The organism is Mesorhizobium qingshengii, assembly GCF_900103325.1.
Lineage (GTDB): Bacteria > Pseudomonadota > Alphaproteobacteria > Rhizobiales > Rhizobiaceae > Mesorhizobium > Mesorhizobium qingshengii.
This window is the reverse complement of the sequence record NZ_FMXM01000005.1, coordinates 57,017-113,903: the sequence shown is the minus strand read 5'-3', so window position 1 is coordinate 113,903 and position 56,887 is coordinate 57,017. Positions and strand designations below refer to the sequence as shown.

Sequence of the window (56,887 nt, the reverse complement as noted above, 5' to 3'; positions counted from 1 at the left end):
ATGCATGCCGCTGAAAGTGCCGCTAATGCGGCGGATGCCGAATTCCACGCCGGCTGGTACGCGTTGCGTGGCCTGAACGACCCCAAACTTGCTGCAACGCATTTCGTGCGCATCGCCGACCTTGCCCAGGGGCCGATGACCCTGTCGCGCGCCTACTACTGGCTCGGCCGTGCCGCCGAAGTCGGCGGCCCCGGCAACGCCAAGGACTATTTTGGGCGCGCCGCGACCTATGGCACGACATTTTACGGCCAGCTTGCCGCCGAACGCGTCGGCCGACAGGCGCTCAACATTGTCTACCCGCAGCCTGATACCGCCGACCGGCGGAATTTTGCCGGCCGCGAAGCCGTCAGCGCCATCAAGCGGCTGCAGGAAGCCGGCTACGACCGCTATGCCGAAACGCTCTATCGCGATCTTGCCGGGCAGTTGACCAGCCCGGGCGAACTGGCGCTGCTCGCTGTTCTCGCCGAGAAGCAAGGCAACCATTTCATGGCGCTGAAGGTCGGCAAGATCGCAGGCGCGCGCGGCATCGATGTCGGCGCGCTGTCGCATCCGCTTGGCGTCATTCCCGATTCGGCCAATATCTCCGGCTCCGGCAAGGCGCTGGCCTATGCCATCGCCCGCCAGGAGAGCGAGTTCAACATCGGCGCTGTCTCAAGTGCCGGCGCGCGCGGCCTGCTGCAGCTGATGCCGGCAACCGCCAAACAATTGGCGAAAAAGGCAGGATTGCAGTTTTCGCAGACAAAGCTGACCACCGACGCCGGCTATAACGCAACGCTTGGTTCGGCCTTTCTTGGCGAGCAGCTTGACCGCTTCAACGGTTCCTATGTGCTGACCTTCGCCGGCTACAATGCGGGCCCCAACCGGGCAAGCCAATGGGTGGCGAAATACGGCGACCCACGCGGCAAGGACATCGATGCCGTCGTCGACTGGATCGAGCGAATTCCCTACACGGAAACAAGAAGTTATGTGCAACGCGTGATGGAGAATTACGAGGTCTACAAGATGCGTATTTCCGGCAAATACGACATTGTTGGGGATCTTGTGAACGGGCGTGGCTGAGCCAAGCCGACGGCTCGAGAGCCGATTTCTCCGAAGCGGCCGACCTGCTCCCTAGCGGAGGCGTTTGGCCGTATTTCCCTACCCAGCGCCTATTTGACCCTCCCCGCTCTCACCTGTAGCAGTCAGGGAAGATTCGGTGGCGGGAAGGAATCGCGTCCAGATGTCGAGCACTGAAGGCTTTTCCGATTTTTTCTACAGCGCTCCGGATGGGCTAAAACTTCATGCGCGCGTCTATGGTGAAGCAAATTCCGACCATTGGCCGGTGGTCTGCCTACCTGGCCTGACCCGCAATGCCCGGGATTTTCACGAATTGGCGCTCTATCTTTCGGCGCGGCCCACGGTTCCGCGCAAGGTGGTTGCCTTCGACTATCGCGGGCGCGGACAATCCGCCTACGATCCCGATGTCAGCCACTATAATGTCGGCGTCGAAGCCGGCGACATTCTTGCCGGGTTGACGGCATTGGGAATTGAGGCAGCCGCCTTCATCGGCACCTCGCGCGGCGGACTGATCATCCATGTTCTCGGCGCGCTGCGGCCGACCGTGCTGAAAGCCATTGTTTTCAACGACATCGGGCCTGTAATCGAACCAGCCGGCCTTGCCCACATCCAGTCCTATCTCGAACGTGAACCAAAGCCGAAAACCTCAACCGAGGCGGTAGATGCCCAGCGCAATGTTCACGGCGGAGACTTTCCCGCGCTCACAGACGCCGACTGGCGGCGGATGGTAGGGGCGCTCTACCGCGAGACTGATGAAGGGCTGCTGCCCGATTTCGACCCGAAGCTGGTCGACACCGTTGCCAATCTCGACCTGAAACAGCCGCTCCCGGCCCTGTGGCCGCAATTCGAGGCGTTGCAGGCTATTCCCCTGCTCACCATCCGCGGCGCCAACTCGAGATTATTGTCCGTGGAAACGCTGAGGCAGATGCGAGAGCGCCATTCGCAGATGGAGACGATCACCCTCGAGGGCCAGGGGCACGTCCCGTTCCTTGACACCGGCGACTTGCCAGACATGATCGCCACGTTCTTCGACAATGCCGAGCAGCGCAGCACGACCGCGGGCTGAGAACAGGCACGGCCCACCGCCGAAAACGAATGCGCCCCTCAACCAAGCTCAGGTCGAGGGGCGCACCGAACATCTTATGCTATTGGGATTTCGCGCTTTTCCGCACCTTGGCCTTTGCCGCGACCGGCTTGCTCTTTCTTTCCTGCATCACGGCGCAGGGAGACGAATCGGGTTTTCCCGTCGCGCTGTCGGACCCGCTGCATCGAGGTGTTTCCAGCACAATGACGCAGCCGTCGAGGTCGTTCGTGGCCAGATGCGCGTAGCGCATGGTCATCGACAGGGTCTGGTGGCCGAGCCACATCTGTACACGCCGGATGTCGATGCCGCCCTGTACAAGGCGCGAGGCACAGGTGTGGCGCAAGATATGCGGCACCACCTGGTCGTCGGCGCCAAGGCCGACCTCGGCCTTCGCGTCGTTCCAGATGGCACGAAACTGAGCCTGGCTGAGCTTGGTGAATGGGCCCTTGGGCCGGCGGCCTTCGGCGGCGGGCAGCTTGATGACCTCCTTCACCCGTTCGGTCATCGGAATGGTGCGGCTGCGGCCGGACTTGGTGATCCAGAAACTGACGCGATGCTCCTGGATGTCGTTCCAGATCAGCCCCAGAGCCTCACCGAGGCGGCATCCGCTATCGACCAGGAAGACCGAGAGCCTGTAGGCATCCTCGCTGCGGCTCTTGATGGCGGCAAACAGCCTGGCCTCTTCGTCCCTCTCGAGGAAACGAATCCGCCCCGCCCGCTCCTTCTGGCGGCGGAACTCGGGCAGGCTGTGGATATCCCCCATCTTGTGAGCCTTGCGCAGCAGTTTGCTGAGGGCAGCCATCTTTCGATTGATGGTTGCGTTGCTGTTGCCGCGCTGGCGCAAGGTGCCGATAAGATTGTCCAGGGTACTCTGGTCAAAGGCGCTGAAACGTTCCCCGAGGAGAAGCTCGTCTATCTCGCCGATGAAAGAACTGACATTGTATTTATGCCGCCCATCATCCCACAATATGTCCCGGTATGCTAAAAAAAGCTCTCCGACCCTGTACGACTTTACTTCTCTGATATTGTTGTAGCTGTATCGTATCTTCGAATTTTGAGAAGAAAACATCGAAAAATGATCAGAGGGCTCACCCTCTTGAATCGCTTCGTTCGTCATTATGAACCACACCCCCGAGTGGATAGGTCACACCTAGCCCACATGGAAGCGTCCTTTCAAGAGCTTTGAATCACGCGATTGTGATTTCATCCGCCAGATGGGGATCCCACGAAATCATATCGCAGATTCAATTCAGCTACCGATTCCCCCTTTTCCTTCTGTCTGCCCAGACCCAGTCACGAAACAAAAACAGCCCGGGCGTTTGTGCGCCCGGGCTGGATTTCACCTGTAAGGAACCAGCCCTTAGAACGAGCGCTGGAAGCGGAGGATGCCGCCGATCGCATTGCTCTTGCCTGCGGGAATACCAGTCCAGCTCGGGCCGAACTTGGTTGCATGCGCCCAGTCAACTTCGGCCGTGATCGTGAGACCCGGGACGATGTCGTAAGCGACGTTCGCCGCGAGACCGAATTCCTTCCACTCGTCATACGACACTTGGAGGTTGAGCGAGGTCTTCTCGTTGAGCTTGTAGGTGCCACCGCCCCACACTGCCCAGTTGCCGCCCCACTGCTTGTAGAAGCCACGACCGAAAGCGTCGACAACATTGTTGGCGTCGTCGTTGAGGTTATTGTCCGTGCCGTAGCCGCCCATGACCCACAGCGACAGAGCGTCGGAGGCATTCACGTCCAAGCGAACCTTGCCGGCCACTTCTTCGTAGTTGCTGTCATAGGAAACGACGCCGGTGATGGCGCCCCAGCCCTGCGTGTACTTCACGCCGCCGACGACATGCGGAACGTAGCTGTCGATCGTGCCGACTGCGCCCGAACCTTCTTCGAGTGAGACCACGGCCGAGAAGCCGTTGCCGGCATCGAAGTAGTACTGCACCACGTTGGTGTCGAAATCACCGTAAGGAACCAGCGTATCCTGGATGACGTTGCCGGCGTAGCCGATGAACGTATTGAAGGCCGATTCGTCCTTACCGACACGCAGCCCACCGAGCTGGATCCAGGCGAAGTTCAGCGAAACGGCGGTATTGTCGCCGCCATTGAGGTTGCTGGCGACGCCGCCACTACCATTGCCGAAGTTGAAGCGGGTCTCAGTGTAGGTCTTCAACGTGCCGAGTTCGGTTTCCTGTCCGGTCCAGGTCTTCAGCGCGAAGCGGGCCTGCTTGTGCCAGGTGTCCTGGTCGGTGCCATCCATATTGTCAAAGGTACGGGCGCCATCGAAGCTGCCTTCTTCGCCGGCACTGATGTCATAACGGACATAGCCGCCGATGCGCAGGCAGGTTTCGGTGCCGGGGATGTAGAAGTAGCCAGCGCCGTAGACGTCGCAGATCTTGACGTATTCAGCGGGTTCCGGCTCGGCGACGACGACGGCGTCGGCGGCGCGCGCACCGGAAACTGCGATCAGGGCCGCAGCGGAGCCGAGAAGAAGGCTCTTGATGTTCATTTTCTGACCTCCAGTCAGAATCGAACAAAACAGCGTTGTCTGTAGCGCATTTTGGCGCGAAGTCGCGCGGCCAAAGTCGCGCCAATCCTATCTATCTATCTGTTTTAGTAAGGTAATTTTTGGCTTGTCACCACCGGGGCAGGCAAAAGTGGCGGAGAGGATGGGATTCGAACCCACGAGAAGCTTTTGACCTCTACTCCCTTAGCAGGGGAGCGCCTTCGACCACTCGGCCACCTCTCCGTTGCGCCGCTGGATAAAGAAAAGCGCCGGCACAATCAACAAGCCCGCGTCATTATATGGAAAAATAACAAGGCACCGGACCCCAGCTTTTCCGCGATGCGGCGGTTCTGCGGCAATTCCTGGCTAGCGACTCGGGGCTTTGCCATGATTCCGTCGGCCGATCGTCGGATTCGCCCGCAAACAAGGGGTTGCGGAGGGGCGGATGGTTAACGAGAGCTTTCTGAGTGAGGCCAAATCGTGTCATTTGTGCAACAACGCCAGGGGATAGCAGCCGAACAGCCCTTTCGCCGGTACGATCGTTGTTGAACGCCGCCGCCTCATGGGTAATGTCGATTTCGAAGGAGCGGCGCGGTGCGCATCTTTTTCGGTAGTGGGGATGGGGCAGGGAACGCTGTCCTTCACAAAGAATACCCAGACCCGTTTTTTAACTTTTGACTGGAGGTCAGAAAATGAACATCAAGAGCCTTCTTCTCGGCTCCGCTGCGGCCCTGATCGCAGTTTCCGGTGCGCGCGCCGCCGACGCCGTCGTCGTCGCCGAGCCGGAACCCGCTGAATACGTCAAGATCTGCGACGTCTATGGCGCTGGCTACTTCTACATCCCCGGCACCGAAACCTGCCTGCGCATCGGCGGCTATGTCCGTTACGACATCGGTGCAGGCGACGTCGGCTCGTTCGACGGTGCGAAGACTCAGGACTCGCAGACTGGTAAGGAACAGGGCACCTGGGCAAAGAACGCCCGCTTCACGCTGAAGACCTGGACCGGCCAGGAAACCGAACTCGGCACCTTGAAGACCTACACCGAGACCCGCTTCAACTTCGGCAATAGCAACGGCTACGGCACCACCACCAGCGATGGCGTTGTCAATGCCGTCGGCAATCCGGCCCACAACAAGAACGTCTCGCTGAACTTTGCCTGGATCCAGCTCGGCGGTCTGCGCGTCGGTAAGGACGAATCGGCCTTCAACACGTTCATCGGCTACGCCGGCAACGTCATTCAGGATACGATCGTTCCCTACGGCGATTTCGACACCAACGTCGTGCAGTACTACTTCGATGCCGGCAATGGCTTCTCGGCCGTGGTCTCGCTCGAAGAAGGCTCGGGCCTCAAAGGCACGATCGACAGCTACGTTCCGCATGTCGTCGGCGGCGTGAAGTACACGCAGGGCTGGGGCGCCATCACCGGCGTTGTTGCTTACGACAGCAACTACGAAGAAGTCGCTGGCAAGGTTCGCTTGGACGTGAACGTCGGCAGCGCCCTGTCGCTGTTCGTCATGGGTGGCTACGGTTCGGACGGCAAGCTCAACGATGACGGCACCAACTTTGTCGACGCTCACGGTCGCGGCTTCTACAAGCAGTGGGGCGGCAACTGGGCAGTGTGGGGCGGTGGCACCTACAAGTTCAACGAGAAGACCTCGTTCAACCTCCAGGTGTCGGCTGACGACGACAAGAACTATGGCGTAGCGGCAAACGTGGCATACGACGTCGTTCCCGGCTTCACCGTCACGGCCGAAGTCGACTATGACCACTACGGTCACTTCAACGACGGCAGCCTCTACGGCAACTGGACCAACGCCGACAAGAAGAACAGCATTGGCGGTATCCTCCGCTTCCAGCGCTCGTTCTAATAGATTTCGTTACGTCGAAATCGAAACCCGGCGGGCGACCGCCGGGTTTTTTCGTATTAAGGGTTTTTCATATTAGATGACACGATTATCAAGGTCGCGCGAGGAACAGTCCGCAGCCTCGTCATCCTCGGGCAGAGCGCGAGCGAAGTGACCGTGCAGACCCGAGGACCACGCCGTGATCTGTGAGTGCCGCTGCGGAATCGGATATTTTTGCGCTGCCGGAGGGACAGTCCCCTCTTGTCCGGCCGGACATCTCCCTCGCGAAGCGGGGAGACTGGCAGCTTCTGACTCGAGGCCTATTCTTTCACGCTCAAGATTGGCGAAAACATTCGCGACATCCAATCTCCCCAGCGGGAGGGGATGTCCGGCAGGACCAAACGGGGTGTGAAGCGGCTCGACGGAGGGCGCCCAGATTAGAACTGCGGCGCCTTTAGGCCAGTCACAGGATTCCGGGACCTGAGCTAGTGCATTGAGTTCACCCCGCCCTTATCGACCAGACTAGTGGCTTTGCTCCAACCACAAATGTTTCCTAAACTTCAGCAAGGTCACCCAATGACTCGATCAGCGATTGGATCTCACTTTCGTAATTCTTCCATCGCTTGACAGACGACTTATAGATCGGTTGGCGAACCTGCCACCTGCTGTAGGTATTTACCGAGCCATCCCTGTCGAAAAAGCGCAAGCAGGCGTCGTCCCAAGGCAGCCCGAGATAGTCTATCAGGCGGCGCGACTGCTCCTCCTGATTCTCAATCAATGTCTCATACCGGTTTTCGAAGATGCGGCCCGGGAAAATGCTGTTCCAATGCCGCATCAAGCGATCATACTCTCGGTAGTAGAGCCCCAGCGTCTGAAGATCAGCGCTGTACGTGTGTGCTCCGGTAAAATTCAGAACGAAGCACGAGACGCAGTTGTCGATAGCATCGCGGCGACAATGAATGATCCGCGCTCTGGGGAAGAGAAGGCAGATGAGGCCGATCAGCTGGAAGTTGTGAGGCATCTTGTCGACGATTCGAAGCGCATCAGGAGCCCGCTCGCGGAGATAAGCAAGGTGCTCCTCCGCCAAAGTCCTGGCCAGATCGGGAGTGATCGTCGCGATCGATTCGCCGAAGTTCGCGTTGGAGCGGTCTACGAGGCCGATCCCATTGGCTATTCGTCTAAGCTTGCTGAGTTCGCCGGCGCCATGAACATCGGGATGGCTGGCACAGATCTGCTCAGTCAGCGTCGTGCCCGAGCGAGGCATGCCGACAACGAATACAGGCAGCTCCGAGGGGTTGCCATAGGAGGCCATTGAAGCCACCAGTTCCGGTGTGAAGATTTCGATCATGGCATCGACCCAGCGACGGTAGGTTTCCAGATCGAATTTATCGCCCCCGGCTGCATTTCCTTTTTTGAAATGATCCATCGCCTCCTTGTAGCGACGGAGGTCGTTGAGCACCTTTCCGGCGGCGTGATGGAGCGCTGGCGCTCCCTTCGACCCATCGCGGCCCAGGTCTCGAAGCTCTGCCAGGATTGCCGCAAGCTCCGGCGGCTCTTCCGTGAATTTCCGAGTCTGTACAAGTGCATTGTAGGCAGCCGGCACCTCGATGCGCCGTTCTATTGCCTCCCTCAGATAGACTGCGGCTTCGTCCATACGACCGAGGCTTGCGAGTGCCCGGGGCAGCCCCAACCGGGCCAAAGGATGATCTCGATTGATCTTGAGCGCCTTCTCAAAGAGCGGCAGCGCCAGTTCTCCCTTGTCAAACGCATTGTAGGCGTTGCCGAGGGCGCAAAGCGCCTCCACCAGATCCGGCTTGATGTCCAAGGCATACTGAATGTGCCGTATCGCTGGCGAAAACTCGCTGACCTTGAGATAGGCTTCCCCCAAGCCGACGTGGTAATAGGGGTTGCGAGGCTCCGCTCCCACCGCGCGAGCGAAATACCGCAAGGCCTTTTCTTCATCGAACCCGAGCCCCAGCGTCCCCAGTATGTACAGCGCCAGCGGATGTTCGGGCGTTCGCGCCAGAACCCGGAGGCAGAGTTCCTCGGCCTCAGGCAGCCGTTCGGCCTGCTGAAGTTCGAGCGCCTGCCTCAACAGCATGTCGTCAGCCTGACTGCGGGGCGGGCCGGCCTTCGGCTGGGCTTTCGGAGGGGCGGTCTTCAGCGATACCGCCTTCGTCGAGGGTTGGGTCTTGAGGTGCTTTGCCCAGGCGGGCGGCAATCGGTTGCTCATCCTATCTCGCTAGCAAAAGCGGCAAGGAGAATCCAGTCTTGGGGCCGCAACAGGATGCTAAACCCGAGCTGATCTCAACCGACCGGCCATCGGCCGATCTCGCCAAACGCGCGAACGGCCGCCCCGTTTCTGTTCTGGCCGAACAGCGTCACGGATCTACCTCGCCGCAACTTGCGCCCGCCATCCGGTCACGCTAGCAAGAAGGCCCTTTGCAAGCGAGCTTCCGCCATGCGCCAACGCCCTCCCCTGACGCCGCTCATCGCGGCACTTCCCTCGACGGTGCCCTTTGTCGGCCCCGAAGCGCAGGAGCGCGAGCGCGGCCGCGCCTTCCGCGCCCGCATCGGTGCCAATGAGAGCAGTTTTGGGCCTTCGCCCCGCGTCATCGCCCGCATGGCCGAGATCGCCCGCGACATGTGGATGTATTGCGATCCCGACAATCATGATCTGAAGGTTGCCGTCGCCGGGCATCTGGGCGTGGGCGCCGAAAACGTGGTTGTCGGCGAAGGCATAGATGGCCTGCTCAGCCTCGTCGCACGCATGTATGTGGCATCAGGCGATGCGGTGGTGACCTCGCTCGGCGCCTATCCGACCTTCAACTTCCATATTGCCGGTGTCGGCGGGCGGCTGGTCACGGTCCCTTACGAGAATGATCGGGAAAGCCTGGACGGCTTGCTCGCGGCGGCGCGCAAGGACAAGGCGCCACTGGTCTACCTGTCCAATCCGGACAATCCGATGGGGAGTTGGTGGGAGGCGAATGAAATCATCCGCTTCATCGAAGCACTGCCGGAAACCACGATGCTGGTGCTCGACGAGGCCTATGGCGAACTCGGACCGGCCTCGGCGCTGCCGCCGATCGATATCTCACGGCCGAACGTCATCCGGATGCGCACCTTTTCGAAGGCCTACGGGCTGGCCGGCATACGCTGCGGTTATGCGATTGCGGAGGCCGAAGTCATCCGCGACTTCGAGAAGATCCGCAACCATTACGGCGTCAGCCGCATGGCGCAGATCGCCGGCGTCGAGGCGCTTGCCGACCAGGACTATCTCGAAACCGTGGTAACGCGGGTCGCGGCCGGCCGCCGACGCATCGCGGCAACCGCCGAGCAGAACGGGCTGAAGCCGCTGGCTTCGGCGACCAACTTCGTCACCATCGACTGCGGCCGCGATGGCGCTTTCGCGCTGAAAGTGCTGCAGGGCCTGCTGTCGCGCGACGTGTTCATCCGCAAGCCGATGGTGCCGGTGCTCGACCGCTGCATCCGTGTCAGTGTCGGTCTCGACCATGAGCTCGACATCTTTGCCGAGGAACTGCCTGGCGCGCTGGCGGCGGCGCGGGGCAATTAGGATCCGTTTGTAAGCAAACCGGGAGCGTACGAAGCTCACAAATCCAGTTCCCAGGTCTGACCGATCAACTCCTTGCCGAAACTGTGATGGCGCTCCTGCGAGACCAGCTTGAAGCCGGCGCGCTCGTAGATCGCGCGCGCCGCGACGAGGATGTCGTTGGTCCATAACATAAGCCTGATGTAGCCACAGGCGCGGGCCTGACTCACGCACTCCGCGACCAGGCGCTTGCCGATGCCCAGGCCGCGAGCCGCCGCCTCGACATGCAGCATCCTCAGCTTCGCAACCTCGTCGTCCAGATGGACCAGGAACACCGCGCCGACTGGCTCGCCGCCGCGTTCGGCGATCCAGCAGAAATCGCGGCCAGGCACGAAATTGCGGATGAAATCGACGCCAATCTCGGCGAGCATGGCTTCGAACTCGATGTTCCAGCCATATTCCTCGGCATAGAGCTGGGCCTGCCGCTGCACGACCCAGCCGATGTCGCCGACACGGTGCGGCCGCAGCGCCACCGCGTCATTCCCACAGGCAGGATCACCCAGCAATTTCCCAACCTTGCGCAACGCGTCGCCCAGCTCATGCAGCCTGTCGTCGGGCACACTTTCGATCAGCCGCGCCGTGTCCCGGTCGGCGGCCGCCTGAAGCCTCGCAAGTGCTGCCTCGCCCCTGGGCGTCAGCGAGAGAACCCTTCGGCGCCGATCGGTCGGATCCGTTCGGGCCTCGGTCAGCCCCTCGCCCGCAAACTTCCGCAGAATGCGCGTGAGGTAAGCGGGATCGACACGCAATTGCCTGGCGATTTCGGACGCCGCCGGGCCGTTCTCCAACCGAAAAGCCCCGGCCAGGAACCCTCGCTCGCCGGCGATTTCGGGAGCAGCGGGGCTGCTGTGGCCCAACTCGAACAGGACGCGCGCCTCGGTCAGGGTAAACGCGCTCTGTGTCAGGGTCTCGCCAAGAAGGCCGACAGTCCGGGTGTAGAACCGGTTGAAGTGGCGTATCTGCGCCACCAATGCGTTGCGTTCGTCCAACATCTGCATCCAACTCCCGACCAAGGCAGTTGCATTTTCCAAAATTGATGGACTGAGTCAATTAAATTTCAAACCCGGAGAACCCAGCTATTGCGTCATGCGCGCAATTCTCAGGTTGCATTCCCTGTGCCGCGCACCAGATTCCAAGCTGGTCATCGCAGGCAAGTGCGGGCGCGCGTCTACGGCAATGTGCAAGGCATCGGCTTCAGACTCTGGGCTCGAGGCGAAGCGAGAAGCCTTGGTCTTGCGGGCTGGGTTTGCAATGAAGCGGACGGATCTGTAACGGCCCAGATTGCAGGCCGCGATGAAGCGGTCTCGACAATGATCGAGCGACTCTGGAAAGGGCCGACCGGGGCTTCGGTTTCCAGGGTCGATGTGGAGGAACTGGCAGCCGGAAACGCCCTTGTTGGGTTCAGGATCATTGCATGACGGCGGGGTGGCTTCGGTACCCTTGAATTAATTGAACGTTCGTTTTAATATCGTTCCGCGAAGGGACGACAATGGCGCGCACCACCGGATCCGATGGCGAAAAGACCGAAGCGGCGATCCGCGAGGCGGCGGTCAACCTGATCGCGCGTCTTGGCTACGAGGCGATGTCGATGCGCCAGCTTGCCGCCGAGGTCGGTGTGCAGGCAGCCGCGCTCTACCGCTATTTCCCGACCAAGGAAGACCTTCTGTTCACGCTGATGCGCGAACACATGGAAGGCTTGAGCAAAGCGTGGGAAGCAGCCAAGCCAGTCAATGCGGGCCCGGCACAACGGCTTTCGGCCTATGTCGAAAACCATATCGCTTTCCATATCGAGCGTCGGCACGCCACGCATGTGTCGAACATGGAATTGCGCAGCCTGTCGCCCGAAAGGCTGACACAGATCCTGCGCATGCGCACTGCCTACGAAAAGGAACTGCGCGCCATCCTGCGCGATGGCGCCGAGGCTGATGTCTTCAGCATCGACGACACCGGGCTGACAGCCATGGCGCTGATCCAGATGATGACCGGCGTCATCGTCTGGTTTCGGCCGGGCGAGCGGCTGTCGATCGCTGAAGTGACGGCGACATATCTTTCAATGACAATGCGCCTGGTCGGCGCGGCATCCGCTACAGCACCGCGCGTCTTTTTAGACGCGCAAAGGACGCTGTAGAATTTTTTGTTTCGCGCATGATCCCTTTCCGAAAATCAAAGTCGATTTTCGGGGTCATGCGGCAGGAGGAACGACATGTACACGAACACGCTCAGCTTCGGGCATGACGAGGATATCGAGGCATTGCGCGACATGGTGCGGCGCTTCGCCCAGGACAGGATCGCGCCGATCGCCGCCGACATCGATCGCTCGAACGAATTCCCGGCGCATCTGTGGCGCGAACTCGGCGCGCTCGGGCTGCTCGGCATCACGGCCGATCCCGATTTCGGCGGCAGCGGCATGGGCTACCTCGCCCATGTGATCGCGGTGGAAGAGATTTCCCGCGCTTCGGCTTCGGTCGGCCTCTCCTACGGCGCCCACTCCAACCTGTGCGTCAACCAGATCAACCGCTGGGCGACGCCAGCGCAGAAGGAGAAATTCCTGCCGCCGCTGTGCTCGGGCGAACGCGTCGGCGCACTGGCCATGTCGGAATCCGGCGCTGGCTCCGACGTTGTCTCGCTCAAGCTGCGCGCCGAAAAGCGCAATGACCGCTATGTGCTCAACGGCACCAAGATGTGGATCACCAACGGGCCGGACGCCGAAACGCTGGTCGTCTATGCCAAGACCGATCCGGAGCGGGAATCGCGCGGCATCACCGCCTTCATCATCGAAAAGGCTTTTGCCGGTTTCTCCGTGGCGCAAAAACTCGACAAGCTCGGCATGCGCGGCTCCAACACCGGCGAGCTGGTGTTCGAGAATGTCGAGGTGCCTTTCGATAATGTGCTGCATGAGGAAGGGCGAGGCGTCGAGGTGCTGATGTCGGGCCTCGACTACGAGCGCACCGTGCTCGCCGGCGGCCCGATCGGCCTGATGGCGGCGTGCCTCGACGTGGCTATACCTTACGTTCACGAGCGCAAGCAATTCGGCCAGCCGATCGGCGAATTCCAGCTGGTGCAAGGCAAGCTGGCCGACATGTACACGACCATGAACGCCGCGCGCGCCTACGTCTATGCCGTGGCCGCCGCCTGCGATCGTGGCCAGACGACGCGCAAGGATGCCGCCGGCTGCGTGCTGTTTGCCGCGGAGAAGGCGACGCAGATGGCACTCGACGCGCTGCAGCTGCTCGGCGGCAATGGCTATATCAACGACTATCCTACCGGCCGTTTGCTGCGCGACGCCAAGCTCTATGAGATCGGTGCCGGCACCAGCGAAATCCGCCGCTGGCTGATCGGCCGCGAGATCATGGCGGAGGGGGTGTAGAATGGCCGTTCTCCAGACCCAGATATCCCCCTCCTCCGACACCTTCCGCGCCAATGCCGAACGCATGCGGGCACTGGTCGCCGACATCGCCGAGAAGGCCACGGCCGTCGAGCGCGGTGGCTCCGAGGAGGCGCGTGAACGCCACGTTTCGCGTGGCAAGCTGTTGCCGCGCGAGCGCCTTGCCCTGTTGCTCGACACCGGCTCGCCTTTCCTCGAGATCGGCCAGTTCGCCGCATGGTCGATGTATGGCGAGGAGATTTCCGCGGCCGGCATGATCGCCGGTATCGGCCGCGTCGAAGGCACCGAGGTGATGGTCGTCGTCAACGACGCCACGGTGAAGGGCGGCACCTACTATCCGCTGACCGTGAAGAAGCACCTGCGGGCGCAGGAGATCGCGCTGCAAAACAATCTGCCTTGCATCTACCTCGTCGACAGCGGCGGCGCCAATCTGCCCAACCAGGACGAGGTGTTTCCCGACCGCGAGCATTTCGGCCGCATCTTCTACAACCAGGCCAACATGTCTGCCGCCGGCATCCCGCAGATCGCCTGCGTCATGGGTTCCTGCACGGCGGGCGGCGCCTATGTGCCGGCGATGTCGGACGAGACGATCATGGTGCGCAACCAGGCGACCATCTTCCTCGGCGGGCCGCCGCTAGTGAAAGCGGCCACCGGCGAGGACGTCAGCGCCGAGGATCTCGGTGGTGCCGACGTGCATACGCGGCTTTCCGGTGTCGCCGACCACTATGCGCTGGACGACGAACATGCACTCGCCATCTGCCGGCGCATCGTCAGGAACCTGAATCGGAACAAGACGGTAAGCCTGAACTTGAGGAAAGCGATTCCACCGCTTCATCCGGCGGATGAGCTCTATGGCATCGTACCGACGGATCTGCGCCAGCCCTATGACGTGCGGGAGGTGATCGCGCGCATCGCCGACGGCTCCGAATTCGACGAGTTCAAGCAGAACTATGGCACGACGCTGATCACCGGTTTCGCCCACCTGCATGGGATGCCGGTCGGCATCATCGCCAACAATGGCGTGCTGTTTTCCGAAAGCGCGCTGAAGGGCGCGCACTTCATCGAATTGTGCTGCCAGCGCAAGATCCCGCTGGTCTTCCTGCAGAACATCACCGGCTTCATGGTCGGCAGGAAATACGAAGCCGGCGGCATCGCCAAGGACGGCGCCAAGCTGGTGATGGCGGTGGCCACCGCCAGGGTGCCGAAGGTGACCATCATTATCGGGGGCTCGTTCGGCGCCGGCAATTACGGCATGTGCGGCCGGGCCTACTCGCCGCGCTTCCTGTGGATGTGGCCGAACGCCCGCATCTCGGTGATGGGCGGCGAGCAGGCGGCGACGGTACTTGCCATGGTCAAGCGCGAAGGCATCGAGCGCAAGGGTGGCACATGGAGCGCCGAGGAGGAGGCAAAATTCAAGAAGCCGATCCTGATGAAATACGAGCATGAAGGCCATCCGCTCTATTCCTCGGCAAGGCTTTGGGATGACGGCATCATCGACCCGGCCAAGACGCGCGAGGTGCTGGCACTCAGCCTTTCCGCCGCGCTCAACGCCGAGATCGAGGACACGCGCTTCGGCGTGTTCAGGATGTGACATGGACGGCATCGGCGACAGGGTCCGCATCCACACCGGCGACATCACCAGGCTGGCCATCGACGCCATCGTCAATGCCGCCAATTCCTCACTGCTGGGCGGTGGCGGGGTAGACGGCGCCATCCACCGGGCGGCCGGGCCGGAACTGGAGTTCGAATGCCGCATGCTCAATGGCTGCAGGACCGGCGATGCGAAGCTGACGAAGGGCTATCGGCTGCCGGCGCGCTACATCATCCACACGGTCGGGCCGGTCTGGCAAGGCGGTCGCAAAGGCGAGGCCGAACTGCTCGCGTCCTGCTATCGCCGTTCGCTCGAACTCGCTGCCGCCAATGACTGCCGCACGGTAGCGTTTCCGGCGATCTCGACCGGCATCTATCACTATCCGAAAGATGAGGCGGCAGGGATCGCCGCCAGGACGGTCAGTACATTCATCGAACAGAAGACAATGCCGGAGACCGTCATTTTCTGCTGCTTCGACGATCAAATGGCGGAACTATACCGGCAGGCCGTTGCTGCCCTGCGAAAAGGCTGAACTTTATGAACCAACCGATTCACCAGCATAGGCCGTCAAAAATCTCCGCTGACGAACTGGCGGCGAAGCAAAATATTCGCTACTGCTCGTCGTGCTCAGTGCAATGGGGACAGGGTGGAAATGAAACTGAAATATTGCCGCAAGTCGGCCGTGTCGATACTTGCAGGATTTCTAATATTAACGATAACCGGCATCAGTTCGGCGGAATCACTCGCGGGCAGCAAGGGAGACGTGCGTTTTCCGGCAACTCGAGGCTCGGATCCGAAGAGCGAATGCAACGTTGCTTACAAGGCCTATGTGGCGGCGAGCGGTCATTCGGCCTACGCCACGACCTTTTATTCGCGCGTTGTCGACCTCTACATTGTCTGCGGCTCGAAGCTCAACGCGCCCTCCCAGAAGGCAGCGGAAGAGATGGCGCTGCGCAACTGCCAGGCCGGCTTGACGAGGTGGAAGCTCAAGACCGCAAGCGGCGGCTGCGCAATCTCGGCGTCGAAGTAGGCAGGCGTGCCTCTTCCGTAGAGCACTCCCTTGGCAAGGGAGTGCTCTACGCCAAGTGCGGAACTGCAAAGCAGCCCCTGTCAAAGGAACGCCGGCGTTGCTTTATGCAAACCCAGGCTGCGGAGGCTCCATGTTCGACAAGATCCTGATCGCCAATCGCGGCGAGATCGCATGTCGCGTCATCCGCACGGCACGCAAGCTTGGCGTGCGCACCGTCGCCGTCTATTCGGATGCCGACGCGAAATCCCTGCATGTCGAAATGGCCAACGAGGCGGTGCATGTCGGCGCCTCGCCCGTCGGCGAAAGCTATCTGCGCGGCGACAGAATTATCGCGGCGGCGCTGGCGACAGGCGCACAAGCCATTCATCCGGGTTACGGCTTCCTGTCGGAAAACCCTGATTTCGTCGACCAGGTGGTGGCGGCGGGGCTCACCTTCATCGGCCCGTCGGCGGCCGCGATCCGTGCCATGGGGCTGAAGGATGCGGCCAAGCGGCTGATGGAAAAGGCCGGTGTGCCGGTGGTGCCGGGCTATCATGGCGAGGCGCAGGAGATCGTGCTGCTCGCCTCCAAGGCACGCGAGATCGGTTATCCCGTGCTGATCAAGGCGCGCGCCGGCGGCGGCGGCAAGGGCATGCGGCGGGTGGAGCATCCCGATGACTTTTCCGAGGCGCTGTCCGGCGCACGACGCGAGGCAAAGGCCGCCTTCGGCGACGACCACGTGCTGGTCGAAAAATATGTCGACAAGCCGCGGCACATCGAAGTGCAGGTGTTCGGCGATAATTTCGGCAATGCGGTTCACCTCTATGAGCGCGACTGCTCGGCGCAGCGCCGCCACCAGAAGGTGATCGAGGAGGCTCCTGCCCCCGGCATGACGGAGGCGCTGCGCAAGGCGATGACGGAGGCGGCGGTAAAGGCCGCCAAGGCGATCGGCTATTCCGGCGCCGGCACCGTCGAGTTCATCGTCGATGCCTCGCAAGGCCTGAAAGCCGACCGCTTCTGGTTCATGGAAATGAACACCCGCCTGCAGGTCGAGCACCCCGTTACCGAAATGGTCACAGGCACCGATCTGGTGGAGTGGCAGCTCAAGGTCGCGTCAGGCGAGAAACTACCGAAGACGCAAGGCGAGATCGTGCTCGCCGGTCATGCCTTCGAGGCGCGCATCTATGCCGAGGATGCGGCAAAGGGCTTCCTGCCCGCGACTGGCACGCTGCACCATCTGAAATTTCCTGACACAGCACTTGAAGGTGCTCGCATGCGCATCGAGACCGGCGTGCGGGCCGGCGATGCCATTTCGCCCTATTATGACCCGATGATCGCCAAGCTGGTCGTCCACGCAAAAGACAGGCAGGCGGCACTGAAAGCGCTCGGCGCGGCGCTGTCACAAACCGAGATCGCCGGCTCGACCGTCAATACCGCCTTTCTCGCCACTCTTGCCGCGGATCCAGACTTTGCGGCGGGCGATGTCGACACTGGCCTGATCGCCAGGCACCAGCCGGCACTGACCGAGGTCGCGCCGCCGAGCAGCGAAACCATCGCGGCGGCCGCCCTTGCGGCCTCTGGCGCGGGGGCACTGCCGCTGTCCAGCGAGCCATGGTCTTCGCTTGCCGGCTATGCGCATTTCCACGGCGTGGCGCGGCGCACACGGCTGAAGTTCGGCGAAGAGGATATCGTGGCGCGGGTTTCGGTGCGGCCGGATGGGCGGTTCCAGGTGGCGCTCGATGCACCCTATGACAGCACCAATTCGCATGACCTTCGCGCCGTCCCTCGCCACGCCCTCTGGCCAGGCCACGTCACCGTATTCGACGGCGCCGTCGGCTATACTTTCACAGTCGCGGACCCGTTGGAGAGAACCGATGAGGCGGCTGGCGCCATCGGCAGCCTGCGTGCGCCGATGCCCGGGCTGGTCAAGCTGGTGCGTGCGGCACGAGGCGATGCCGTGACCAAGGGCCAGCCGCTGCTGATCCTCGAGGCGATGAAGATGGAGCACACCATCGCCGCGCCGCATGACGGAGTGATCGCCGAGATCGCGGCCGAGGGTGCACAGGTTACCGACGGGACAGTGCTGGTGCGATTCGTCGAGGAACAGAGCGCTTCGATCGCTGCTATGAACTGACAGTTCGGAAACGGATCGCAAGCAAAAATGGCCGGGGCAAACCCGGCCAGACGGACGTTCAGGCGCAGTTCCCGAACCGATGCGTCATAGGCGTCAACACGGGCAATAATCCCGAATACGAAACCCACTTGCCGATGTTCCTGGCGAGGCGTTGGCGACAGCACTCAATCACAATGCCGCATGAGCGGAGGAGGTCGCCAGCCAACAAAGTTCGTCGGGTTGCCTTAAACTATCGCAAGTTCCCGACCTGTCATTGCTGGACAAATTTGGCCGGCATTCGAATGTCGGTCTGTATTCCCAGAGCCTCCGCCGCCCAATCTCTCATTTCGGGGGAGGCATCACCTGATCTTAGTATCGACACGGCCAGCGCCGCGACGTCCGCAGGGGGTTTTTGGTTGGCGCCTCTATACGTGAAATAGCCAGCCAGGATGGCACATCCTATCGAGATGGCCGGTGGTGCAAACTGTATTGCCGTCAGAGCCATTGCGCGCCAGCGGGCGCTTGGGCGGATTTTGGGAAGCACATCCTCGTCGTCAATAAGCTCAGTCATTCCAATCCTCCCGCAGTCGGTAGAATGCCTTCCAGTAGAATGGTCTACATTAGTTAAATTGCGATAGAGCTTGTCGGGAATGGCGGGAGGGGCAGTTTATCCTAAGCGTGTTCGCGGCGCCGCATTGGCAAACTGCGCTGACTACGAAGGACAAGGCCACAGCATTCGCCATGACCAAGGAGATTGGCGACAAGGTCCGGGTCGAGAAAATCAGGCCGAAAGTGAAACGCCGATGGCTATCCCTGATATGCGAACGGCAAGCGCATGCAATCCGCTGTCATAGATTCGCGTCGGCATGCTTTCCGCAACGTTAGCTCGCTGGAATGTGCGATCAAGTCGATCACCCAAGCTTGCCGGAGCATCGGCTCCGCATTGTCAGACAAGCGGTTAACGCCCCCGACCGCGTTTGCGTCAGCCACAATCTCGTCAATGAGAAATGGCCGGGAGGAGCCCGGCCATTTCCTTGGTTATCTGGTCGCCAGAGCGACGTCAGCGATTACTGCGCGATCGGCGCGTATTTGCCGTCGTGCCACTGGTTGATGTCGTAGCTGGCATTCTTGAGATCGCCTTTCTCGTCGAATGTGACATCACCGACAACCGTGCTGATCGGCTTGCCGTTCTTCAACGCTTCGGCAACCTTGGCCGGGTCGTCGCTGCCGGCGCGCTTGATGCCCTCGGCGAAAGCCTGGACCACGGCGTAGGAGAACAGCGTGAAGCCTTCCGGCACGAAGCCGCCCGCCTTGATCTTCTCGACCGCCGCCTTGGCTTCTGGCTTTGCCTGCGGGTCCGACGGGAACACGAACAGAGTGCCCTCGCCGGCCGGACCGGCAACCTGCCAGAATTCCGGCGAGGCGATCGAGTCGGGCATGATCAGCTGGAACTTGACGTTCTGTTCCGCCGACTGGCGCAGGATCAGACCGGCTTCAGGATGGTAGCCGCCGAAATAGACGACGTCGGCCTTCAGTTCCTTCAGCTTGGTGACGAGTGCCGAGTAGTCCTTCTCGCCAGCATTGATGCCTTCGTAGTCCACCTCCTTGAGGCCGCCGGCATTCATGGTTGCCTTGACGGCGTCAGCCACGCCCTGTCCGTAGGCGCTCTTGTCGTGCAGGACGACGACGTTCTTGCCGGCATACTTCTTGGCGATCCACGGGCCGATGAAGGCGCCCTGCGCATCGTCACGCGTATAGAGGCGCATGATGGTCGGCCAGCCGGCCTTGGCCGCCGCGTCGGTCAGCACCGGGTTCGAAGAGGCCGGGCTCATCATCAGGGCGCCGGCTTCGGCATAGACAGCGGAGGCCGGGATGCTCGAACCCGAGCAGGCATGACCGTCGACGAATTTGGTGCCGTCGGCGACGATGCGATTGGCGACCGAGACCGCCTGCTTCGGGTCGCACTGGTCATCCTGGATGTCGAGCTTGATCTTGCTGCCATTGACACCGCCGGCGGCGTTGATGGCGTCGGCGGCGGCTTGCGCTCCCTGCTTGAACTGATCGCCGATGGTGGCGAGCTGCCCGGTCATCGGGCCGACCACCGAAACGGTGATGTCGTCGGCGAATGCGACCGGCGCACTCATCATCAGGCCAAAAACGGCCGCGCTCAAAAAACTCATTTTTTTCATGATAATAGAACTCCTCCACTCACGCGCGGCCGTCCCGGCCGCGCTTCTTCCAGGGAGGCGGGACAATTTCATCCTTCGCTGGGCCTGTCTAGGCGCATCGGCGGCACTCGATTGGGCCTGCATGACCTCATCCACGCCAAAAAAGCCATGCCAGCCTTGTTCCGGCTGGTCATGGCTCTTTTGCCCGTCGAGCAATTTCCAGGCGCCCCCGCGCCAAAAAATCCCGCTCGCCTTCCCCGTGTCGCACGGCTCGGCCTGGCAGGCCTGCCGCGTTCTTTTTCTTTACGTCGCTGACCGTCTTGCGCGGCCTTCTATTGCGCCGGGTCTGGCCGTCTTTGCGGTCTTGATCCCGGAGCTTCCCTGTCTTCGATAGGTCTATGGGCGGATCTCAGTGCATGGTCATCCATTCGCGGGCTTCGCGCAGCGCCTTAGCGATCTCCACCTTCGACATGGCGGCCGACAGTTCCGAGCGCAATTCCGCGGCGCGGGCCGAACCCTTGATGGCGGCAATGTTGAACCATTTGTGGGCGGCAACGACATCGGTCTCGCAATCGCGGCCAGTCGCATACATCATTCCCAACTCAAAAAGAATGTCGGCCTGGGCAGTTGCCCCCATGGCGCCGAAGCCGGCTTCAAGCATTTCAAAACGTGCCATTTTCAATCCCCTGTTCTGGCCCTGTCTGGCTCCCGAGAGCTGCCTCCGTTTGTCTTGCCGGGCCGCTCTTTCGATGGTTTCGAGAATGCCGTGCAGGCTTGAATCCGTCGTTAAATGGCGTGCTTAATTTGAGGAAAACAAAGCTAAAACAAGAGGTAAACGCGGAAATTCGTTAAGGATACGAAGCCAGCAACTCAGCCCGTTTGCGCCAAATTTGACGAAAATTTTAGCGGTGGACATCAACACTCCGCTAACCACGAGAGACAAAGGCAATGCGCCGATCGTTTCAGTCTCTCACCGAAGGGGCGCATTCAGACGTCTCTAAAATCCCGAAGTCTTCCGCAGCGGCACCGCTTTTGTTTTGCCGGGAGCTGGATTAACTTACGTTTGCGTAAACGGCAGACCGGCGAGGCGGAGCATCCGGCCGGATATCCAAAGGGAGGAAGCGCATGTTTCGAAAAGTGAGCATGGCCCTTGCGGCCACGTTGATCATGGCGGGTGCGGCGTGGGCCGATCCGATCGAAGGCAACTGGAAGACCCAGGCCGGCTCAACGGCCGCCATCACGGGCGGCGGCAGTACGTTTTCCATCACGCTGAAATCGGGCAAATATGCCGGCAAGAACATCGGCTCGTTCAAAGTGGCCGGTGACAACAAGTATACCGGCACCATAACCGACCCGGAAAACGACAAGACCTATTCGGGCAAAGCGTCGGTCTCCGGCACCTCGCTCAAGATGAGCGGCTGCGTGCTCGGCGGGCTGATCTGCAAGAGCCAGACCTGGCACAAGCTCTGATCTACCGCATGCTTGCGTGATGACGACGGGGCCCCGACGGGCCCCGTTTTTGTTTGTCGAGGCGCGGCACGCCCGCTTCGGCCACTCTCGTACCGGGGCCCGTCGGGGCCGACGCCGGCGCCTTCAAAACACCGTCAACCAATTTGAACCGCAGATGAACGCCGGCATCAGAGCCGGTTCAGTCGCGCTCGGGCATTCTCCTGCGTGTTGAAGGAGACACGACCCAATGCTCGCCCGCCGCTTCACCATCGTCTGCCTGCTGATGAGCCTGTTTGGAATGTTTTTCGCCATCCTCGTCGCCGAAGCCGGTCGTCCGACCCGCGCGTGGGACGAAGCCAGCTTCAGAAGCTGCCGCCTCGCCTGCCCTAGGCACCTTCGCAACTGAACCAAAGAACCAAGATCTCGAAAAGAAAAGCAGAACACCATGAACCGCATCGCCGCCAACGCTCTCAAGACCCTTCGGCTTCTGCCGCGGGCGGCGCTCATCCTGATGGTTCTGGCCGCTCCGGTCCTGGCCGTGCCGATGATGCGTGCCGATGCCGGCTCGACGATCGACGCACCGGCCCTGAAGAAGACCGGCGTCGGTTTCGTGCTCCTGGTCAGCCTGCAGCGCGGTTGAAGAAAAACGACGCTTTGGCCGCCTTCGGTCGCGACACCCCTCCCAACATGTCGTCCGAGTCTCTATATTGAGACATGGAAAAGCGAATCTACCCTCAAGCCATCGAATCTGTCGTCATGCCGGAGCCTTTTGGCCGGCAAAGCTTTAACAGCGCCGAAAAAGCCGTCGCGGCGCTGCAAGCGCTTTACGACCGCAACACCAGGTTCCTGCGCGACTCCTTTGCAGCGCTTGCCGCAGCGGGCGGCGACAACGGCAAACGCTACCGCGCCTTCTATCCGGAGATCGGCGTCACCACCAACTCGTTCACCCAGATCGACTCACGGCAGGCCTACGGGCATATGCCGACGCCGGGGCATTTTTCGACCACCATCACCCAGCCTGGCCTGTTCGAAAGCTACCTCGTCGAGCAGTTGCGACTGATCATGCGCAATCATGGTGTCGCGGTCACCGTGTCGGAATCGACCACCCCCATCCCGTTGCATTTTGCCTTTCTCGAAGGCACTCATGTCGACGGCGCGGCGGCCGAACGCATCAAGCGGCCGATCCGCGACCTGTTCGATGTACCGGACCTCGACGGCACCGACGACCAGATCGCCAACGGCACATTCGAAGTGCCATTCGGCGAGCCGAGGCCGTTGGCGCCCTTCACGGCGCAGCGCATCGACTATTCCCTGCACCGCCTGTCGCACTACACGGCGACAACGCCGCAGCATTTCCAGAACTTCGTGCTGTTCACCAACTACCAGTTCTACATCGACGAGTTCGTCGCCCGCGCCCGGGTACAGATGGCGGAAGGCGGCCACGGCTATGCCGAATTTGTCGAACCGGGCAATGTCGTCACCAAGGCCGGACAGAGCGCGCCCAGCGAAGGCGTCGCGCCACCGCGCCTGCCGCAGATGCCGGCCTATCATCTGAAGAAGCCGAACCATGGCGGCATCACCATGGTCAATATCGGCGTCGGGCCTTCCAACGCCAAGACGATCACCGACCACATCGCCGTGCTGAGACCGCATGCCTGGGTGATGCTCGGCCACTGCGCCGGGCTGCGCAACACCCAGGCGCTGGGCGACTACGTGCTCGCGCATGCCTATGTGCGCGAGGATCATGTTCTCGACGACGATCTTCCGGTCTGGGTGCCAATCCCGCCGCTGGCCGAGATCCAGGTGGCATTGCAGGAAGCCGTCGCCGAAGTCACCGGCCTGTCCGGCTATGACCTCAAGCGCATCATGCGCACCGGCACCGTCGCCACCATCGACAACCGCAACTGGGAACTGCGCGACCAGCGCGGACCCGTGCAGCGCCTGTCGCAGTCACGCGCGATCGCGCTCGACATGGAATCGGCGACGATCGCCGCCAATGGCTTCCGCTTCCGCGTCCCTTACGGCACGCTGCTGTGCGTCTCGGACAAACCACTGCATGGCGAACTGAAGCTGCCGGGCATGGCGACCGAATTCTACAAGCGGCAGGTGGCGCAGCATCTGACCATCGGCATCAGGGCGATGGAGAAGCTGTCCGAAATGCCGATGGAGCGGCTGCATTCGCGCAAGCTCAGGAGCTTTTCGGAGACGGCGTTCCAGTAAGTCGATTGGCGCGCGGCCATGGGGCATTGCGTCATCTTGATTGGGCCGCATTCTTGCCGATAACCGAGCCAGTATCATATCTGGCAACCCATGCAGACTTGACCCAATGAGACGCAGTCGAGACATCGCGGCTTCACTGGCGTTCATCGCGATGATGATGTTCTCGGTTGCCCTGGTGGCCGGGTTCTTCGGTGCCCTGCATCCGGCCTTCGATTCTTTTTCGCATTTCCGCGTCCATCTGGCCGTGTTGATGGCGCTTTGCGCGCTGCCGCTGCTGGCCACGACATTTCGGCTGCAAGCGGCCGCGGCACTGCTTTTCGCCGTGGCGGCCTTTGCCACCACCTTGAATGCGCTGCCCAGCCCGTGGCCGGTTCAGGCGGCCTATGAAGCCAAAAACGAGGGCCTCGCGGTCTACCGACTGCTGCAGATGAACCTGCGCTACGACAATCCGACGCCGAAGAAGGTGCTGTCGCTGATCGGCCGGACCAATCCCGACGTGATCACCCTCGACGAGGTGTCGGCGATGTGGACGACCGAGCTCGGCTATATCGGCAGCGCATATCCCTATCGGATTCTCTGTCCTTACCCGAACGGCATATTCGGCGTCGCGCTGCTCTCGCGGCGGCCCTTTGCCGCTGGCACCGAGCCGCGTTGCGAGCGGCGAGGCGCAATGGCGATGGCGACCGTCGACTTTGGCGGCATCGGCGTCGATGTCGCCGCGATCCATCTGAGCTGGCCATGGCCACGCGAGCAGTCCTGGCAGATCGGTGAGCTCACGGAATCACTCTCGTCGCTCGGCGAGACCGCCATCATGGCGGGCGACTGCAACGCTGTGCCATGGAGCGCGGCCGTGCGTCGTGTGGCCTCGCTCGGCGGGCTGACCGTCATGCCGTCCGCCGGACCGACCTGGACCTACATCAAGTTGCCGGATTTCCTGCGACGCTTTGCCGGTTTGCCCATCGACCAGGTGTTCAGCAAGGGAGCGGTGCTGATCCACGGCGCATCCAGGCTTGAGGAGACAGGCTCGGACCATCTTCCGGTCCAGGTGGAGTTCTCAGTCCGGGCCGACGGCAAGCAGCCTGATGACGAGCACGCGACGGCGCTCGCGGCGAGCGATCTGCCCAGCAAGCCCCACGGCTGACACAGGCTCCCCGTCATCTCAGGGCAATCAAGGCTTTCCCATCAGGGCGGCGATCAGATGTTCGACATGGCCGCCGTCGCTATGCTCGCGTTGATCGAAGGCGTTCTGCCGGGCCTCGTATTCGGCATAGGCGACCTTGATGCGCCGCCGCGCCTCGCCGCGCGTCTTGTAGCAGGATGGGTCGTCGGCGATCCTGAGGCCGGTGATCGACCTTTCCGTGGCGCGCATCATCTCTGTGGCAATGCGGCCATGGGTTTCCTCATGGGCGCGAACGCCGGCAAAGAACCGGTTCCAGCGCTTCTTCAGCGCCGGCGTCGTGGGCGTAGCGACGCGAGGGAAGGTGTAGAAGAGGTTGAGTGTGCCATTGACCCGTCGCAGCCGGCAGAAGCCATCTACGTGGCCGGCGTCGAGATCCCAGTCGACGGTATAGGCGGTTTGGGCGATGGCACGCGTCATGAAGCCGTGCTTGGGGCCCTTGCTGTCCATGGCGTCGACGAGGGTGGCGCCCGAGCCTCCCGTGATGTCGTAGGTCCGCGTCTGGACCACGACCCTGGTGCCGGCCAAGGCTTCCGGCGCACAAAGGGCGCCGATGGCGACGAGGCATGTCAGAACGATCCGGCGCATGGGTCTTTCTCCCTATCCGTGGACAAGGGAACCACAAGCCGGTGGCCGTTTCAACGGTCTGCTGCCCTACACGCGCTGGTCGACCGGCCCTTCGCCGGCTTCCTTGCTGCCGGTGGTCGAGGCGGCCCTGTCGGCGCCGTGGCGTCACATGTTCTGGTAGACGGGGCCCTCGCCGCCTTGCGGCGGCACCCAGTTGATGTTCTGGTTCGGATCCTTGATGTCGCATGTCTTGCAGTGGACGCAGTTCTGCGCGTTGATGACGAAGCGCACGTCCTTCGCCGCGGGGTCGGCTGCGGCATTGCCGTCCTTGTCGACCCATTCGTAGACTCCGGCCGGACAATACCGTGTCGAGGGTCCGGCAAAGACATCGTGTTCGGAACGCTTCTGCAGCTCCATGTCGCCGACCAGCAGGTGGACCGGTTCGTTTTCCTCATGATTGGTGTTGGACAGGAACACCGAGGACAACCGGTCGAATGTCAGCACGCCATCGGGCTTCGGATAGGCGATTTTCTTGTGCTGGGCGGCAGGTTCGAGCGCGGCATAGTCGGCCTTGCCATGCTTCAGCGTGCCGAAGGGCGAGACGCCGAACAGCGTGTTCAGCCACATGTCGAGGCCGCCGAGGCCGACGCCGACGATGGTGCCGAAGCGCGACCATAGCGGCTTGACGTTGCGCACCTTCTTCAGGTCCTTGCCGATGTCGGTCGCCCGCCATGCCGCCTCGTAGGAGGAAAGCTCGTCATTGGCACGGCCGGCGCCGATCGCCTCGGCGACATGCTCGGCCGCCAGCATTCCCGACAGCACCGCATTGTGGGAGCCCTTGATGCGCGGCACATTGACGAAGCCTGCGGCGCAACCCATCAGCGCGCCACCTGGGAAGGCCAGTTTCGGCACCGACTGCCAGCCACCCTCGGTGATGGCGCGCGCGCCATAGCCGAGCCGCTTGGCGCCTTCGAACGTGCCGGATATCGCCGGATGGGTCTTGAAGCGCTGGAATTCCTCGAAGGGCGACAGCCAGGGATTCTTGTAATTGAGGTGGAGGACGAAACCGACGGCCACCTGGTTGTCCTCTAGATGGTAGAGGAAGGAGCCGCCGCCGGTCTTCATGTCGAGCGGCCAGCCGAAGGAATGCTGAACCAGGCCCGGCCGATGGTTCTCCGGCTTGACCTGCCAGAGTTCCTTGAGGCCGATACCGTATTTGCCGGGCTCGCGGCCGTCGGAAAGATTGTATCTGGCGATCAGTTGCTTGGCGAGCGAGCCGCGCGCGCCCTCACCGATCAGCACATACTTGCCCATCAGCGCCATGCCCGGTGCGAAACCCGGTCCGTGCGTGCCGTCCTTCTCGACGCCCATGTCGCCAGTGACGACGCCGGTGACGGCGCCTTCTTCATTGTAGAGCAGGCCGGTCGCGGCAAAGCCGGGATAGATCTCGACGCCAAGCGCCTCGGCCTTGGTCGCCAGCCAGCGGCAAACATTGCCGAGCGAGACGATGTAGTTGCCGTGATTGTTCATCAGCGGCGGCATCAGGATGTTGGGCAGGCGGAACGAGCCGGCAGGGCCGAGGACGAGGAAATGGTCTGCCGTGACGGGCGTCTTGAAGGGATGACCCTCTTCCTCGCGCCAACCGGGCAGCAGCCGGTCGATGCCGATCGGATCGACGACGGCGCCGGAGAGGATGTGGGCGCCAACCTCACCGCCCTTTTCCAGCACGACGACGGAAAGCTCGGGATTGACCTGCTTGAGCCGGATCGCCGCGGCGAGGCCGGCGGGACCGGCGCCGACGATAACCACGTCGAATTCCATGCTTTCGCGTTCGATGTCGCTCATCAACCCCTCCGCACTGGCTTATCCCATTCGGGTATCTTGCTGGCTCCTGCGCTGCATAGCGCATCAATTGGCGACAGGAAACCGGCGCATACGTGACAATGCGGATTTGGCCAAAAAGTCGCGCATCGTGCGCCAGGGCGGCTGCTTTCGTTCGGCCTGGCCCGCAGCGCTTGCGTTTTTAATTGTTCGACGGCTTGCTTATCGGCCATACTTCACGCCATGCGCATTCCTGGGCCAGTCGCCTTGTCATCGACGCGCTTTCCATCAACGCCCGGTCGGGCCCGCCGGGCGCTCCTTTTCGCCCTTCTGCTGCTGGCACCGGTCGAAGCCACTGCCGACGAGGTGAAAGTCTGGGCTACAGGCGCCTATTCCTTCTCCGACGAGCTTGGCGGCTTCCGCATCACCGGTGCCTCCGGCATCGGAACGAAGGATGATCCGCTGGTCATCACCGAGGAGCTCAATTCGGCGACACCGGTGACTTTGACCATCCGCACGACAAAGCCGATCCAGGCCTTCGGCAAGGCCGGCGAGTTCGCCAACGGCGTCATGTACATGCGTATCGACGTGCTCAACAACAGTGGCCAGGCCTGGATCGAATTCCAGTTCGAGCTTCAGGAGATACTCGACCAGCCGAGCGTGTTCGGAGACGGGCTTTCCTTCGACCAGCGCAACAAGACGCCCGACAATATCTGGTCGAGCAATTTCGCCGATTTCGACCGCGATTTCGAACCCTATGATCGGTTGCTGTTCAAGAACGGCAAGGTCGACCCACTGAAAACCGCCAGGTTCGAATTCCTGATGACGGACTACACGCCACGATGGATCTTCTATCTGGTGCAGGATCCACGCATTCCGACAGGCTAGGGCAGTGGCCAGCCTTGCAAATTGCCGCCATGCGGACGAATGTGAATCCATGACTGCCGCTTCCCCCAACAACAGACCGGACCTTGCCGACCTGCTGGCCTTTTATGCCAGCGCGGGCGTCGACGAGGCGCTTGAAGACCAGCCGGTGAACCGGTTTGCGGAGGCCGCGCCCAGACCAGCCGAGCCCGCGCCAACGGCGCCGCCCATGGGCGACAACGCCGCACCGCCTCGCTCGACCGGCGTACCCCGTGCCGAGACGGGTGACAGGCCAAATTCGCCGCCCGTCGCGCGCGCACCGGCCAAGACCTCTACGGTCCCCGATGAAGCGCAGGCGGCGCTGGCGCGCCAGCTGGCGACGACGGCAATGACGCTGGACGAGCTTCGCCAGCACATGGCGGCGTTCGACGGCTGTAACCTCAAGGCCACCGCCAAGAACCTGGTGTTCGCCGACGGCAATCCGGAGGCCGCCGTCATGCTGGTCGGCGAAGCACCAGGTCGCGACGAGGACATCGAGGGCCTGCCCTTCGTCGGCCGCTCGGGCCGGCTGCTCGACCGAATGCTGGCCGCGATCGGCCTCGACCGAACCTCGGTCTACATCGCCAACGTCATTCCGTGGCGGCCGCCGGGCAATCGCACGCCAACGCCGCACGAGACCGAGATCTGCCGGCCGTTCATCGAGCGGCAGATCGAACTGGTCAATCCCAAGTTGCTGATCAATCTCGGCGGTCCGTCCGCGAAAACCTTGCTCAATACCAGCGAAGGCATCTTGCGGCTGCGCGGCAGCTGGCGCGTGCACACGACGGCATCCGGCATCGCCATTCCCGCCATGCCGACGCTGCATCCGGCCTATCTCTTGAGGACCCCGGCGCACAAGAAACTGGCATGGCGGGATTTTCTCGAAGTGAAGGCGAAGCTGCGAGCGCTCACCTAGTCGCTCACCTGGTGATGACCTCGCAGGTAATTGAAATGCGCCTCTCGCCGGCCTAGTCATTCGCTCATGACGACATCCCAAAACTCCGCCGGTAGCCTCATTCGCGAATGGCGCACCCGCCGCCGCATGAGCCAGCTCGGCCTCGCCTTGGAAGCCGAGATCTCGCAGCGACATCTGAGCTTCGTCGAGAGCGGCCGTGCCGCGCCCTCGCGCGACATGGTGCTGCATCTGGCCGAGCAGCTGTCGATCCCGCTCAGGCAGCGCAACCAGCTGCTGCTGGCGGCGGGCTTTGCGCCGAGCTTCAGCGAACGCCCGCTCACCGACGGAGCGCTGGCGCCGGCAAGGGCGGCGGTGGAGATCTTGCTCAAGGGGCACGAGCCTTTCCCGGCGCTCGCCGTCGACCGGCACTGGAACCTGGTTTCGGCCAATGCCGCTATCGCTCCGTTCCTTGCCGACATCACGGAGGCTTCGCTGCTGACGCCGCCGGTCAACGTACTTCGCCTCAGCCTGCACCCCGGCGGCATTGCGCCGCGCATCGTCAATCTCCAGGAATGGCGCACGCACCTGCTCGAGCGCCTCAAGCATCAGACTGACACGAGCGGCGATCCTGTGCTGGTCGAACTGGAGCGCGAGCTGCGCGGCTACCCGTCCGGGTTGAAGGGCAGCCGGCCCATGCCTGTCGAGCCGAACGCCATCGTGCATCCGCTGCGCCTCGCCCATGGCGATCAGGTGTTGTCGTTCATCAGCACCATCACCGTGTTCGGCACGCCGCTCGACGTGACATTGTCGGAACTGGCGATCGAATCGTTTTTCCCTGCCGACGAGCAGACGCGGACGGTGCTGGTGCGGCTGGCGAAGGAGCGTGTTGCGAAAGCTTCGTAATCGGAGAACTTCTGGCGGATCCGCCCCTTCGCTATCGCTCCCCAATCCTTCGGGCGGACCGAACTTTCAACGTTCGTCGTTCGGAAAGCCACGCAATTGGCTTCCGTCCGCAGCGCGGACCTCTCCTCATCCCTGCGGCAGAGCAGCCTTGCGGGTGCGGGTGCGCTCCAGGCCGAGCCGGCGCTCCCGCCAGATGATAAAGATGCCGGCCGCGACGACGATCAGGCCGCCGACAAGCATGTTGAGCGTGGCGATGTCGCCAAAAACGAGATAGCCGACGGCGACGCCAAGAATCATCGACGTGTATTCGAAGGGCGCCACGACCGAGGCCTCGGCATGGCGATAGGCTGCCGTCATCAGGATCTGGCCGAGGCCACCGCAAAAGCCGGCGGCAACCAGCAGAGCCGCCTGGAGTGGCGTCAGCGCCTGCCAGCCGAACGGCAGCGACAGCAGCGCCATGACGCTCGCCGTCACCGAAAACCACAGCACGATGGTCGCGGTGCGCTCGCTTTGAACGAGGTTGCGCACCAGCAGCATGGCGATGGCCGAGATGGCCGCGGCAAGCAGCGCGGCAATGACGCCGAGCACCTCCTGGTCGCCGAGGGCAGCACCCGAGCGCAGCAGCGTCAGTTCCGGCCACGAGATGATCAGCACGCCGACCAGACCGACCGCGACCGCGCTCCAGCGATAGACGCGGATGGCCTCGCCGAGAAAGATCGAGCTGAACACCACCACCAGCAGTGGCTGTGCGTAGTTCAGCGTGATCGCTTCCGGCAGTGGCAGCCGTGTCAGCGCGAAGAAGCCGAGTCCCATGGCGCAGACACCAACGACGCCGCGCGCGATGTGATTGAGCGGACGCCTGGTCGAGAAGGCGGTGCCAAGTTTCCCCCTGAAAGCGAGGAAGGCGATGATCGGGAAGATGGCGAAGAAGGAACGGAAGAAGACGATCTGACCCGCCGGCACGGTACCCGCTGCCTTGATGCAGGTCTGCATGCCGACGAAGACCGCCACCGATACGATCTTGAGCATGATGCCGGTGAGCGTGCTGTGCCCGCCGGCATGCTCGTTAACTGCGGTGGGGGTGCCCGGCCCGGCTGTCACGCTCCCGCCGCTTCCCGGATCGTCGCCCAGACGCGCGCCGGCGTCGCCGGCATGTCGATGTGCCTGACGCCGTAGGCGCGCCAGAGCGCGTCGGTCACCGCGTTGAGCGCGGCCGGCGTTGCCCCGATGGTGCCGGCCTCGCCCGCCCCCTTGATGCCGAGTGCATTGGTGGTCGACGGCACGTTGCGGGTCTCGAAGTGGAAGAACGGGAAATTGTCGGCGCGCGGCATGGCGTAGTCCATGAAGCTGGCCGTCAGCAGTTGCCCGTCCTCGCCATGAACGGTGTCCTCGATCAGCGCCTGGCCGATACCTTGCACCACGCCGCCATGCACCTGGCCAGCGAGCAGGATCGGATTCACGGTGACGCCAAAATCATCGACGATGGTGTAGCTGACAATCTCGGTCGCGCCGGTCTCGGGATCGATCTCGACCTCGCAGATATGGGTACCGTTCGGGTAGGTGCACTCGTCCTGCACGAACTCGCCGAACCCCTTCAGATCGTCCGGCGTCTTGGCGGCCTTGGCGATGCTCGAAAAATCGATCGTCCGGTCGGTGCCGACGATGCGGGCAACGCCGTTCGACAGCTCGATGTCGCCGGCTGAAGCCTCCAGCTCATCGGCGGCGATACGCTTGATCTTGTTCGCCAAATCCTCGCCGGCACGGGACGCCGAAACACCGCCGAGCGGAATCGAACGCGAGCCGCCGGTGCCGCCGCCAGCCTTCAATTCGTCGGTGTCGCCCTGGCGGACATGGATCTTGTCGATGTCGAGATTGAGCTTCTCCGACAGGAACTGCGCATAGGCGGTGGCGTGCCCCTGCCCGTTGGTCTGGGTGCCGATCTTCAGCGTCACCGTGCCGTCGCCATTGAGTTCGACAAAGGCCGGTTCGGAGCCGGGAAAAGCGCAGGCCTCAATATAGGTCGCCATGCCGATGCCGCGGATCTTTCCGCCTGCTTTCGACTGTTCGAGCCGCGTCGGAAATGCCTTCCATTGCGCCTGTTCGATGGCGCGGTTCATGTGCCCTTCGAATTCGCCGGTGTCGTAGAGGCGGCCGGTCTGCGTGCGGTAGGGAAACTGTTCGGGCCGGATGAAGTTGCGGCGCCTGATCTCTTCCACAGGCAGGCCCAGATCATGGGCGCAGGCATCGACAAGCTTTTCCAGCAGGAACGCCGCTTCCGGCCGGCCGGCGCCGCGATAGGCATCGACCGGGCAAGTGTTGGTGTAAAGGCCGGTCACCGAGACGTCGAGCGCCTGGATATCATAGACGCCGGTCGACATGGTGACGCCGATATAGGGAATGAACGGACCGTATTGCGAGATATAGGCGCCGATATTGGCGAGCAGATCCACCTTCATGCCAAGGAAACGGCCATCCTTGTCCAGCGCCATCTCCGCCTTCACGACATTGTCCCGCCCTTGAGCGTCGGTCAGGAAGTGCTCGGTGCGGTCGCCGGCCCATTTCACCGGGCGGCCAAGTCGCTTTGCCGCCTCGAGCACCAGCGGATACTCACGGTAGACGAAGCTCTTGGGCCCGAAACCACCGCCGACATCCGGCGTGATGACACGTATCTGATCCTTCTTGATCTTGAACAGGCTGGCCAGGATATATTGCATGGAATGCACGCCCTGCGACCCCGTGGTCAGCACGAAGCGGTTCTCCCGCACGTTCCACTCGCCGATCGCCGAGCGCGGCTCCATGTAATTGCAGACCAGCCGGTTGTTGACGAATTCGATGCGGGTGACGTGAGCGGCCTTGGCGAAAGCCGTGTCGGTCTTTTTCTTGTCGCCCATGTGGTAGCTGAAGGCGCGGTTGGAACCGAGTTCCGGCCAGACCAGCGGCGTGCCTTCGGCAAGCGCCGTCGCGGTGCCGGAGGCGGCGTCCTCGGAATCATAGTCGACATCGATCAGTTCGGCGGCATCCTGCGCCAGGGCGCGACTGTCGGCGACGATAAACGCGACGGCATCGCCAACATAGTTGACGCGGTCGCGGCACAGGACCGGAATGTCGCGGGTCGGCGCCTTGGTGCCATCCGGTTGTGCCTGCATGACGCCGGACTTGAGATCACCGAGATGGGCAAGGTCCTTGCCGGTCAGCACCAGATGCACGCCAGGCGCGGCCTTGGCCGCCTCGGTCGAACCGATGGTGAAGCTTGCCTTGGCCACCGGCGAGCGCAGCACATGGCCATGCAGGACGCCCGCCGGCTGGATGTCGTCGGTATAGCGGCCCTGCCCCTGGATGAAGGCAGCATCCTCGCGCCGCAGCACGGAGGCGCCCATTCCGAATTTCGGCGTGACGACGGTCATGGATGCCTCGCGATGATGATTGGAGAAGGAACGCCTGAAATAGGCGTTGGCTCAGTTTTGTCGAGGGACCGTTTCGTGTAAAGAGCGCGGACTTCGAATTTTTTGGACCAGCGGCAACAATCCGCCTCCAACGCAATTGACAGGAAAACCCACGGAATGCGCACGGACACCGGCCAGGTCTTCAAGCTCGAAGACTATCGCCCCAACGATTACCTCATTCCGCAAACGAACCTCACCTTCCGCCTGTCGCCAGAAGCAACGCGCGTCACCGCCGTGCTCACAGTCGAGCGCCGTGACGGCGTATCCGTGTCGGCACCGTTGGTGCTGGACGGCGACGGGCTGAGGCTCGAGCGCGTCGAGATCAACGGCAAGAAAGCGAAGCCGGCAGACCTGCTGGCGACACCGGACCAATTGACCATCCTCAAGCCGCCGGCCGCGCGTCGCTTTCAGGTGGTTATCGAGACCGAACTGGCACCTAACGGCAACGAAGCCCTGATGGGCCTCTATCGCTCCAGCAATGTCTACTGCACGCAATGCGAGGCCGAAGGCTTTCGCCGCATCACCTATTTCCTCGATCGACCCGACATCCTGTCCGTCTACACGGTGCGGATCGAGGCCCTGCGCAACGAGGCGCCGCTGCTCCTGTCCAACGGCAACCCGGTCGACAATGGTGATCTCGGCAATGGCTGGCACTATGCGGTCTGGCACGACCCTTTCCCCAAACCGTCCTACCTGTTCGCGCTGGTGGCCGGCAATCTCGGCAAGGTCGCCGACAGCTTCGTCACCCTGTCGGGCCGCAAGGTCGAACTCGGCATCTATGTCGAGCCAGGCAAGGAGAAGCTGGCCGGCTACGCCATGGACGCCCTGAAGCGGTCGATGCGATGGGATGAGGAGGCGTTTGGCCGCGAATACGACCTTGACGTCTTCAACATCGTCGCCGTGTCCGACTTCAACATGGGCGCGATGGAGAACAAGGGCCTCAACATCTTCAACGACAAATATGTGCTGGCCGACCAGGAGACCGCGACCGATGCCGATTTCGCCAATATCGAGGCGATCATCGCGCATGAATATTTCCACAATTGGACAGGCAACAGAATCACTTGCCGCGACTGGTTCCAGCTTTGCCTGAAGGAAGGGCTGACGGTTTTCCGCGACCACGAATTCTCCGCCGACCAGCGCTCGCGCGCGGTCAAACGCATCGCCGAGGTGCGCACGCTGCGCGCCCACCAGTTTCCCGAGGACCAGGGGCCGCTGGCGCATCCGGTGCGGCCGCGCCGCTACCGCGAGATCAACAATTTCTACACGGCGACGGTCTACGAGAAAGGCTCCGAAGTGGTGCGCATGATCCGCACCATCCTTGGGCCTGACGCCTTTCGCGCCGGCATGGACCTCTATTTCGAGCGGCACGATGGCGAGGCGGCGACGATCGAGGATTTCATCAAGGTGTTCGAGGATGCGTCCGGCCGCGACCTGTCGCAGTTCGCGCTCTGGTATCATCAGGCCGGCACGCCCAACCTGACGGTCAGTTCGACGCACAATCCGGCCGCGCGCGAGTTCACGCTCGAGATCGAGCAGTCGGTGCCGCCGACGCCATCCGAGAGTCGCAAGCGGCTGATGCACATTCCGCTCGCCTTCGGCCTGATCGGTGCCGGCGGCAGGCCGGTCGAGTATAGCAGCGTCGAGGGCGCCAGCGTCGAGGACGGCGTCATCCATGTCCGCAAGCGCCGCCACATGGTGCGTTTCTCGGGCGTGGCCGAACGGCCGGCCGTCTCGCTCAACCGCGGCTTTTCGGCGCCGGTGACGCTTTCCGTCGAGCAGAAGGCCGACGACCAGTTCTTCCTCGCCCGCCATGACAGCGACGCCTTCTCGCGCTGGCAGGCCTTCAACACGCTGCAGACCGATGCGCTGATTGCCGCCTTCCGCCAGATCCTTGGCGGCAAGCAGCCGGTCTTCGCCCAGCGGCTGACCGAACTCGCCGGCAACATCGCCGGCGACGAGACGCTGGAGCCGGCCTACCGGGCACTGGCGCTGGCGTTGCCAGGCGACGCCGACATTGCCCGCGACATCGGCAAGAATATCGATCCCGACGCCATCCATGCGGCCCGCGAGGCGCTGACGCTCGCGATCGGCAGTGCCAACCGGGACACATTTGCCGGCCTCTACGACCGTCTTGCCGACAAGGCCGCGTTCAGCCCTGACGCGGCGAGCGCCGGGCGACGCGCCTTGCGCAACATCCTGCTGGACTATCTCTCCTTGCAGCCGGGCGGAGCGGCGCTTGCCATGAGCCACTTCCAATCGGCGACCAACATGACCGACCGCGCCGCCGCACTTACCGTGCTCGCCCATCGCCACCACGGTTCGCCCGAGGCAATCAGGGCACTGGCGGCTTTCGAGACGACATATGGATCCGACCCGCTGGTCATGGACAAATGGTTCCAGATCCAGGCCAGCGTGCCCGGTCCGCAGGCCGTCGACACAGTGCGTGCCCTGACCGCTCATCCGGCCTTCTCGATGGCCAATCCGAACCGGGTACGCTCGTTGATCGGCACATTCTCCAGCGCCAACCAGACCGGCTTCCACCGCGCCGACGGCGAGGGCTACAGGTTCTTCTCGCGGACGGTGCTCGAGGTCGAAAAGCGCAACCCGCAAGTAGCGGCAAGGCTGGCGACGGCGCTCAGATCGTGGCGTTCGCTCGAACCCGGCCGGCAGGCCAAGGCCAGGGAAGCGCTGCTTTCGATCGCCGGCACCGAAAACCTGTCGGCGGATTTAAGAGACATCGTCGAGCGTACGCTGGCGTAATCGCCCTTCCCTTCCCCTTTCCGGGAAGGCAGGGCCGCGAAGCCGGCGAAAGTCCATTATTTTAGTCGATTTTTAATCTTTTTTCGCCGGACCACTGGACAAGGCGAATCACCTTTGATTCTTTACTGACGATTCGGATGTGCGGCGTTTGCCGGATCACCAAGCATAGGCAAATTCGGGGAGTGCCATTTATGGCGAAGGCGGACGCGTGGGGCGCGCCCGGAGGGAAGGCTTTTGCCCGCCGCGAGGCGCGAAGCGACGGCCTTGCCGGGAATACGCGGCTCATCGCCGAACCGGCCTACCGGCGGCTGCTGGCCGCGGAGCCGCTATTGCGCCGATCGATACCGGCTCTCATCATGACCTTCCTGATCGTCATCGCGGCGCTGCGGGTGCTGTCGCTGATGAACGAGCGCGACGATGTCGAGCGCGATGCCAAGGCAATCCTTACGCTGGCAGCGGGCCAACTGGCGAGTTCGCTCGCCACCACTTCGGACACGGTGCCAGGCGCCATCCAGGACCTTCTGGAAACCACCAGCCGTCAGGGTGCGATGGGCCGCAGCCATGTGCTTGTCATCACCGACGGCGCTTTCAAGATCGTCGCGGTGACACCGCGCTCGATGCCATGGCAAGGCCATTCGCTGGACGGCCTCGTCCAGGGCGGCCAGCCATTGTTCATGTTTGGCGACCGCGCCGGCGTGATGGAGGTCAACATCGGCGGACAGGAGTGGTATGCGGCGGTCAGCCTGGCCAATGGGCGAAAAGGCGCGGCGGCGGCCCTGGTTCCGCAGGACGCGGTTTTCGACGCGTGGCGCAAGACCGTCTCGCTCAACGTCACCCTGTTCGTGCTGACGGCCGGCGTGCTGATCATCATCCTCTACGCCTATTTCGGCCAGGCGGCGCGCGCGCAGGCAGCCGACCGTATCTATCTCGAAGCGCATCAGCGCATCGACATGGCGCTGGTTCGCGGCCGCTGCGGCCTGTGGGACTGGGACATGGTGCGCGGCAAGATGTACTGGTCGCGCTCGATGTACGACATGCTCGGCTACGAGCCTTGCGACACGATGCTGTCCTTCGGCGAGGTCGACGAGATCATCCACCCCGAGGATGGCGACCTTTTCCTGTTGGCCAACAGGATCGTCGCTCGCGAGATCGACCATATCGACCAGGTGTTCCGGATGCGGCATGCCGACGGTCAATGGGTATGGATGCGCGCCAGGGCGCAAGTCATCGATCCAGAAGCGCCGGAGATCCAGCTGATCGGCATCGCCGTTGACGTCACCGAGCAGCGCCATCTGGCGCTGCGTTCCGAGGCGGCTGATCTTCGCCTCAGAACGGCGATCGAGAACATCAACGAATCCTTCGTGCTGTGGGATTCGGCCCAGCGCCTGATCATGTGCAATTCCAAATACCAGCAGGACAACGGGCTTTCGGACCGTGATGTGATGCCGGGCGTTGCGCGCGCCGCACTGGAAGAGCGCATGCTGGCCTTTGCTTCCGAGCGGCGGCTTGCCAACACCAACGGACTGCAAGGCGGCGCCACCTTCGAGCGGCAGCTGGCCGACGGCCGCTGGCTGCAGGTCAACGAACTGCGCACCCGGGACGGCGGTATCGTCTCTGTCGGCTCCGATATCACCCAGATCAAGCTGCATCAGGAGAAACTCGTCGACAGCGAACGCCGGCTGATGGCGACGATCCATGATCTGAGCCTCGCCCGCCGGGCCGAAGAGGAGCGGTCACGCGAACTGGTCGACCTCAACCGCAAATACATGAAGGAAACCGAACGCGCCGAAGCGGCGAACCGGGCCAAATCCGAATTCCTGGCCAACATGTCGCATGAATTGCGCACGCCGCTGAACGCCATCATCGGCTTCTCCGAGCTAATGGAACAGGGCCTGTTCGGTCCGCTGGGCTCGGAGCGCTACGAGGAATATGCCACCGACATCAATAGCAGCGGCAAATATCTCCTGGGCGTCATCAACGACATTCTCGACATGTCCAAGATCGAGGCCGGCCAGTTCTCGCTGGACCGGGAAGAAATCGATCTCGGTCCGCTGATCAGCGAAACGGTTCGTGTCGTCTCGCTGCAAGCGGCGCAAAAGGCGATCACCGTGGAAACACGCATCGCCGACGCGCTGACGCTGATCGCTGATCGCCGCGCGATCAAGCAGATCGTCATCAACCTCTTGTCCAACGCGGTGAAATTCACCGGCCAGGGCGGCCACATATCGGTCAGGGCCCGCAACACATCCGGCGCGCTGGTGCTGACGATCGAGGACAATGGCTGCGGCATCCCGAAGGAAGCGCTCGGCAAGCTCGGACGGCCCTTCGAACAGGTTCAGAACCAGTTTTCCAAGAACCATGCCGGTTCCGGCCTTGGCCTTGCCATCTCGCGCTCGCTGGCCGAGTTGCAGGGCGGCGCGCTGAAGATCCGCTCGACCGAAGGCACCGGCACGATCGTGTCGGTGCGCATTCCAGTCAAGAAAGCGACGCTGCCGGTGAAGGCCGCGGCCTGACGAGTTCAGCCGGTTGGTCGGGGAACGTGTCTCCGGCGGCGCCTGCCGCCGGAATTCCACGTTTCAGATGTCGGAGCCTCCAGTCAGGCCCTCAGGACGCGGCTTGCTTCCCTACTGCATGTCGCCGTCATTGCCGTCGCCATCCGATTTGCGGTGGCGGCCAAAGCGGTCGCCTTTCGGCAGCTCACTCTTTTCGATCTTGCCGTCATTGTTTCTGTCGAGCATGGCAAAGACCTTTCTCTCGCGACTGGTGATGTCGTCGGTGGTCAGCGTGCCGTCGCCCTTGCTGTCGTAGCGAGCGATGATGCGCTTGGCCATCCGCTCGAAACGCGCCTTCTCCAGCGCGTCTGCGAGTTGGGCGACGGTCAGCTTGCCGCCATTGTCGGCAACGAGCTTCTTCAGCCGCGCGTCCATGGCGTCGGAAAACTGGTCGAACGTGATGGTGCCGTCCGAATCGCTCATCGCCTTGTTGAGGCGCATCATCATGCCTTCGCGCATTTTTGCGCTGGCGTTGTTTTCGGCATAGGCCGTGGTGCCGACGGCGCTGGCCAAGGCTACGAAGGCAAGGGCAAGTTTGGTCGTCTTTCTCATGATCTTCTCCTGTTGCATCGTTACCCCCGATGCCAGAGCTGCGGATCTTCGATCTTATTGCCGCTCTATCTCCTTGTTTGAGCATCGGATTTTCCAAAAACCGGTTCCCACCGTTGGGTCCGATGCTCTGGCCGGACAACCGTTCGTCACGGTCGTCCGGCACGAAGCAGAAGGTTGAAATCCTTCCTGACCTTCCGCGACGTTTCCTTGAGATGTGCTTCCAGCACACCGAAATCCGGCAGATCGGCGACCGCCAGAAGCAGATCCGAGAGCCCCGGCGGAACGTCGTCGCGCTCGAAGGCTCCGGTGAGGCACAGCCGGGTCATCTGGGTCAGCCCCAGATAGAGTGCATAGGCATCGGCAAGTTCCTGCCTGACCCCGGCCTCGGCAAAGCCCGGCGCCAGACGGGACAGGATCTCGGCCGTACCGGTGACGCGCGGCCCGGCTTCGACCTGCGCGGTGATCGCCGCCACCTGGGCGATGAATTCGAGATCGATCAGACCCCCGGGAATGAGCTTGATGTCCCAGAGGTCGCGCGGCGGCTTTTCGGCCTCGATCATGGCGCGCATGTCCGCGGCCTCGGACATCACCTTTGCAGCGTCGCGCGGCTGGCCAAGCACCGCGGCAACTTCCGCTTCAACCTCGCCGCACAGGCTGGCGTCGCCGGCAATGGCGCGCGCCCGCGACAGCGCCATATGCTCCCACGTCCAGGCCTCCTGGCGCTGATACTTCTTGAAGGCGTCGATGTGGGTGGCCACCGGCCCCTTGTTGCCGGATGGCCGCAGCCGCAGGTCGAGTTCGTAGAGCACCCCTTCCGCGGTCGGCGCGGACACCGCTGAGATCAGCCGCTGCGTCATGCGGGTGTAGTAGTGCGAGGGCGCCAATGGCTTGTCGCCGTAGGAGTCCTCGGCGTCCGGCTCATGGTCGTAGAGCAGGATCAGGTCGACATCCGACCCGGCGGTCAGCTCGCGGCTGCCAAGCTTGCCCATGCCGAGCAACGAAACCACGCCGCCGGCAATCGTGCCATGGCGTGCCGCGAATTCGGCCGTCACCGCCTGCAGCGCAGCCCCGATGGTGAGATCGGCCAGGTCGGAAAAGGCGCGGCCGGCCCGGGCCGGATCGATCGAGCCGGCAAGCAGCCTGACGCCGATAAGGAATTTTTGCTCGGAGGCAAATATGCGCAGCCGGTCGAGCACATCCTCATAGGCCCTGTCGCCTTCGAGGAAGGCGGAAAGCCGCCCCGACAGATAGGCGCGATCCGGCAATTCCGTGAGGAGGGCGGGGTCAAGCAGGCCATCGAAGACATGCGGCCGGCGCGTGATGATCGCCGCCAGCCGGGGTGCAGCACCCATGATCGTCGCCAAAAGCTTCAACAGGGCCGGATTGGACTGCAGCAGCGAAAAGAGCTGGATGCCGGCGGGCAGGCCGGCAAGGAACTCGTCGAAGCGGAGCAGGGCTTCGTCCGCCCGGCGCGTCTGGCCGAAAGAGCGCAGCAGCGCCGGCGTCAATTCCGTCAGTCGCTCGCGTGCCTCCGCCGACTGAGTGACGCGATAGCGGCCGAAATGCCAGCCGCGAATGACGCGGCAGATGTCGCTCGGCCGCTGGAAGCCGAGGCCGTGCAAGGTCTGCAACGTATCGGGATCGTCGACATCGCCGGTGAAGACCAGATTGCCGATGCCCGTCGAAAGCTCCGGCGCGGTTTCAAACAGCGCGGCGTAGTGGCGTTCGACCTGTTGCAGCGAGGCGCGGAACGCCATGGAAAAGGCGGCCGCATCGGCGAAACCAAGCATGCGGGCGATGCGCTCCAGCCCTTCATCGTCGTCCGGCAGCGTGTGCGTCTGCTCGTCGGCAACCATCTGCACGGCGTGTTCAACTCGGCGCAGGAACCAGTACTGACGGGCGAGCGCATCGCGCGCGTCGGCGGTGATCCAGCCGCGCGCCGCAAGCTGGCCGAGCATCGGCACGGTCTCGCGACCGCGCAGTTCCGGAAAGCGGCCGCCGGCGATGAGCTGCTGTGTCTGGACGAAGAACTCGATCTCGCGAATGCCGCCACGCCCGAGCTTGACGTTGTGCCCCTTCACGGCGATCTCGCCATGGCCCTTGTGGGCGTGGATCTGGCGCTTGATCGAGTGGACGTCGGCAATCGCCGCGTAATCCATGTATTTGCGCCAGATATAGGGCTGAAGCTCCTTGAGGAAGGCCGCCCCGGCGGCCAGATCGCCGGCCACCGGACGCGCCTTGATCATCGCGGCGCGCTCCCAGTTCTGGCCGCGCGCCTCATAGTACCGCAGCGCCGCTTCGACAGGGATCGCCAGCGGTGTCGAACCGGGATCGGGGCGCAGCCTGAGATCGGTGCGGAAGACATAGCCGTGCTCGGTGCGGTCCTGCAGGATGCGCACCAGACGGCGGGTCAGGCGCGAAAACAGCTCGGTGGCGTCGAGGGGATCGACGATGGCGGGCCCCTCCGGATCGAAGAAAACCACAAGATCGATGTCAGAGGAGAAATTCAGCTCATGCGCGCCAAGCTTGCCCATGCCGAGCAGGATCCAGCCCGATTGCCGCGACGGATTGTCGAGATCCGGCAGTCTGAGCTTGCCCTGGCCATGCGCGTCGCGCAGCAGGAAGTCGACGGCGGCGCGCGCACAGGCATCGGCCAGGTCACTCAACCGCCGTACCGTCAGCGCCGTTTCGGCCTCGCCGGCAAGATCGGCCAGCGCGATCAGGAAATGCGCCTCGGCCTTCCACTGACGCAGCTCCATCATCAGGCCGGATTCCGAGATTGTCTCGGCCAAATGCGCGCGATCGATCGCGGCGCCGATCGCTTTCAGCCGAGCCTCGACCGTCTGGTCGAAAAGCCCGTCCAGGATCCGCGGCCGGCGACGCGCCGTATCGCGCAGGAACGGCGACAGGTCGAAGACAGCTGCCAGGAAATCCTGGCCCTCCCCCTTGCCGGCCAGGAATTTGGCCAGCCGCGCCAAACCTTCTTCGCGTGCCGCGGAAGCAATCTCGGCCAGTTCCTGCCGCGCATGGCTTTCGTCAAGGGGAGCAAGCCTTGCTGCCGGCTTCAACAGCCACTCCACCTCCGCTCGCTTCGCAACCGCGCTCATCAATGATCCTCCCGTGCGGGAAAACTCATGACCACGGATAGTCCGGGATTGCCAGGCAAGAGATCAAGCCGGCCATTGTGAAATGTCATCACCGCCTTGGCGAGGCTGAGACCAAGGCCCGAACCAGGCTGCGAACGGCTCTTCTCCAGCCGCACGAAACGTTCGGTCACCCGTGCGCGGTCGGCATCGTCCGGGATGCCCTGGCCATTGTCGGTGACGGAAAGCCTGACTTCGCCGCCGGCGCGACCGAGCGCCACGCGAACGGCCGGTTTGGAGGTGGAATCGGTCGAGTATTTGATTGCATTGTCGACGATGTTGGACAGCGCCTGGCCAATCAGCTCGCGATTGCCGTTGACTATGAAGGCGCCGTCCGTCGCGGCTTCCAGCGAAACGTTGGCCTCTTCCGCCACCGGCTCGTAGAGCTCCACGACATCGCGCACCGCCGCCGCCAGATCGACGCGGTTGGTGTTTTCCGAAGAATAGCCCGCCTCCAGCCGGGAAATCATCAGGATGGCATTGAAGGTCTTTATCAGCTGATCGGACTCGGCAATCGTGCTTTCCAGCGCCAGGCGGTAGTCGGTGGGCTTGTGCTTGCCGGAAAGCGTCGCTTCGGCGCGGTTGCGCAGCCGTGTCAACGGTGTCTTCAAATCATGCGCGATGTTGTCGGAAACCTGTTTCAAGCCTTCATTGAGCGTGGCGATCCTGGCCAGCATGGAATTGAGGTTCTCGGAGAGACGGTCGAACTCGTCACCGGCCCCAGTGACCGGCAGCCGGCCCGACAGGTCGCCGCCCATGATGCGGCGGCTTGCTTCCGACACACTGTCGATGCGCTTCAGCGCAGCGCGGCCGACAAAGAACCAGATCAGCAGTCCGCCAACCGCCATCATGCCGAGCGCCAACGTCAAAGCGCGGCGGATGACGGCGCGAAGGCGCTCCGGCTCGCCAAGGTCGCGGCCGACCAGCATGATCATCTGGTTTGGCAGACGAAGCACCAAGGCAATGGCGTTGTGACCCTTTTCGCCTTGTGCCTGCGTATCGTTCTGATCGGGTTGCGTGGTGGTGCCTTGTTCAGCAGGCAGATTGCGCAGACGCTCAAGCTCTCCCTCGCCAAAGCGCTGATAGGAGAACGGGCTGCTGGTCCAGCCTTCGTTTTCCAGAACGCCCGGCTCCAGGCTCTGCACGTTGCCGGTCAGGATCTGGCCGTTGGCGTCGGCGATCAGATAGAGGTTGGCCCCAGGCTGCCGGGAACGCTGTTCGACCACGCGGACCAGGATCGGCAGTCCGCCTCGCTGATAGGCGCGAGCGAGGCCGAGCACCTCGTCGTTGATGGTCTCCTGCGTCTGCGCGGTCAGCATGCGCGCCGACAGCGAGGTCATGTAGAAGACAAGCATTACGGCGCAGAGTGCGAAGAGCAGAAGATAGAGCGCCGAAAGCCGCGCTGCCGTCGTCTTCATGATGGCTGGCACGGAAAGAGCCATGCTGCTGCTAGCCGCTCTTCAGCATATAGCCGGCGCCGCGAACCGTATGCAGGATCGGCTTGTCGAAACCCTTCTCGATCTTGCCGCGCAGTCGCGAGACATGGACGTCGATGACGTTGGTCTGCGGATCGAAATGATAGTCCCAGACATTCTCGAGCAGCATGGTGCGCGTCACCACCTGGCCGGCATGGCGCATCAGATATTCGAGCAGGCGGAATTCGCGCGGCTGCAGCGTGATCTCGCGCGCCGCGCGGCGGACCGAATGCGACAGCCTGTCGAGTTCGAGATCGCCGACACGGTAGACGGTTTCGGCTTCCTTGGCGCTGGCGCGGCGGTTCAGGACCTCGACGCGGGCCAGAAGCTCGGAGAAAGCGTAGGGCTTGGTCAGATAATCGTCGCCGCCGGCGCGCAGGCCGGTGACCCTGTCATCGACCTCGCCGAGCGCCGACAGGATCAGCACCGGCGTCGTGTTGCCCCTGGACCTCAGACCGGTGATGACCGACAGGCCGTCGCGGCGCGGCATCATGCGGTCGATGACCATCACGTCGTAATCGCCGGCATCGGCGAGCGCGAAACCGGTTTCGCCGTCACCGGCGACATGCGCGGTGTGACCGGCCTCGGTGAAGGCTTTCTGCAAGTAATCCGCGGCCTCGCGATCGTCTTCTATGACGAGAATCTTCATCGGACTGTTATACGCGATTTCGCTGGAAGGTTGAGTAGCAGGCATCTGCATTGTGGCCTTTGCCAAAGCGCATCGCGATCAAGATGATTGGAAGCCGCGCGATGAAAATCCTCGTTCCCGATGTCGTTTCACCAAGATTGCTGAAACGCGCTTTTGGAAATGAGCGGCAGCGGGCGATGGGAGGCCCGCTGTCGCCGGAGGAGAGCGCGATGACTGACTAACGTGCTCGGCTCCATGCTTTCCCGTGCGGCGGCTCGGGGGTGTTGAAACGGCCGCACTGGAAAAGTCGAACCTGCCGCCTCCGAAACCGAACTCCGGTTCCGGAGCCGGCATCAGCCCTTGGCGACGGGCAGCGCGACGAAACGGTTGTTGTCGTCGCGAGTGATCTGCATCAGCACTGCCTTGCGGCCGGATTTGACCGCTTCGGTCATGGCCTTGGCGACGTCCTCGGTGCCGTTCACTTCGGTCGAGTTGACGGTGGTGATGATGTCGCCCGGCTGGATGCCGCGATCGGCGGCCTCGCTGTCCGGATCGACATCGGTCACCACCAGACCCTTGCCGTTTTCGGACTTGGTGACGGTCAGACCGAGATCGGCCAGGGTATCGGGTTTTGCCGGAGCGGCGGGCTGCTGCGGCTGGTCGGCCGAAGCCTGCTTGTCGCTCGTGGGCAACGTGCCGAGGTCGACCTTGACCGTCTGGCTCTTGCCGTCACGCCAGACCGTGACATCGACTGATTTGCCCGGCGAGTAAGCACCGATAAGCCGGGCAAGCTCCTTCGGCGAAGCGACGTCCTTGCCGTCGACCTGGGTGATCACGTCACCGGCCGATATGCCCGCCTTCTTGCCGGGGCCATTGTCCTGGGCGCTGGACACCAAGGCTCCCTTGTCCGACTTCAGGCCAAGCGAATCGGCGATGTCCGCCGTGACCGGCTGGATTTCCACGCCAAGCCAGCCGCGCTGCACACTGCCGCTCTTCATCAGGTCCTGCACCACCTGCTTGGCGGTCGAAGCCGGAATGTCGAAGGCGATGCCGACGCTGCCGCCGGAAGGCGAGAAGATCGCCGTGTTGATGCCGACGACCTGGCCGTTGAGGTTGAAGGTCGGGCCGCCCGAATTGCCGCGATTGACCGAGGCGTCGATCTGGAGGAAGTCGTCATAGGGGCCAGCGCCGATGTCGCGGCCGCGGGCCGAGACGATACCAGCGGTGACGGTGCCGCCGAGGCCGAACGGATTGCCGACGGCCACCACCCAGTCGCCGACGCGAACCTTGGAATCGTCGGCGAAGTCGACATAGGTGAACTTGCCGACACCGTCGACCTTGAGCACGGCGAGATCGGTGCGCGGATCGGTGCCGATCAGCTTGGCGTCGAGTTCCTTGCCATCATTCATCACCACGGTGAAGGCCGAGCCTTCCTCGACGACATGGTTGTTGGTGACGAGATAGCCGTCATCGGAGATGAAGAAGCCGGAACCCTGCGCAACAGGCCGCGGCTGGCCGTTGTTGTGGTCGCGGCGTCCGAACCGGCGGTGACCGTCTTCGTTCTGGCCGCCCTGGTCGCCAAAGCCGCGGAATTCCTTGAAGAAGCGGCGCAACTGCGGATTGTCGGGCAGGTTGTTCATGCCATTCGGATCGTCGAACTGGTCGGAGCCATCGTCCGCCGCCGGGCTGATCTTGGCCTTGACCTTGACGCTGACCACGGCTGGCGAAACGCGCTCGACGACGTCGGCGAAGCCCGGCACCTGCGGTGCCTCGACGCGCACGGCATCAGCCAGAACAGGCCCTGTTCCGCTCGTCAGCACGCCGACGCCGATCGCACCGGCAACGGCGATGGACGCGACGGCAGCCATGAGACGCTTGCGGGTGACGGAATATGAATTGGGGGCAACATTCATGGGTCTCGTATCCTCTTCAAATGGACGCGCTTGATCGGCATCCTCGGGAAAGGAGACTTAGAGAGGCGCACATTACAGCGCCATTTCCGACACATGAAACTTTGGTAATGTTCGCGGGTGGCCGCAGCCGTCAGTCGCGGCGCAATATGGCGTCCAAAGATGCCTGTTCTTCGGCCGACAGGGATTTTGTTGCCAGCGTGCGGCGCGACCGCGCCGTCAGTACGATGAAAAAGCCGCCCACCAGCAGCAGGATGACCGGCGTACCCCACAGCAAGGCATTGCGCGGCTCGAAGCGCGGCTTCAACAGCACGAACTCGCCGTAACGTGACACCACGTAATCCATCACTTGCTGGTCGGTATCGCCGGCAACGAGGCGCTGGCGCACAAGGATGCGCAGATCGCGAGCAAGATCGGCGTCGGATTCGTCGATCGACTGGTTCTGGCAAACCATGCAGCGCAGGCCTTCCGAGAGCACTCGCGCCCTCGCCTCCAGCGCCGGATCGGCCAGCATCTCGTCCGGCTTCACCGCCAGTGCCGTGCCGGCAAAGAACAGTGCCAGCAGCAGGACAATCGAGGTCAGCGAAAGCCTCGCGTTCATGGCAGTCCCGCCGACGTCACGGCGCTCGCCTGCCTGCGGCGGCGCGATGGGGCGCCGACGCGCAGGCGCCTGTCCATCAGCGACATGGCGGCGCCCGCCATCATCACCAGGCCGCCGCCCCAGATCAAGGTGACCAGTGGTTTCCACCACAGGCGCACCACGACCGAGCCATCCTTGCCCTCGTCGCCGAGCGAAAGGTAGAGCTGACTGAACCAGAGCGTCTTGATGCCGGACTCCGTCGTCGTCATCTGCCGCACCGGATAGAAACGCTTGGCGGAACTCATTTCGCCGATAGCGCTGCCGCTGGCGCCGATCAGTTCGAAGCGACCACGGTCCTCGCTATAGTTCGGCCCCTGGGCAGGATAAAGCCCGACGAAACGCAGCGTGTGGCCGGACAATTCCACCGTCTCGCCGGCATGCATCGACAATATCTTTTCGGTGCCGAAGCAAAGCGTCCCGACGATGCCGAGCGTGGTCAGGCCAAGACCAAGATGGGCGAAGGCAGTGCCGAAGACCGAGCGTGGCAAGCCAAGCAAGCGCCTGACCATGATCCCCGTAGCAACATTGCCAAAGCCGGACTTGACCGCTAGGTCGGTGAGCGCGCCGAGGATCAGCCAGACGGCAAGACCGACGCCAAGCGCCGCGAACACCGAGGCGCCATCGATGAATAGCGCGGTGACCAGCGTTACCAGAAGGGCCGCGGCAAAGGCCACCATCAGGCGCTGCGCGGCGGCGAAGACGTCGCCACGCTTCCAGGCCAGCAGCGGACCGAACGGAACCATCACCAGCAGCGGCACCATCAACGGCCCGAAGGTCAGGTTGAAAAACGGCGCGCCGACCGAGATCTTGTCGGCCGAAAAGGCCTCGACGGCCAGCGGATAGAGCGTGCCGACGAACACGGTCGCGGTGGCCGTGGTCAGGAACAAATTGTTGAGGACAAGCGCGCCCTCGCGCGAAATCGGATGGAACAGGCCGCCGGCCGTCAATCGGGAGGCGCGCAGCGCGAACAACGCCAGCGAGCCGCCAATGAACAGCGTGAGGATGCACAGGATGAAGATGCCGCGTGTCGGATCGGTGGCAAAGGCGTGCACTGAGGTCAACACGCCCGAGCGCACCAGGAAGGTGCCGAGCAGCGACAGTGAAAAGGTGAGGATGGCGAGCAGCAGCGTCCAGATCTTCAGCGCCGAGCGCTTTTCCATCACGATGGCCGAATGGAGCAGCGCCGTGCCCGCCAGCCACGGCATGAAGGAGGCATTCTCGACCGGATCCCAGAACCAGAAACCGCCCCAGCCGAGCTCGTAATAGGCCCAGTATGATCCCATGGCGATGCCGCCGGTCAGGAACATCCAGGCGACCAGCGTCCACGGCCGCACCCAGCGCGCCCAGGATGCGTCGATGCGCCCCTCGATGAGAGCGGCGACCGAGAAGGAAAAGCAGATCGAGAAGCCGACATAGCCGAGATAGAGCAGCGGCGGGTGAACGGCGAGACCGAGATCCTGCAGGATGGGGTTGAGATCGCGGCCTTCGATGGGCGCCGGATTGAGGCGGGTGAACGGATTGGACGTTGCCAGGATGAACAGGAAGAAGGCGGCGCCGATCGCCCCTTGCACGGCAAGTACATTGGCCCGCAGCGTCGCCGGCAGGTTGGACCCGAAAGCAGCGACAAGCGAACCGAAGAAGGTCAGGATCAGCACCCAGAGCAGCATCGAGCCTTCGTGATTGCCCCAGGTTCCGGTGATCTTGTAGATCAGCGGCTGCAGCGAGTGCGAGTTTTCCCACACACTCGCCACCGAGAAGTCCGAGCTTGCATAGGCGCTCGCCAGCGCGACGAAGGACAGCGCCGTCAGGGCAAAGCCGCTCACCGCGACCGGACCACCGACAGCCATCAGTCGTTGGTTGTTCAAACGCGCGCCAAACAGCGGCACGATCGTCTGTACCAGCGAAAGCGCAAACGCCAGGACCAGGGCGAAATGTCCGGTCTCAACCATCGTGGCGTCCAGATTTTTGTTCTGCCGCGGATTCTTGCCGCAAAACAGTGGGACACTCTTGCGGAACCTGCCTATTCACTTTTGCTTTCCTCCCACACGCCCTCGGCTTTTAGCCTGTCGGCCACGTCCTTGGGCATATAGTTCTCGTCGTGCTTGGCCAGCACGCTGTCGGCGACGAAGACGCCGTTCGCGTCAAACGAGCCTTCGGTGATCACCCCCTGCCCTTCCCGGAAAAGGTCGGGAAGGATGCCGGTGTAGCTGACCTTGACGTCCTTCTGGTTATCGGTCACCGAAAAAGCCACCGTGGCGCCCTGGCCGCGCTCGACGGTACCCTTTTCGACAAGGCCGCCCAGCCTGATGCGCTGGCCGGGCTGCAGGCTGGCGGTGGTCAGGTCGGCGGGCATGTAGAAATAGGAGGCCTTCTGGCCGAGCGCGTAGAATGTCAGTCCGGTGGCGGCGCCCAGAAAAGCCAACCCGCCCGCGATCACCGACAGTCGTTTCTGCTTACGCGTCATGTCTGGTTACTCCGTTGCCGTCAGGCCAAGCGAGGCGGCAAAGGCGGTGAACTTCTTTGCTTCGTCACTGTCGGCCCCAAAGACGGCAATGGCGCGACCCAGCGCGTCACGTGCTTGGTCGGCCTTGCCCAACACGACATAGGAACGAACGAGCCGCATCCATCCTTCCGCGTCACGTGGGTTTTGCCGCAATTTGTCGTCGAGGCCGGCGACCATCGTGTTGATCATGGCTTCCCTGTCGGCGGGAGACATGGCGGAGGCGGCGTCGATATCGCCGGCACCGGGACCGTTCGCGGTGCTCCCGGAAGCGATCTCGGGGCTGCCGGATTTCGCCAGCGCCTGCTCGACCGCACTGCGCCACGGCGAATCCGGCGATAGCTTGCCCAGCATGGCCTGCCAGGCCGTGACGGCCTCCTGGCCGCGCCCTTCCTGCGCCAGCGCCACGGCCAGGTAGAAGCTGGCTTTCGCATTGGCCGGATCGAGCTTCAGCGCCGCTTCGAAGGCATCCTGGGCATCGGCCGAGACAATGCCGCCCGCAGCACTGGCGATCGCCTCGCCAAGACCGGCTTGGCGATCGGCGCTGTCACCATCGAGGCGAATGGCGTTGCGATACGCCGCTGCCGCGTCGGAAAAGCGCTGCATGCGCAGATAGACCGGCGCCAGCACGTCCCATCCCCTGCCATCGGAAGGATTGGCGGCAAGATGGGCTTCCGCCCGCGCCACCAGTTCGTCGACCGAGCTGTCGGCCGGATTCTTGGCCAACCGCTCGCTGAGCGGTTGCGACGGCAGATCAGGCGAGCCGAGCTGGCTGTAGAGGCCCCAGCTGACAATCGGTACCACCAACACGGCCGCGGTTGCCACCAGCCTTGCCGCGACCGATGCTCGCCTGGCGGATGCCTCGCCGCCCACTTCCGCATTGTCGAGACGAAGAATGCGACGGGCGATTTCTGCGCGCGCCTCAGTCGCCTCCGCCGGCTGGATCAAGCCGCGCGCGGCGTCGCGGTCGAGCTCGGACAACTGATCGCGATAGACTTCCAGATCGTGATCGCCGCTCGACGACGCGCCCTTCGAGCCGCCAGCCAGCGGCAGCAGTACCGCCAAGCTTGCGCCCAGTGTGAGAATTGCGGCTATGACCCAGAAAAGCATGGTTCTTCCAATAACGGCAGAGCCCTGCCCTGCCAACTCAGGCGTCCTGCGACGCTTTGACGGCAGGTGCGCCGCATGTCCTTGATCGACATCAATCTGCCGGATCCAACTGGACCCAATTGGTTGTCAGGTCAGCGGCGTCCAGCTGCCGTCGGCGTTGCGGCAGGCGGTTCCGCGCGCCGTGACGCCGGCCCCGCCGTTAAACACCGTCTGCGTGTACTGGCGGCAGTCTTGCGACCCGACGCGGTAGGGCTGGGCCGGAACCACCTCGCCATAACGCGAAGCCTGGGCGCCCTTCCACGTCACTTTCTGGCCACTGGTCGTATATTCCAGCGCCTTGTATTCAGCCTCGAGCGCACTGCGCTTCTCGGCATCGCTGAGGCCGGCGCCGATCGACCCGCCGATGAGACCGCCGCCCATCGCGGAAATGATCGTCGTGGTGACCTTGCCACCGCTGGCCGGAGGCGTCGCGGCGAGCGTCGGCGCGATGGCAGGGCCCTTGCCGCTCAAGGTGGTGCAGCCGGAAACGGCCAGCAATGCGGAAACGAGCGCGACGCGAATCTTCATGCCAACAACCGGTTTTCTTGAGTTGGAGCCTGCCATGGATGAGCCGGGGGCCGCGTCATCGGAGAAGTTGGCGTGGCCATAGTATTGATATTTGTCGGAAATTTGGCCGGGATCGGTCGCCGCGGAACCAATCGACATGCCACCGAGAGCATGCCCCTTCCATCGATGTCGATTGATCATTGAAGGCTCCGCAACCGCACCACCGCCTTCAATCCGCCCATGCCGGACCGTTCGAGCGACAGAACGCCTCCATACTCGTTGACGAGGTCGGCGACAATGGCCAGCCCGAGACCTGTTCCGGGCTTCGTCTCGTCCAGGCGCCGTCCACGCCTCAGCGCGTCGCGCGCCTTGTCCTCGGGAATGCCAGGACCGTCGTCCTCGATGCCGATCTCGAACAGGCTGGCGGTATCATCCTTTCCCGTCAACGGCACGACCGACACCGAGACGGCGCTCCTCGCCCATTTCATGGCGTTTTCGAGGAGATTGCCCAGCAGTTCCTCCAGGTCCTCGCGCTCGCCGGCGAAGACGATCTCGGTGGCCGGCAGCGACAATGACAAGCTCGTCTGCGGGTTGAGCTTCTGCAAAACCCGCACCATGCGCTGCACCAGCGGCGCCACCGGCGTGCGGTAGACGACGCTGTCGCGTTGCGCCGCGACACGGGCGCGCTGCAGATAATGCTCCACCTGCTTCTGCATGGAGGCGGCCTGCTCGGCGATCAGTTGCCCCTTGGCGCCGCCAAGCGCCCGCCCCTCGTTGAGCAGCACCGCGAGCGGCGTCTTCAGCGAATGGGCGAGATTGCCGACCTGGGTTCGCGACCGCTCGACGATGCGCCTGTTGTTTTCGATCAGCGCGTTGGTCTCGTTGGCCAGCGGCTCGATCTCGGCCGGAAAACGGCCATCGAGCCTCTGCGCGGTGCCTTCGCGGACCATGGCGAGGGCATTCCTGACCCTGCGCAGCGGCTGCAGGCCGAGCAGGATGGCGATCGCGTTGATGGCGATCATGCCGACGCCGAACAGAGAGAGATAGGTCAGCAGGCGGCGCTGGAAGATGGAGATTTCCTGTTCGAGTTCGCTCTGGTTGCCCATGACGCGGAAGCGCGCGGCGCGGTTCTTGGCATCGAGAACGAATTCGCTCTCGAACACTTCGAGTTGCTCGCCGTCGATGCCTTCGGCCGCGTAGCTGCGCTGGAAGCTGGCGTTGAAAGGCACCTCGGCGACGCTTGGCGAAGGGATCGTCCTGGTCATCGATGACGAGTGAAGATCGCCATGCACGCCTTCCGAGGCGGGCTCCACAGACCAGTACCAGCCCGAATTCGGCTCCGAGAACCGGAGGTCGCCGAGGTCGGGCGCGCCTGTGAGCGCTCCCGTGTCTGAAATACCGACGGAGCCGATCAGGTTGAACAGATGTGCCGACAGCAGGCTGTCGAAGCCGCGCTCGCTGGCCTGGCGATAGAGCGTGGTGATCAGGGTGAAGATGACGACAAGGGTCAGGATCGCCCAGACCGTGGAAAAGGCGATCACGCGGAACGTCAGCGAACGCGGCCACAAACGCAGCGAAAGCGGCGTCCTTGCGAGTGGTTTGAGCGGTTCCGAGTTACGCCTCCGGCTCACGCATGCGGTAGCCCATGCCCCGCACGGTTTCGATCATGTCGATGCCCATCTTCTTGCGCAGCCGCCCGACAAACACCTCTATGGTGTTGGAATCACGGTCGAAATCCTGGTCGTAGAGATGCTCGACCAGTTCGGTCCGCGAGACGACCTCGCCCATGTGGTGCATCAGATAGGCAAGCAGGCGGAATTCGTGCGACGTCAGCTTCAGCGGCACGCCGTCGACATCGGCCTTCGATGCCTTGGTGTCGAGGCGCAGCGGGCCGCAGGTCAGTTCGGACGAGGCATGGCCGGCGGCGCGCCGGATCAAGGCCCTGAGCCTGGCCAGCACTTCCTCGATGTGGAACGGCTTGGTGACATAGTCATCGGCGCCGGCGTCGATGCCGGAGACCTTGTCGCTCCAGCGGTCGCGCGCCGTCAGGATCAGCACCGGCATCTTGCGGCCGCCGCGACGCCAGCGCTCGACCACGCTGATGCCGTCCATTTGCGGCAGGCCGATATCGAGCACGACGGCGTCGTAGGGCTCGGTGTCGCCGAGGAAATGGCCTTCCTCGCCGTCAAAGGCGCGGTCGACGACATAGCCGGCATCGACCAGCGCGTCCGATATCTGACGATTGAGATCCTTGTCATCCTCGACGACGAGTATGCGCATGCGGAGTTCGATACCTGTTGAAGAACTTGGTCAGATTGAAGACCTGGAGCAAATATAGGCCGATTCCGGTGGCCTGGGAAACGTAGCCCTGCAAGATGGAGGATTGGGTCAGTTCTGCGGAACGACGATTTCGGAGCGGCGCGGACGCTGTCCGTCCTTGCCGGGGACGAGCACGACGATGACGCAGACCGGCTGGCCGCCGCGGGTCGATTGCGAGGCCTTGGCCAGCGTCCCGCCATTCTGTTCGGCCACCTGCTGACCGATCGCGTAGCAATCGGACGCCGCCAGCAGGATCGGGCTGGCCTGGTCGGGCGCGATGACCGGTATCGCCAGCGCCTGCGACGCAAACAGGCCGGCAGCACAGAGCGCCAGTGCCGCGGTTCGGAAGTGGGAGCGAAGCGTTTTCATGGTCGGCGTTGTAACGCATCGGTGCTGAACGTGAAATGAACAGTGAACGCCGCCAAGACCATGCCCGCTACCCCCTGAAACACCAGACAACCGATCGGAGATCTCGCCGCCCACCCGGCGAAATCCCGGAAACGTCAGTCTAGACTCCGTTTCGATCATATTGAAAGCGTATCAGGCACTTTCCTGCGTCAACGCACGAAAGCGCAGCAGCCCGTGATGCACCAGCAGGTCCTCGTCATAACGGGCCTCGGTGAATTCCAGCGACAGCCGCGTCTGGCCACGAGGGCCAATCACCAGCGCCGCGTCGGCAAGGCGTGCCTTGATGGCGTCCATAATGGCAAGCGTTTCAGCGTCGCCATGGGCTTTCGACCAGACGTGCAGCGTAATCAGCTGATCATCGCGGTTCTCGGCGCCTGTATCCCAGTCAAAGGCGCAGGTCTGGCCGCACGTCACATACGGAAAGGCGACATTTCCGGTTGGACTTTCCAACAGCCCGGCACCGCCCAGCAGCGCCGAAAGCGATGCGTCGCCTTTCAGTCTCAGAAACAGTGCCTGCTGCAGATCGCCAGGTGCGGTCATCGTCCTTTTCCCCTACCCGTTGCGCTGCCGGCCATTGCTGCCTTGCCAGATATAGCCGTTCGCCACGCAGAGACGATAGCGATTCGTCAGCAGCAGCATGAATGCCGATGATCTCGAAAATACGATCCGACAGAGGGCAGCCCAGCCATGATGCCTGGCAAGCGGAGCGCGAACGTGGACTCTCGATTCCTGGTCACCTATCCTTGTTCCATATGGACGGGTCCCATGGAATGGTCCTTGCAGGTTTGATCCCCGAAGCGACGGCCAGCCGAGTGTCTTCTTTGATTTACGGAGTGGATAATGCTCGATCCAGAGAAGGCCAAGGTCGCGTCCCGGTTGTTGGTAGGCCATTGGGATAACGGCACCCGTCTCGGCGCCGTACCGCAGGAGTTGCGACCACAGACGCGGATCGAAGGTTATACCATCCAGTCGTATGTGATGGATCGCTCGGCGGCTCCGCTTTTCGGCTGGAAGATTGCCGCAACCAGCCTGGCCGGACAAAGGCACATCAACGTCGACGGCCCGATGGCCGGGCGCCTCATTGCCGAAAAGGCGGTCGAGGTCGGCGGCGCCGTTTCCCTGGCGACGAGCAAGATGCGGGTGGCCGAGATTGAATTTGCTTTCCGTTTCGGCCGCGAGCTGCCGCCGCGTTCGGCGCCCTACGAAATCGCTGAGGTGATGGACGCCGTGGCCGCCTTGCACCCCGCGATCGAAATTCCGGACTCACGATATGACGATTTCTGCGCTGTCGGGGCGCCGCAGCTCATAGCCGACAACGCCTGTGCCAATCTGTTTGTGATCGGCGAGGCCGTAGAAGACGATTGGCGCGACGTGGATCTCGCGAAGCACCCGGTGGTCGCTTTCGTTTCTGGAAAGTCACAGCATCACGGAACGGGCGCAGCTGTGTTGGGCGACCCTCGCATTGCGCTCACATGGATCGTCAATGAACTGTCGGGCCTGGGCATAGCGCTCCAGCCGGGACAAGTGGTGATTACGGGCACATGCGTGACACCGATAAGCGTCGAGGCCGGCGACGAAGTCATCGGCGATCTAGGCAGGTTCGGCCGCGTCTCGGTGCATTTTGTCTAGTGCTCGGCGGCCACTTGCCGACACTATCGAGATCGGGAATATAATCCTTCGTTGCGGCTACCTAGGTGATAGAATTCCGCTCGGATCGCCGATTGATGGAAAGGAAAACTGCTTGATCAGAAGCGTCATCCTTTCCCGCGCCAACTCTCTTCCGGCCGATTTCAATTTGCCGTCAGGGTAAGTTGGGTTCCTAACATTTACCGGTGTCACAGACCGCCAAAGAGATTTTGCAAGGGACAACGGCACCGACGCTCTCATCAATCGGCTGGAGCCCCTTGGTTTCTTCCCGGTGACAGATCCACACCGAGTATCCATCACCTAGCGGGAGGCTTTGCACCGCCCCTATCAATGCGCCCCGCGCTGCCTGACGACGATGCTGCGCACGGCAAGCACCAGCACGGTGATGATGATCAGTATCACCGACAGCGCCGCGATCGCCGGATCGATGTTGTCGCGCAGGCCCATCCACATCAGCCTTGGCAGCGTGATGGCATTGACCGAGGTGATGAACAGCGTGACGCCAATTTCTTCCCAGGACAGCACGAAGGACAGCAACGCCGCGGTGATGATGCCGAACTTGATGTTGGGCATGATGATGCGGGTGGCGCGCTCCCAGACCGTTGCGCCGAGGCCGCGCGCGGCGAGGTCGATGCGGCGGTCGAGCTGGCTGAGCGAGACCAGGATCAGAACCGTAGCGAAGGGCACGGTCATCACCGAATGCGCCATGGCAACACCGAGCCAGGTGTCGTAGCCGAAGAACGAGCTGACGCCTGAGATCGAGGTCAACAGGAAGTAGAGCGTGATCGCCGACACCACCGGCGGCACCACCATCGGCAACAGCACGAAGCCGACAAGGGCCGCAGTGAAGCGCGGCTGGAACATCCAGACGCCGAGGCTGAAGCAGAGTGCGAGTACGGTTGAGAAGGCGCTGCTGACGACGCCGATGCGGATCGAGAGCAGGATGGAATCGATCCAGC

49 protein-coding genes, 1 tRNA gene and 1 pseudogene (2 of these 51 cut by a window edge) are annotated in these 56,887 nt (G+C 62.7%); 24 read left to right on the top strand and 27 right to left on the bottom strand.

Annotated features, from left to right (window positions below; genetic code table 11):
* Both BLS48_RS09520 and BLS48_RS09515 read left to right on the top strand, forming a co-directional pair.
* Window positions 1-1,059, top strand: the 3' portion of a protein-coding gene (locus tag BLS48_RS09520; RefSeq protein WP_091577091.1) for a lytic transglycosylase domain-containing protein. It extends 972 nt beyond the left edge of the window; 1,059 of the gene's 2,031 nt are visible here — the last part of the coding sequence; its start codon lies beyond the left edge, outside the window; the stop codon is at window positions 1,057-1,059.
* Between the two features lie 160 nt (window positions 1,060-1,219).
* Entirely contained in the window at window positions 1,220-2,122 is a 903-nt protein-coding gene (locus BLS48_RS09515; RefSeq protein WP_091577090.1) for an alpha/beta fold hydrolase, read from the top strand.
* Between the two features lie 79 nt (window positions 2,123-2,201).
* On the opposite strand, the gene BLS48_RS09510 is transcribed toward BLS48_RS09515, so the two are convergent.
* From BLS48_RS09510 to BLS48_RS09500, 3 genes are all read right to left on the bottom strand, one after another.
* Entirely contained in the window at window positions 2,202-3,257 is a 1,056-nt protein-coding gene (locus tag BLS48_RS09510) for a tyrosine-type recombinase/integrase (protein ID WP_425284668.1), read from the bottom strand.
* Window positions 3,258-3,500: 243 nt separating this feature from the next.
* Entirely contained in the window at window positions 3,501-4,643 is a 1,143-nt protein-coding gene (locus BLS48_RS09505; protein ID WP_091577088.1) for a porin, read from the bottom strand.
* Window positions 4,644-4,792: 149 nt separating this feature from the next.
* Window positions 4,793-4,883: transfer RNA gene (locus BLS48_RS09500), tRNA-Ser, on the bottom strand.
* 449 nt (window positions 4,884-5,332) lie between these two features.
* Between BLS48_RS09500 and BLS48_RS09495 the strand changes: the two genes are divergently transcribed.
* On the top strand, window positions 5,333-6,508 hold the full coding sequence (locus BLS48_RS09495) for a porin (protein ID WP_091577087.1): 1,176 nt from the start codon (window positions 5,333-5,335) through the stop codon (window positions 6,506-6,508).
* Window positions 6,509-7,037: 529 nt separating this feature from the next.
* Here the strand turns inward: BLS48_RS09495 and BLS48_RS09490 are convergent.
* A complete protein-coding gene (locus BLS48_RS09490) occupies window positions 7,038-8,717 on the bottom strand; it encodes a tetratricopeptide repeat-containing sulfotransferase family protein (RefSeq protein ID WP_091577085.1) in 1,680 nt (559 codons plus the stop codon).
* A 228-nt stretch (window positions 8,718-8,945) separates the two neighbouring features.
* Here BLS48_RS09490 and BLS48_RS09485 point away from each other — a divergent pair, with 228 nt between their 5' ends.
* Window positions 8,946-10,058 (top strand): pyridoxal phosphate-dependent aminotransferase, encoded by a 1,113-nt coding sequence (locus BLS48_RS09485; protein WP_091577084.1) that lies wholly within the window; start codon window positions 8,946-8,948, stop codon window positions 10,056-10,058.
* Between the two features lie 35 nt (window positions 10,059-10,093).
* Here BLS48_RS09485 and BLS48_RS09480 read toward each other — a convergent pair whose 3' ends face one another.
* The gene (locus BLS48_RS09480) at window positions 10,094-11,083 is read right to left on the bottom strand and encodes a bifunctional helix-turn-helix transcriptional regulator/GNAT family N-acetyltransferase (RefSeq protein ID WP_091577556.1); all 990 of its coding nucleotides are present in this window, start codon (window positions 11,081-11,083) and stop codon (window positions 10,094-10,096) included.
* 123 nt (window positions 11,084-11,206) lie between these two features.
* On the opposite strand from BLS48_RS09480, the gene BLS48_RS09475 reads away from it, so the two are divergent.
* From BLS48_RS09475 to BLS48_RS09445, 7 genes are all read left to right on the top strand, one after another.
* Window positions 11,207-11,509, top strand: coding sequence for an acylphosphatase (locus BLS48_RS09475; RefSeq protein ID WP_091577082.1), 303 nt, complete (start codon window positions 11,207-11,209; stop codon window positions 11,507-11,509).
* A gap of 71 nt (window positions 11,510-11,580) precedes the next feature.
* On the top strand, window positions 11,581-12,219 hold the full coding sequence (locus BLS48_RS09470) for a TetR/AcrR family transcriptional regulator (RefSeq protein WP_091577080.1): 639 nt from the start codon (window positions 11,581-11,583) through the stop codon (window positions 12,217-12,219).
* Window positions 12,220-12,294: 75 nt separating this feature from the next.
* Window positions 12,295-13,458, top strand: a complete 1,164-nt coding sequence (locus BLS48_RS09465; protein WP_091577078.1) for an isovaleryl-CoA dehydrogenase — start codon at window positions 12,295-12,297, stop codon at window positions 13,456-13,458.
* Between the two features lies 1 nt (window position 13,459).
* The gene (locus tag BLS48_RS09460) at window positions 13,460-15,067 is read left to right on the top strand and encodes a carboxyl transferase domain-containing protein (RefSeq protein ID WP_091577077.1); all 1,608 of its coding nucleotides are present in this window, start codon (window positions 13,460-13,462) and stop codon (window positions 15,065-15,067) included.
* A 1-nt stretch (window position 15,068) separates the two neighbouring features.
* The gene (locus BLS48_RS09455; protein ID WP_091577075.1) at window positions 15,069-15,599 is read left to right on the top strand and encodes an O-acetyl-ADP-ribose deacetylase; all 531 of its coding nucleotides are present in this window, start codon (window positions 15,069-15,071) and stop codon (window positions 15,597-15,599) included.
* A gap of 120 nt (window positions 15,600-15,719) precedes the next feature.
* On the top strand, window positions 15,720-16,097 hold the full coding sequence (locus tag BLS48_RS09450; RefSeq protein WP_091577074.1) for a hypothetical protein: 378 nt from the start codon (window positions 15,720-15,722) through the stop codon (window positions 16,095-16,097).
* Between the two features lie 130 nt (window positions 16,098-16,227).
* The gene (locus BLS48_RS09445; RefSeq protein WP_091577072.1) at window positions 16,228-18,210 is read left to right on the top strand and encodes an acetyl/propionyl/methylcrotonyl-CoA carboxylase subunit alpha; all 1,983 of its coding nucleotides are present in this window, start codon (window positions 16,228-16,230) and stop codon (window positions 18,208-18,210) included.
* A gap of 250 nt (window positions 18,211-18,460) precedes the next feature.
* Here BLS48_RS09445 and BLS48_RS09440 read toward each other — a convergent pair whose 3' ends face one another.
* From BLS48_RS09440 to BLS48_RS09425, 3 genes are all read right to left on the bottom strand, one after another.
* Window positions 18,461-18,760: a hypothetical protein gene (locus tag BLS48_RS09440; RefSeq protein ID WP_091577071.1), complete on the bottom strand. Its 300-nt coding sequence runs from the start codon at window positions 18,758-18,760 to the stop codon at window positions 18,461-18,463.
* Between the two features lie 496 nt (window positions 18,761-19,256).
* Window positions 19,257-20,378 (bottom strand): ABC transporter substrate-binding protein, encoded by a 1,122-nt coding sequence (locus BLS48_RS09430; RefSeq protein WP_091577068.1) that lies wholly within the window; start codon window positions 20,376-20,378, stop codon window positions 19,257-19,259.
* 388 nt (window positions 20,379-20,766) lie between these two features.
* Window positions 20,767-21,033 carry an SEL1-like repeat protein gene (locus BLS48_RS09425; protein WP_010915070.1) on the bottom strand — a complete coding sequence of 89 codons (267 nt, stop codon included), beginning with the start codon at window positions 21,031-21,033 and terminating at the stop codon, window positions 20,767-20,769.
* 449 nt (window positions 21,034-21,482) lie between these two features.
* Between BLS48_RS09425 and BLS48_RS09420 the strand changes: the two genes are divergently transcribed.
* The 5 genes from BLS48_RS09420 (at window position 21,483) to BLS48_RS09405 (ending at window position 25,167) form a co-directional block, all read left to right on the top strand.
* Window positions 21,483-21,827, top strand: a complete 345-nt coding sequence (locus BLS48_RS09420) for a DUF2147 domain-containing protein (protein ID WP_091577066.1) — start codon at window positions 21,483-21,485, stop codon at window positions 21,825-21,827.
* Window positions 21,828-22,053: 226 nt separating this feature from the next.
* Complete coding sequence (locus BLS48_RS35615) at window positions 22,054-22,212, top strand: hypothetical protein (protein WP_167365014.1); 159 nt, start codon at window positions 22,054-22,056, stop codon at window positions 22,210-22,212.
* Window positions 22,213-22,251: 39 nt separating this feature from the next.
* Window positions 22,252-22,446 carry a hypothetical protein gene (locus tag BLS48_RS09415; RefSeq protein WP_091577065.1) on the top strand — a complete coding sequence of 65 codons (195 nt, stop codon included), beginning with the start codon at window positions 22,252-22,254 and terminating at the stop codon, window positions 22,444-22,446.
* Window positions 22,447-22,562: 116 nt separating this feature from the next.
* The gene (locus tag BLS48_RS09410; protein WP_483127882.1) at window positions 22,563-24,026 is read left to right on the top strand and encodes an AMP nucleosidase; all 1,464 of its coding nucleotides are present in this window, start codon (window positions 22,563-22,565) and stop codon (window positions 24,024-24,026) included.
* 106 nt (window positions 24,027-24,132) lie between these two features.
* Window positions 24,133-25,167, top strand: a complete 1,035-nt coding sequence (locus BLS48_RS09405; protein ID WP_091577062.1) for an endonuclease/exonuclease/phosphatase family protein — start codon at window positions 24,133-24,135, stop codon at window positions 25,165-25,167.
* 27 nt (window positions 25,168-25,194) lie between these two features.
* Here the strand turns inward: BLS48_RS09405 and BLS48_RS09400 are convergent, their stop codons facing one another.
* Window positions 25,195-25,791 carry a DUF922 domain-containing Zn-dependent protease gene (locus BLS48_RS09400; protein WP_091577060.1) on the bottom strand — a complete coding sequence of 199 codons (597 nt, stop codon included), beginning with the start codon at window positions 25,789-25,791 and terminating at the stop codon, window positions 25,195-25,197.
* On the opposite strand from BLS48_RS09400, the gene BLS48_RS35610 reads away from it, so the two are divergent.
* Window positions 25,790-25,951, top strand: coding sequence for a hypothetical protein (locus BLS48_RS35610; protein WP_167365013.1), 162 nt, complete (start codon window positions 25,790-25,792; stop codon window positions 25,949-25,951). The genes BLS48_RS09400 and BLS48_RS35610 overlap by 2 nt on opposite strands.
* On the opposite strand, the gene BLS48_RS09395 is transcribed toward BLS48_RS35610, so the two are convergent.
* On the bottom strand, window positions 25,936-27,615 hold the full coding sequence (locus BLS48_RS09395; RefSeq protein ID WP_091577059.1) for an electron transfer flavoprotein-ubiquinone oxidoreductase: 1,680 nt from the start codon (window positions 27,613-27,615) through the stop codon (window positions 25,936-25,938). The two genes, BLS48_RS35610 and BLS48_RS09395, sit on opposite strands and share 16 nt — an antisense overlap.
* Window positions 27,616-27,834: 219 nt before the next feature.
* Between BLS48_RS09395 and BLS48_RS09390 the strand changes: the two genes are divergently transcribed.
* From BLS48_RS09390 to BLS48_RS09380, 3 genes are all read left to right on the top strand, one after another.
* Complete coding sequence (locus BLS48_RS09390; protein WP_091577057.1) at window positions 27,835-28,479, top strand: hypothetical protein; 645 nt, start codon at window positions 27,835-27,837, stop codon at window positions 28,477-28,479.
* A 49-nt stretch (window positions 28,480-28,528) separates the two neighbouring features.
* A complete protein-coding gene (locus tag BLS48_RS09385; RefSeq protein WP_091577055.1) occupies window positions 28,529-29,410 on the top strand; it encodes a uracil-DNA glycosylase in 882 nt (293 codons plus the stop codon).
* 66 nt (window positions 29,411-29,476) lie between these two features.
* Window positions 29,477-30,292, top strand: a complete 816-nt coding sequence (locus BLS48_RS09380; RefSeq protein WP_091577054.1) for a helix-turn-helix domain-containing protein — start codon at window positions 29,477-29,479, stop codon at window positions 30,290-30,292.
* 126 nt (window positions 30,293-30,418) lie between these two features.
* Here BLS48_RS09380 and BLS48_RS09375 read toward each other — a convergent pair whose 3' ends face one another.
* Both BLS48_RS09375 and BLS48_RS09370 read right to left on the bottom strand, forming a co-directional pair.
* Window positions 30,419-31,321, bottom strand: coding sequence for a DMT family transporter (locus BLS48_RS09375; protein ID WP_425284673.1), 903 nt, complete (start codon window positions 31,319-31,321; stop codon window positions 30,419-30,421).
* Between the two features lie 68 nt (window positions 31,322-31,389).
* Window positions 31,390-33,696 carry a xanthine dehydrogenase family protein molybdopterin-binding subunit gene (locus BLS48_RS09370; RefSeq protein WP_091577051.1) on the bottom strand — a complete coding sequence of 769 codons (2,307 nt, stop codon included), beginning with the start codon at window positions 33,694-33,696 and terminating at the stop codon, window positions 31,390-31,392.
* 156 nt (window positions 33,697-33,852) lie between these two features.
* On the opposite strand from BLS48_RS09370, the gene pepN reads away from it, so the two are divergent.
* Together pepN and BLS48_RS09360 are read left to right on the top strand one after the other, a co-directional pair.
* The gene (pepN, locus tag BLS48_RS09365; RefSeq protein ID WP_091577049.1) at window positions 33,853-36,498 is read left to right on the top strand and encodes an aminopeptidase N; all 2,646 of its coding nucleotides are present in this window, start codon (window positions 33,853-33,855) and stop codon (window positions 36,496-36,498) included.
* A gap of 191 nt (window positions 36,499-36,689) precedes the next feature.
* Entirely contained in the window at window positions 36,690-39,011 is a 2,322-nt protein-coding gene (locus tag BLS48_RS09360; RefSeq protein ID WP_091577048.1) for a PAS domain-containing sensor histidine kinase, read from the top strand.
* A 111-nt stretch (window positions 39,012-39,122) separates the two neighbouring features.
* On the opposite strand, the gene BLS48_RS09355 is transcribed toward BLS48_RS09360, so the two are convergent.
* From BLS48_RS09355 to BLS48_RS09290, 14 genes are all read right to left on the bottom strand, one after another.
* Window positions 39,123-39,602 carry an EF-hand domain-containing protein gene (locus tag BLS48_RS09355; RefSeq protein WP_091577554.1) on the bottom strand — a complete coding sequence of 160 codons (480 nt, stop codon included), beginning with the start codon at window positions 39,600-39,602 and terminating at the stop codon, window positions 39,123-39,125.
* Window positions 39,603-39,748: 146 nt separating this feature from the next.
* Entirely contained in the window at window positions 39,749-42,709 is a 2,961-nt protein-coding gene (locus tag BLS48_RS09350; RefSeq protein ID WP_091577046.1) for a bifunctional [glutamine synthetase] adenylyltransferase/[glutamine synthetase]-adenylyl-L-tyrosine phosphorylase, read from the bottom strand.
* The gene (locus BLS48_RS09345) at window positions 42,709-44,187 is read right to left on the bottom strand and encodes a sensor histidine kinase (protein WP_091577045.1); all 1,479 of its coding nucleotides are present in this window, start codon (window positions 44,185-44,187) and stop codon (window positions 42,709-42,711) included. Before BLS48_RS09345 ends, BLS48_RS09350 begins: the two co-directional genes overlap by 1 nt.
* Before the next feature lie 7 nt (window positions 44,188-44,194).
* Window positions 44,195-44,869: a response regulator transcription factor gene (locus BLS48_RS09340; RefSeq protein WP_167365012.1), complete on the bottom strand. Its 675-nt coding sequence runs from the start codon at window positions 44,867-44,869 to the stop codon at window positions 44,195-44,197.
* A 332-nt stretch (window positions 44,870-45,201) separates the two neighbouring features.
* Window positions 45,202-46,761, bottom strand: a complete 1,560-nt coding sequence (locus BLS48_RS09335) for a Do family serine endopeptidase (RefSeq protein WP_091577042.1) — start codon at window positions 46,759-46,761, stop codon at window positions 45,202-45,204.
* Window positions 46,762-46,891: 130 nt separating this feature from the next.
* Window positions 46,892-47,359 (bottom strand): cytochrome c-type biogenesis protein, encoded by a 468-nt coding sequence (locus BLS48_RS09330; protein WP_091577040.1) that lies wholly within the window; start codon window positions 47,357-47,359, stop codon window positions 46,892-46,894.
* Window positions 47,356-49,347 carry a heme lyase CcmF/NrfE family subunit gene (locus BLS48_RS09325; protein ID WP_091577038.1) on the bottom strand — a complete coding sequence of 664 codons (1,992 nt, stop codon included), beginning with the start codon at window positions 49,345-49,347 and terminating at the stop codon, window positions 47,356-47,358. The genes BLS48_RS09330 and BLS48_RS09325 overlap by 4 nt, the downstream gene beginning before the upstream one ends.
* Window positions 49,348-49,418: 71 nt before the next feature.
* Entirely contained in the window at window positions 49,419-49,862 is a 444-nt protein-coding gene (gene ccmE / locus BLS48_RS09320) for a cytochrome c maturation protein CcmE (protein WP_091577037.1), read from the bottom strand.
* A 6-nt stretch (window positions 49,863-49,868) separates the two neighbouring features.
* Window positions 49,869-51,008: a c-type cytochrome biogenesis protein CcmI gene (gene ccmI, locus BLS48_RS09315; RefSeq protein ID WP_091577035.1), complete on the bottom strand. Its 1,140-nt coding sequence runs from the start codon at window positions 51,006-51,008 to the stop codon at window positions 49,869-49,871.
* 126 nt (window positions 51,009-51,134) lie between these two features.
* Window positions 51,135-51,575, bottom strand: a complete 441-nt coding sequence (locus tag BLS48_RS09310; protein WP_091577553.1) for a hypothetical protein — start codon at window positions 51,573-51,575, stop codon at window positions 51,135-51,137.
* 176 nt (window positions 51,576-51,751) lie between these two features.
* A complete protein-coding gene (locus tag BLS48_RS09305; RefSeq protein ID WP_091577034.1) occupies window positions 51,752-53,185 on the bottom strand; it encodes an ATP-binding protein in 1,434 nt (477 codons plus the stop codon).
* Complete coding sequence (locus BLS48_RS09300; RefSeq protein WP_091577032.1) at window positions 53,169-53,834, bottom strand: response regulator transcription factor; 666 nt, start codon at window positions 53,832-53,834, stop codon at window positions 53,169-53,171. Before BLS48_RS09300 ends, BLS48_RS09305 begins: the two co-directional genes overlap by 17 nt.
* Before the next feature lie 108 nt (window positions 53,835-53,942).
* Window positions 53,943-54,242 carry a hypothetical protein gene (locus tag BLS48_RS09295; protein ID WP_091577030.1) on the bottom strand — a complete coding sequence of 100 codons (300 nt, stop codon included), beginning with the start codon at window positions 54,240-54,242 and terminating at the stop codon, window positions 53,943-53,945.
* Window positions 54,243-54,413: 171 nt separating this feature from the next.
* The gene (locus BLS48_RS09290; RefSeq protein ID WP_091577028.1) at window positions 54,414-54,821 is read right to left on the bottom strand and encodes a DUF3168 domain-containing protein; all 408 of its coding nucleotides are present in this window, start codon (window positions 54,819-54,821) and stop codon (window positions 54,414-54,416) included.
* 300 nt (window positions 54,822-55,121) lie between these two features.
* On the opposite strand from BLS48_RS09290, the gene BLS48_RS09285 reads away from it, so the two are divergent.
* Both BLS48_RS09285 and BLS48_RS36770 read left to right on the top strand, forming a co-directional pair.
* Window positions 55,122-55,910: a 2-keto-4-pentenoate hydratase gene (locus BLS48_RS09285; protein ID WP_091577027.1), complete on the top strand. Its 789-nt coding sequence runs from the start codon at window positions 55,122-55,124 to the stop codon at window positions 55,908-55,910.
* A 193-nt stretch (window positions 55,911-56,103) separates the two neighbouring features.
* Window positions 56,104-56,232 (top strand): annotated as a pseudogene (locus tag BLS48_RS36770) (hypothetical protein); the annotation flags it as partial.
* Window positions 56,233-56,255: 23 nt separating this feature from the next.
* Here BLS48_RS36770 and BLS48_RS09280 read toward each other — a convergent pair.
* A protein-coding gene (locus tag BLS48_RS09280; protein ID WP_091577025.1) for an ABC transporter permease crosses the window boundary here: on the bottom strand, window positions 56,256-56,887 show its 3' portion. It continues 175 nt past the right edge of the window; only the last 632 of its 807 coding nucleotides appear in the window; its start codon lies off the right edge, out of view; the stop codon is at window positions 56,256-56,258.

Bases quoted from the DNA above. Each gene is read 5' to 3' on its own strand.
- BLS48_RS09410 (WP_483127882.1), top strand. From the start codon at position 22,563: ATGCCGGAGCCTTTTGGCCGGCAAAGCTTTAACAGCGCCGAAAAAGCC.
- BLS48_RS09310 (WP_091577553.1), bottom strand. From the start codon at position 51,575: ATGAAGATTCGCGTCGCGCTCGTTTCCGCATTGCTGGCCGTTTCCGGC.
- BLS48_RS09485 (WP_091577084.1), top strand. From the start codon at position 8,946: ATGCGCCAACGCCCTCCCCTGACGCCGCTCATCGCGGCACTTCCCTCG.
- BLS48_RS09375 (WP_425284673.1), bottom strand. From the start codon at position 31,321: ATGCTCAAGATCGTATCGGTGGCGGTCTTCGTCGGCATGCAGACCTGC.
- BLS48_RS09285 (WP_091577027.1), top strand. From the start codon at position 55,122: ATGCTCGATCCAGAGAAGGCCAAGGTCGCGTCCCGGTTGTTGGTAGGC.
- BLS48_RS09290 (WP_091577028.1), bottom strand. From the start codon at position 54,821: ATGACCGCACCTGGCGATCTGCAGCAGGCACTGTTTCTGAGACTGAAA.
- BLS48_RS09300 (WP_091577032.1), bottom strand. From the start codon at position 53,834: ATGCGCATACTCGTCGTCGAGGATGACAAGGATCTCAATCGTCAGATA.
- BLS48_RS09345 (WP_091577045.1), bottom strand. From the start codon at position 44,187: ATGGCTCTTTCCGTGCCAGCCATCATGAAGACGACGGCAGCGCGGCTT.
- BLS48_RS09390 (WP_091577057.1), top strand. From the start codon at position 27,835: ATGCGCATTCCTGGGCCAGTCGCCTTGTCATCGACGCGCTTTCCATCA.
- BLS48_RS09510 (WP_425284668.1), bottom strand. From the start codon at position 3,257: ATGACGAACGAAGCGATTCAAGAGGGTGAGCCCTCTGATCATTTTTCG.
- BLS48_RS09380 (WP_091577054.1), top strand. From the start codon at position 29,477: ATGACGACATCCCAAAACTCCGCCGGTAGCCTCATTCGCGAATGGCGC.
- BLS48_RS09445 (WP_091577072.1), top strand. From the start codon at position 16,228: ATGTTCGACAAGATCCTGATCGCCAATCGCGGCGAGATCGCATGTCGC.
- BLS48_RS09495 (WP_091577087.1), top strand. From the start codon at position 5,333: ATGAACATCAAGAGCCTTCTTCTCGGCTCCGCTGCGGCCCTGATCGCA.
- BLS48_RS09355 (WP_091577554.1), bottom strand. From the start codon at position 39,602: ATGAGAAAGACGACCAAACTTGCCCTTGCCTTCGTAGCCTTGGCCAGC.
- BLS48_RS09385 (WP_091577055.1), top strand. From the start codon at position 28,529: ATGACTGCCGCTTCCCCCAACAACAGACCGGACCTTGCCGACCTGCTG.
- pepN (WP_091577049.1), top strand. From the start codon at position 33,853: ATGCGCACGGACACCGGCCAGGTCTTCAAGCTCGAAGACTATCGCCCC.
- BLS48_RS09325 (WP_091577038.1), bottom strand. From the start codon at position 49,347: ATGGTTGAGACCGGACATTTCGCCCTGGTCCTGGCGTTTGCGCTTTCG.
- ccmE (WP_091577037.1), bottom strand. From the start codon at position 49,862: ATGACGCGTAAGCAGAAACGACTGTCGGTGATCGCGGGCGGGTTGGCT.
- BLS48_RS09465 (WP_091577078.1), top strand. From the start codon at position 12,295: ATGTACACGAACACGCTCAGCTTCGGGCATGACGAGGATATCGAGGCA.
- BLS48_RS09415 (WP_091577065.1), top strand. From the start codon at position 22,252: ATGAACCGCATCGCCGCCAACGCTCTCAAGACCCTTCGGCTTCTGCCG.
- BLS48_RS09425 (WP_010915070.1), bottom strand. From the start codon at position 21,033: ATGGCACGTTTTGAAATGCTTGAAGCCGGCTTCGGCGCCATGGGGGCA.
- BLS48_RS09295 (WP_091577030.1), bottom strand. From the start codon at position 54,242: ATGAAAACGCTTCGCTCCCACTTCCGAACCGCGGCACTGGCGCTCTGT.
- BLS48_RS09350 (WP_091577046.1), bottom strand. From the start codon at position 42,709: ATGAGCGCGGTTGCGAAGCGAGCGGAGGTGGAGTGGCTGTTGAAGCCG.
- BLS48_RS09395 (WP_091577059.1), bottom strand. From the start codon at position 27,615: ATGAGCGACATCGAACGCGAAAGCATGGAATTCGACGTGGTTATCGTC.
- BLS48_RS09335 (WP_091577042.1), bottom strand. From the start codon at position 46,761: ATGAATGTTGCCCCCAATTCATATTCCGTCACCCGCAAGCGTCTCATG.
- BLS48_RS09340 (WP_167365012.1), bottom strand. From the start codon at position 44,869: ATGAAGATTCTCGTCATAGAAGACGATCGCGAGGCCGCGGATTACTTG.
- BLS48_RS09455 (WP_091577075.1), top strand. From the start codon at position 15,069: ATGGACGGCATCGGCGACAGGGTCCGCATCCACACCGGCGACATCACC.
- BLS48_RS35615 (WP_167365014.1), top strand. From the start codon at position 22,054: ATGCTCGCCCGCCGCTTCACCATCGTCTGCCTGCTGATGAGCCTGTTT.
- BLS48_RS09505 (WP_091577088.1), bottom strand. From the start codon at position 4,643: ATGAACATCAAGAGCCTTCTTCTCGGCTCCGCTGCGGCCCTGATCGCA.
- BLS48_RS09400 (WP_091577060.1), bottom strand. From the start codon at position 25,791: ATGCGCCGGATCGTTCTGACATGCCTCGTCGCCATCGGCGCCCTTTGT.
- BLS48_RS09440 (WP_091577071.1), bottom strand. From the start codon at position 18,760: ATGACTGAGCTTATTGACGACGAGGATGTGCTTCCCAAAATCCGCCCA.
- BLS48_RS09370 (WP_091577051.1), bottom strand. From the start codon at position 33,696: ATGACCGTCGTCACGCCGAAATTCGGAATGGGCGCCTCCGTGCTGCGG.
- BLS48_RS09420 (WP_091577066.1), top strand. From the start codon at position 21,483: ATGTTTCGAAAAGTGAGCATGGCCCTTGCGGCCACGTTGATCATGGCG.
- BLS48_RS35610 (WP_167365013.1), top strand. From the start codon at position 25,790: ATGGGTCTTTCTCCCTATCCGTGGACAAGGGAACCACAAGCCGGTGGC.
- BLS48_RS09470 (WP_091577080.1), top strand. From the start codon at position 11,581: ATGGCGCGCACCACCGGATCCGATGGCGAAAAGACCGAAGCGGCGATC.
- BLS48_RS09405 (WP_091577062.1), top strand. From the start codon at position 24,133: ATGAGACGCAGTCGAGACATCGCGGCTTCACTGGCGTTCATCGCGATG.
- BLS48_RS09330 (WP_091577040.1), bottom strand. From the start codon at position 47,359: ATGAACGCGAGGCTTTCGCTGACCTCGATTGTCCTGCTGCTGGCACTG.
- ccmI (WP_091577035.1), bottom strand. From the start codon at position 51,008: ATGCTTTTCTGGGTCATAGCCGCAATTCTCACACTGGGCGCAAGCTTG.
- BLS48_RS09515 (WP_091577090.1), top strand. From the start codon at position 1,220: ATGTCGAGCACTGAAGGCTTTTCCGATTTTTTCTACAGCGCTCCGGAT.
- BLS48_RS09460 (WP_091577077.1), top strand. From the start codon at position 13,460: ATGGCCGTTCTCCAGACCCAGATATCCCCCTCCTCCGACACCTTCCGC.
- BLS48_RS09360 (WP_091577048.1), top strand. From the start codon at position 36,690: ATGGCGAAGGCGGACGCGTGGGGCGCGCCCGGAGGGAAGGCTTTTGCC.
- BLS48_RS09480 (WP_091577556.1), bottom strand. From the start codon at position 11,083: ATGTTGGACGAACGCAACGCATTGGTGGCGCAGATACGCCACTTCAAC.
- BLS48_RS09450 (WP_091577074.1), top strand. From the start codon at position 15,720: ATGAAACTGAAATATTGCCGCAAGTCGGCCGTGTCGATACTTGCAGGA.
- BLS48_RS09490 (WP_091577085.1), bottom strand. From the start codon at position 8,717: ATGAGCAACCGATTGCCGCCCGCCTGGGCAAAGCACCTCAAGACCCAA.
- BLS48_RS09430 (WP_091577068.1), bottom strand. From the start codon at position 20,378: ATGAAAAAAATGAGTTTTTTGAGCGCGGCCGTTTTTGGCCTGATGATG.